Annotated in this window: 60 protein-coding genes and 1 pseudogene; 5 read left to right on the top strand and 56 right to left on the bottom strand. The window is 42.9% G+C overall.

Annotated elements, in window-relative coordinates:
* Nucleotides 1–193: 193 nt before the first annotated feature.
* The 4 genes from G3352_RS23305 to G3352_RS23290 all read right to left on the bottom strand — a co-directional run bounded on the left by G3352_RS23305 (nt 194) and on the right by G3352_RS23290 (nt 3,755).
* Complete coding sequence (locus tag G3352_RS23305) at nt 194–553, bottom strand: winged helix-turn-helix transcriptional regulator (protein WP_076289676.1); 360 nt, start codon at nt 551–553, stop codon at nt 194–196.
* A 514-nt stretch (nt 554–1,067) separates the two neighbouring features.
* Nucleotides 1,068–1,631: a 6-phospho-3-hexuloisomerase gene (gene hxlB / locus G3352_RS23300; protein ID WP_163760482.1), complete on the bottom strand. Its 564-nt coding sequence runs from the start codon at nt 1,629–1,631 to the stop codon at nt 1,068–1,070.
* Nucleotides 1,632–1,636: 5 nt separating this feature from the next.
* Nucleotides 1,637–2,269, bottom strand: coding sequence for a 3-hexulose-6-phosphate synthase (gene hxlA, locus G3352_RS23295; protein WP_063563327.1), 633 nt, complete (start codon nt 2,267–2,269; stop codon nt 1,637–1,639).
* Nucleotides 2,270–2,672: 403 nt separating this feature from the next.
* The gene (locus tag G3352_RS23290; protein WP_163760480.1) at nt 2,673–3,755 is read right to left on the bottom strand and encodes a lactonase family protein; all 1,083 of its coding nucleotides are present in this window, start codon (nt 3,753–3,755) and stop codon (nt 2,673–2,675) included.
* Between the two features lie 214 nt (nt 3,756–3,969).
* Here G3352_RS23290 and G3352_RS23285 point away from each other — a divergent pair, with 214 nt between their 5' ends.
* Entirely contained in the window at nt 3,970–4,899 is a 930-nt protein-coding gene (locus tag G3352_RS23285) for an AEC family transporter (RefSeq protein ID WP_163760478.1), read from the top strand.
* Here G3352_RS23285 and G3352_RS23280 read toward each other — a convergent pair.
* From G3352_RS23280 to G3352_RS23255, 6 genes are all read right to left on the bottom strand, one after another.
* On the bottom strand, nt 4,877–5,467 hold the full coding sequence (locus G3352_RS23280; protein WP_163760475.1) for a DUF2062 domain-containing protein: 591 nt from the start codon (nt 5,465–5,467) through the stop codon (nt 4,877–4,879). The genes G3352_RS23285 and G3352_RS23280 overlap by 23 nt on opposite strands.
* A 58-nt stretch (nt 5,468–5,525) precedes the next feature.
* The gene (locus G3352_RS23275) at nt 5,526–5,984 is read right to left on the bottom strand and encodes an OsmC family protein (protein ID WP_163760473.1); all 459 of its coding nucleotides are present in this window, start codon (nt 5,982–5,984) and stop codon (nt 5,526–5,528) included.
* A 19-nt stretch (nt 5,985–6,003) separates the two neighbouring features.
* Nucleotides 6,004–6,771 carry a DeoR/GlpR family DNA-binding transcription regulator gene (locus tag G3352_RS23270; protein ID WP_163760491.1) on the bottom strand — a complete coding sequence of 256 codons (768 nt, stop codon included), beginning with the start codon at nt 6,769–6,771 and terminating at the stop codon, nt 6,004–6,006.
* A gap of 151 nt (nt 6,772–6,922) precedes the next feature.
* Nucleotides 6,923–8,053, bottom strand: a complete 1,131-nt coding sequence (locus tag G3352_RS23265; protein ID WP_163760471.1) for an NADH-dependent flavin oxidoreductase — start codon at nt 8,051–8,053, stop codon at nt 6,923–6,925.
* Nucleotides 8,054–8,304: 251 nt separating this feature from the next.
* A complete protein-coding gene (locus tag G3352_RS23260; protein WP_063563320.1) occupies nt 8,305–8,982 on the bottom strand; it encodes an SOS response-associated peptidase in 678 nt (225 codons plus the stop codon).
* 105 nt (nt 8,983–9,087) lie between these two features.
* On the bottom strand, nt 9,088–9,927 hold the full coding sequence (locus G3352_RS23255) for a helix-turn-helix transcriptional regulator (protein ID WP_163760469.1): 840 nt from the start codon (nt 9,925–9,927) through the stop codon (nt 9,088–9,090).
* Between the two features lie 192 nt (nt 9,928–10,119).
* On the opposite strand from G3352_RS23255, the gene G3352_RS23250 reads away from it, so the two are divergent.
* Entirely contained in the window at nt 10,120–12,114 is a 1,995-nt protein-coding gene (locus tag G3352_RS23250) for a beta-galactosidase (RefSeq protein ID WP_163760466.1), read from the top strand.
* 104 nt (nt 12,115–12,218) lie between these two features.
* Here G3352_RS23250 and G3352_RS23245 read toward each other — a convergent pair whose 3' ends face one another.
* The 4 genes from G3352_RS23245 to G3352_RS23230 all read right to left on the bottom strand — a co-directional run bounded on the left by G3352_RS23245 (nt 12,219) and on the right by G3352_RS23230 (nt 19,311).
* A complete protein-coding gene (locus tag G3352_RS23245) occupies nt 12,219–14,129 on the bottom strand; it encodes an AraC family transcriptional regulator (RefSeq protein ID WP_163760464.1) in 1,911 nt (636 codons plus the stop codon).
* A gap of 201 nt (nt 14,130–14,330) precedes the next feature.
* Entirely contained in the window at nt 14,331–16,880 is a 2,550-nt protein-coding gene (locus tag G3352_RS23240; protein ID WP_163760462.1) for a beta-mannosidase, read from the bottom strand.
* Between the two features lie 251 nt (nt 16,881–17,131).
* The gene (locus G3352_RS23235) at nt 17,132–18,163 is read right to left on the bottom strand and encodes a LacI family DNA-binding transcriptional regulator (RefSeq protein ID WP_163760460.1); all 1,032 of its coding nucleotides are present in this window, start codon (nt 18,161–18,163) and stop codon (nt 17,132–17,134) included.
* Nucleotides 18,164–18,363: 200 nt separating this feature from the next.
* Nucleotides 18,364–19,311, bottom strand: a complete 948-nt coding sequence (locus G3352_RS23230; protein ID WP_163760458.1) for a DMT family transporter — start codon at nt 19,309–19,311, stop codon at nt 18,364–18,366.
* Nucleotides 19,312–19,477: 166 nt separating this feature from the next.
* On the opposite strand from G3352_RS23230, the gene G3352_RS23225 reads away from it, so the two are divergent.
* Complete coding sequence (locus tag G3352_RS23225) at nt 19,478–20,353, top strand: LysR family transcriptional regulator (RefSeq protein WP_163760456.1); 876 nt, start codon at nt 19,478–19,480, stop codon at nt 20,351–20,353.
* Nucleotides 20,354–20,373: 20 nt separating this feature from the next.
* Here G3352_RS23225 and G3352_RS23220 read toward each other — a convergent pair whose 3' ends face one another.
* The 6 genes from G3352_RS23220 to G3352_RS23195 form a co-directional block, all read right to left on the bottom strand.
* A complete protein-coding gene (locus G3352_RS23220) occupies nt 20,374–20,856 on the bottom strand; it encodes a tetratricopeptide repeat protein (RefSeq protein ID WP_163760454.1) in 483 nt (160 codons plus the stop codon).
* A gap of 183 nt (nt 20,857–21,039) precedes the next feature.
* Nucleotides 21,040–21,897, bottom strand: a complete 858-nt coding sequence (gene cyoE / locus G3352_RS23215; protein WP_163760452.1) for a heme o synthase — start codon at nt 21,895–21,897, stop codon at nt 21,040–21,042.
* A 158-nt stretch (nt 21,898–22,055) separates the two neighbouring features.
* Complete coding sequence (locus tag G3352_RS23210) at nt 22,056–22,622, bottom strand: hypothetical protein (RefSeq protein ID WP_163760450.1); 567 nt, start codon at nt 22,620–22,622, stop codon at nt 22,056–22,058.
* Nucleotides 22,623–22,857: 235 nt separating this feature from the next.
* Complete coding sequence (locus tag G3352_RS23205; RefSeq protein WP_072732493.1) at nt 22,858–23,211, bottom strand: DUF3243 domain-containing protein; 354 nt, start codon at nt 23,209–23,211, stop codon at nt 22,858–22,860.
* 135 nt (nt 23,212–23,346) lie between these two features.
* Nucleotides 23,347–23,874: an MFS transporter gene (locus G3352_RS23200; RefSeq protein WP_163760448.1), complete on the bottom strand. Its 528-nt coding sequence runs from the start codon at nt 23,872–23,874 to the stop codon at nt 23,347–23,349.
* A complete protein-coding gene (locus G3352_RS23195; RefSeq protein WP_240343192.1) occupies nt 23,871–25,271 on the bottom strand; it encodes an FAD-binding oxidoreductase in 1,401 nt (466 codons plus the stop codon). Before G3352_RS23195 ends, G3352_RS23200 begins: the two co-directional genes overlap by 4 nt.
* A 171-nt stretch (nt 25,272–25,442) precedes the next feature.
* On the opposite strand from G3352_RS23195, the gene G3352_RS23190 reads away from it, so the two are divergent.
* Nucleotides 25,443–25,631, top strand: a complete 189-nt coding sequence (locus tag G3352_RS23190; RefSeq protein WP_099852957.1) for a hypothetical protein — start codon at nt 25,443–25,445, stop codon at nt 25,629–25,631.
* Between the two features lie 146 nt (nt 25,632–25,777).
* Here the strand turns inward: G3352_RS23190 and G3352_RS23185 are convergent, their stop codons facing one another.
* The 26 genes and pseudogenes from G3352_RS23185 to G3352_RS31740 all read right to left on the bottom strand — a co-directional run bounded on the left by G3352_RS23185 (nt 25,778) and on the right by G3352_RS31740 (nt 46,349).
* The gene (locus G3352_RS23185) at nt 25,778–26,707 is read right to left on the bottom strand and encodes an NAD(P)/FAD-dependent oxidoreductase (protein ID WP_163760444.1); all 930 of its coding nucleotides are present in this window, start codon (nt 26,705–26,707) and stop codon (nt 25,778–25,780) included.
* Nucleotides 26,708–26,904: 197 nt separating this feature from the next.
* Nucleotides 26,905–28,536 carry an S-layer homology domain-containing protein gene (locus G3352_RS23180; protein ID WP_345940796.1) on the bottom strand — a complete coding sequence of 544 codons (1,632 nt, stop codon included), beginning with the start codon at nt 28,534–28,536 and terminating at the stop codon, nt 26,905–26,907.
* Nucleotides 28,537–28,687: 151 nt separating this feature from the next.
* Nucleotides 28,688–29,290, bottom strand: coding sequence for a nitroreductase family protein (locus G3352_RS23175; protein ID WP_163760442.1), 603 nt, complete (start codon nt 29,288–29,290; stop codon nt 28,688–28,690).
* 140 nt (nt 29,291–29,430) lie between these two features.
* A complete protein-coding gene (locus G3352_RS23170; protein ID WP_163760440.1) occupies nt 29,431–29,676 on the bottom strand; it encodes a hypothetical protein in 246 nt (81 codons plus the stop codon).
* A gap of 180 nt (nt 29,677–29,856) precedes the next feature.
* Complete coding sequence (locus G3352_RS23165) at nt 29,857–30,627, bottom strand: acyl-[acyl-carrier-protein] thioesterase (RefSeq protein ID WP_163760438.1); 771 nt, start codon at nt 30,625–30,627, stop codon at nt 29,857–29,859.
* 54 nt (nt 30,628–30,681) lie between these two features.
* A complete protein-coding gene (locus G3352_RS23160; RefSeq protein ID WP_163760435.1) occupies nt 30,682–31,542 on the bottom strand; it encodes a helix-turn-helix domain-containing protein in 861 nt (286 codons plus the stop codon).
* A 159-nt stretch (nt 31,543–31,701) separates the two neighbouring features.
* Nucleotides 31,702–32,250 (bottom strand): glutathione peroxidase, encoded by a 549-nt coding sequence (locus G3352_RS23155; RefSeq protein WP_163760433.1) that lies wholly within the window; start codon nt 32,248–32,250, stop codon nt 31,702–31,704.
* Between the two features lie 172 nt (nt 32,251–32,422).
* Nucleotides 32,423–33,247: an HAD family hydrolase gene (locus tag G3352_RS23150; RefSeq protein ID WP_163760431.1), complete on the bottom strand. Its 825-nt coding sequence runs from the start codon at nt 33,245–33,247 to the stop codon at nt 32,423–32,425.
* Nucleotides 33,231–33,743 (bottom strand): DUF6886 family protein, encoded by a 513-nt coding sequence (locus G3352_RS23145; RefSeq protein ID WP_163760429.1) that lies wholly within the window; start codon nt 33,741–33,743, stop codon nt 33,231–33,233. Before G3352_RS23145 ends, G3352_RS23150 begins: the two co-directional genes overlap by 17 nt.
* Before the next feature lie 28 nt (nt 33,744–33,771).
* Entirely contained in the window at nt 33,772–34,284 is a 513-nt protein-coding gene (locus G3352_RS23140) for a GNAT family N-acetyltransferase (RefSeq protein WP_163760427.1), read from the bottom strand.
* 38 nt (nt 34,285–34,322) lie between these two features.
* Complete coding sequence (locus G3352_RS23135) at nt 34,323–34,958, bottom strand: hypothetical protein (protein ID WP_163760425.1); 636 nt, start codon at nt 34,956–34,958, stop codon at nt 34,323–34,325.
* Nucleotides 34,959–35,011: 53 nt separating this feature from the next.
* On the bottom strand, nt 35,012–35,455 hold the full coding sequence (locus G3352_RS23130) for a GNAT family N-acetyltransferase (RefSeq protein ID WP_163760423.1): 444 nt from the start codon (nt 35,453–35,455) through the stop codon (nt 35,012–35,014).
* Between the two features lie 314 nt (nt 35,456–35,769).
* Nucleotides 35,770–36,411, bottom strand: a complete 642-nt coding sequence (locus G3352_RS23125; protein WP_163760421.1) for a FusB/FusC family EF-G-binding protein — start codon at nt 36,409–36,411, stop codon at nt 35,770–35,772.
* A gap of 265 nt (nt 36,412–36,676) precedes the next feature.
* On the bottom strand, nt 36,677–37,534 hold the full coding sequence (locus G3352_RS23120; RefSeq protein ID WP_163760419.1) for an MBL fold metallo-hydrolase: 858 nt from the start codon (nt 37,532–37,534) through the stop codon (nt 36,677–36,679).
* Between the two features lie 157 nt (nt 37,535–37,691).
* The gene (locus tag G3352_RS23115; protein ID WP_163760417.1) at nt 37,692–38,138 is read right to left on the bottom strand and encodes a hypothetical protein; all 447 of its coding nucleotides are present in this window, start codon (nt 38,136–38,138) and stop codon (nt 37,692–37,694) included.
* Between the two features lie 140 nt (nt 38,139–38,278).
* Nucleotides 38,279–38,800 carry a DinB family protein gene (locus G3352_RS23110; RefSeq protein ID WP_163760415.1) on the bottom strand — a complete coding sequence of 174 codons (522 nt, stop codon included), beginning with the start codon at nt 38,798–38,800 and terminating at the stop codon, nt 38,279–38,281.
* Between the two features lie 24 nt (nt 38,801–38,824).
* The gene (locus G3352_RS31495) at nt 38,825–38,950 is read right to left on the bottom strand and encodes a hypothetical protein (RefSeq protein ID WP_256337832.1); all 126 of its coding nucleotides are present in this window, start codon (nt 38,948–38,950) and stop codon (nt 38,825–38,827) included.
* Nucleotides 38,951–39,082: 132 nt separating this feature from the next.
* Nucleotides 39,083–40,024 carry a GNAT family N-acetyltransferase gene (locus G3352_RS31625; protein ID WP_163760413.1) on the bottom strand — a complete coding sequence of 314 codons (942 nt, stop codon included), beginning with the start codon at nt 40,022–40,024 and terminating at the stop codon, nt 39,083–39,085.
* A 56-nt stretch (nt 40,025–40,080) separates the two neighbouring features.
* Nucleotides 40,081–40,845, bottom strand: a complete 765-nt coding sequence (locus tag G3352_RS23100) for a Nif3-like dinuclear metal center hexameric protein (protein WP_163760412.1) — start codon at nt 40,843–40,845, stop codon at nt 40,081–40,083.
* 61 nt (nt 40,846–40,906) lie between these two features.
* Entirely contained in the window at nt 40,907–41,965 is a 1,059-nt protein-coding gene (locus tag G3352_RS23095) for an alpha/beta hydrolase family protein (RefSeq protein WP_163760410.1), read from the bottom strand.
* A 91-nt stretch (nt 41,966–42,056) separates the two neighbouring features.
* The gene (locus G3352_RS23090; protein ID WP_163760408.1) at nt 42,057–42,524 is read right to left on the bottom strand and encodes a hypothetical protein; all 468 of its coding nucleotides are present in this window, start codon (nt 42,522–42,524) and stop codon (nt 42,057–42,059) included.
* 126 nt (nt 42,525–42,650) lie between these two features.
* Nucleotides 42,651–43,586: a cysteine synthase A gene (gene cysK, locus G3352_RS23085; protein ID WP_163760406.1), complete on the bottom strand. Its 936-nt coding sequence runs from the start codon at nt 43,584–43,586 to the stop codon at nt 42,651–42,653.
* A gap of 170 nt (nt 43,587–43,756) precedes the next feature.
* Entirely contained in the window at nt 43,757–44,233 is a 477-nt protein-coding gene (locus G3352_RS23080) for a GNAT family N-acetyltransferase (RefSeq protein WP_163760404.1), read from the bottom strand.
* A 63-nt stretch (nt 44,234–44,296) separates the two neighbouring features.
* A complete protein-coding gene (locus tag G3352_RS23075) occupies nt 44,297–44,851 on the bottom strand; it encodes a GNAT family N-acetyltransferase (RefSeq protein ID WP_163760401.1) in 555 nt (184 codons plus the stop codon).
* 213 nt (nt 44,852–45,064) lie between these two features.
* The gene (locus tag G3352_RS23070; RefSeq protein ID WP_163760399.1) at nt 45,065–45,601 is read right to left on the bottom strand and encodes a GNAT family N-acetyltransferase; all 537 of its coding nucleotides are present in this window, start codon (nt 45,599–45,601) and stop codon (nt 45,065–45,067) included.
* Between the two features lie 237 nt (nt 45,602–45,838).
* Nucleotides 45,839–46,349 (bottom strand): annotated as a pseudogene (locus G3352_RS31740) (DUF6933 domain-containing protein).
* Nucleotides 46,350–46,498: 149 nt separating this feature from the next.
* Here G3352_RS31740 and G3352_RS23055 point away from each other — a divergent pair.
* On the top strand, nt 46,499–46,819 hold the full coding sequence (locus G3352_RS23055) for a hypothetical protein (protein WP_306291800.1): 321 nt from the start codon (nt 46,499–46,501) through the stop codon (nt 46,817–46,819).
* 175 nt (nt 46,820–46,994) lie between these two features.
* Here G3352_RS23055 and G3352_RS23050 read toward each other — a convergent pair whose 3' ends face one another.
* The 10 genes from G3352_RS23050 to G3352_RS23005 all read right to left on the bottom strand — a co-directional run.
* Nucleotides 46,995–47,501 (bottom strand): GNAT family N-acetyltransferase, encoded by a 507-nt coding sequence (locus G3352_RS23050; protein WP_205525019.1) that lies wholly within the window; start codon nt 47,499–47,501, stop codon nt 46,995–46,997.
* Nucleotides 47,492–48,289 (bottom strand): phosphotransferase, encoded by a 798-nt coding sequence (locus G3352_RS23045; RefSeq protein WP_163760389.1) that lies wholly within the window; start codon nt 48,287–48,289, stop codon nt 47,492–47,494. Before G3352_RS23045 ends, G3352_RS23050 begins: the two co-directional genes overlap by 10 nt.
* Nucleotides 48,290–48,301: 12 nt before the next feature.
* A complete protein-coding gene (locus G3352_RS23040) occupies nt 48,302–48,580 on the bottom strand; it encodes a hypothetical protein (RefSeq protein WP_063563283.1) in 279 nt (92 codons plus the stop codon).
* Nucleotides 48,581–48,607: 27 nt separating this feature from the next.
* Entirely contained in the window at nt 48,608–49,414 is an 807-nt protein-coding gene (locus tag G3352_RS23035; RefSeq protein ID WP_163760386.1) for a GNAT family N-acetyltransferase, read from the bottom strand.
* 48 nt (nt 49,415–49,462) lie between these two features.
* Nucleotides 49,463–50,347, bottom strand: a complete 885-nt coding sequence (locus G3352_RS23030; protein ID WP_163760384.1) for a hypothetical protein — start codon at nt 50,345–50,347, stop codon at nt 49,463–49,465.
* Between the two features lie 29 nt (nt 50,348–50,376).
* Nucleotides 50,377–50,931, bottom strand: a complete 555-nt coding sequence (locus G3352_RS23025; protein ID WP_163760484.1) for a GNAT family N-acetyltransferase — start codon at nt 50,929–50,931, stop codon at nt 50,377–50,379.
* Nucleotides 50,932–50,991: 60 nt separating this feature from the next.
* Complete coding sequence (locus tag G3352_RS23020) at nt 50,992–51,453, bottom strand: GNAT family N-acetyltransferase (RefSeq protein ID WP_163760382.1); 462 nt, start codon at nt 51,451–51,453, stop codon at nt 50,992–50,994.
* Between the two features lie 64 nt (nt 51,454–51,517).
* Entirely contained in the window at nt 51,518–51,958 is a 441-nt protein-coding gene (locus G3352_RS23015) for an NUDIX domain-containing protein (protein WP_205525018.1), read from the bottom strand.
* A gap of 3 nt (nt 51,959–51,961) precedes the next feature.
* Nucleotides 51,962–52,363: an NUDIX hydrolase gene (locus G3352_RS23010; protein WP_062324469.1), complete on the bottom strand. Its 402-nt coding sequence runs from the start codon at nt 52,361–52,363 to the stop codon at nt 51,962–51,964.
* Nucleotides 52,364–52,492: 129 nt separating this feature from the next.
* On the bottom strand, nt 52,493–53,081 hold a 589-nt coding region (locus tag G3352_RS23005), incomplete at its 5' end, for a class I SAM-dependent methyltransferase (RefSeq protein ID WP_205525017.1).

The raw sequence follows: 53,081 nt of genomic DNA, 5'->3' as shown, positions 1-53,081 counted from the left end.
AATCCGGGGATAAGCATATGCTTCCGATGTAGCTTTCTTTCAGAAAGCTTTTAGGCGAACGCTTCGCTTCTTCAGGCTATTTCTGCCTTCTACGTCAAGAAAACTTTTGTTAAACTGTTAGTGAATTAGGGGAAAAGAAAAACCGCCGGGTGATGGAAGTATCCATTACCCGGCGGTTTGTTTTAACTTAAATTTATTCTGATTTCCAAATTACATTTTCACCATAGTTTTTACCCCAGTTATACATCGCATGCAGCACGGGCATCAGACTCTGTCCGTGATCCGTCAACGTATATTCCACACGAGGAGGTACTTCTGCATACACCTTGCGCTCAATTAGCTTGTCTTCCTCCAGTTCTCGCAACTGGTTGGTCAGCATCTTTTGGGTAATATGAGGAATCAATCGCTTCAATTCACTGAAACGTTTGGTGCCTTCAAGACCCAGATGCCATAAAATAATCAGTTTCCATTTGCCGCCAATAACAGCAAGGGTCAATTCTTTCTCACAGTTGATCTCTTTCAAGTTGATGCGTTCCTTGACTTCGGCTGCCATGGCTCCGAGCCCCCTTTTCTTCCACTTAATCTTATATCGCTAAAATGCATTTCGCATATCACAAGAACACTCCGCAACAGGAGAACTTGCCGCTCCCTTGTATCATATAACGGATTCATTGGTTCGATACAGCTTGTATACATTCTACTACAGCACGACCCTGATGTTAAGTAAACTCCGAATTAGACTACAGACAACGATAGCAGAAAAGACCGGAACTCCCACTTGTTTAAGGGAATTCCGGTCTTCCATCTATAAGTTGAACTAATGAATATTTACACTAGCGACTCCGATGACAGAACAATCTTCCGAACGCTGTTATGCCCAGATTTTTTCATCCTCTTTTTATCAAAGTGAAAATCTGGTCATAAAGGCGAAGCGTATGCTTCCGATGTAGCTTTCTTTCAGAAAGCTTTTAGCTCCGCTTCTCCAGCTTATTTCTGCCCTCTACGTTGTTGTGTAAATGTTTAGTTCAACTTATATATTCTACTTCATCAAGTTTATGACATATGGTCTATTCCAGGTTGGCATGACGCCCAAACATGTCTGCTCCAGTCATACTCTTCATTTCCATCATGGTGAGCACCAGTGCATCCATGCTCAGCAGCAGACCCTGTTCAAACAGGGAGCCCATCGGCTGAATGGTCACTTCGGCTCCGGCGTTTGCCGTATCCTCTTTGGCAGAGGCTGGAAGACGAACCATGGTATCTGACAGCTGTCCAATGGTGGATTCTGGTTTAATTGTGATCAGCCCCACAGGAGCACCTGCTTTATTGGCCTTCTGAGCCATTGCTGCCAGACTGCCTGTCTCCCCTGAGCCTGAGCATAACAAGAGGAAGTCTTTCGGAGAGATTCCTGGTGTAACGGTCTCCCCAACTACATATACCCGAAGACCCATCTGCATCAATCTCATGGCAAAAGCCTTTCCCATCAGACCGGATCGGCCTGCGCCTGCCACAAAAACCTGTTCGGCAGCCAGAATGTGTTCCGCCATGGCCTGCATCTCCGAGTCGTCGATCTGGCTTAGCGTACGTTCCAGTTCCTTCAAGATGTCCACTGCGTATTGCCTTGTTCTCATCTGTCTTACCCTTGTTGAACCAGACGCTGCATCTCAGCTGCTACTTTGGCTTTATCTGCTTGGCCCGTAATACCGCCACCTACAATCACCAGATCCGGTTGTGCTTTGATCACTTCAGGCAATGTTTCCAGCTTGATGCCACCAGCTACAGCTGTTTTTGCATTTTTTACGGCTTGTTTGATCGTTTGCAGATCTTCGAACGGGCTTTGTCCTTCAGCTTGCAGGTCATAACCTGTGTGTACACAGATGTAATCTACGCCAAGCGAATCAACTTCACGAGCACGCTGTTCAAGGTTAGGCACGTTGATCATGTCCACAAGAACTTGTTTGTTTTGTTTCTTCGCTTCTGCTACTGCACCTTTGATCGTACTATCATTGGTTGCCCCAAGCACAGTGATCAGATCCGCACCAGCTTCAGCTGCTTTCATGATTTCATAACCACCAGCGTCCATAATTTTAAGGTCTGCAAGAACTTGCAGATTAGGGAATGCTTCTTTCATCGCTTTTACCGCGTGCAAACCTTCATTAATAACGATTGGCGTACCAATCTCAACGATATCAATATATTGTTCAACTTCTTTAACAAGTGCAATACCTTCAGGGATGTTTACCAAGTCGAGTGCCAATTGCAATTTCACGATTCATTTCTCCTTTGTTGTTCGAGTATGAGTATATCCTGTAAAGGATGTTAAAATATTTAGCCTGCACCGTACAGCCAGTTCAGATGCATGCAATGTTTGTCATGGCTACTCATTCATTGTAGAGCCTGACTATCCGATCAGGAAGTACGCACTTTCAAGTCAGGTAGTTACCTGCACGATACTATTGAATAAATCATGTTGTTATATGAACCGAAATCTTGAAAATAAGTTATCGTCCACAATCCACATATGAGATCATCCGCGAATTCCTGTGCTCTTCTCATCAAAAAAGACCCCGCCACAAGGACAGGGTCTTTCCAAAGATTCAGGTTAACAAGAATATACATATGGATCCTGAAAACTTATTTAAACCTCTCGGTTAATCATTCAAATCCTGGGTTTACAGGTAAACAGGTTTCACGCATACCGGCTTGGATACACCTGTGCTGTGACCTGTGTATTTCAGACGCCCGCTCTCCTGATCCACTGTAAAGGAAACGATATTGTTGGTATCGCGGTTAGCTGCAATCAGCAGTTTGCCATTCGGAGTCAAAGCAAAGTGACGTGGGTGTTCACCCTCTGCAGATACATGCTCAACCAGTTTCAAATGTCCTGTCTCAGCGTCTACTGCAAATACCACGATGCTATCATGCCCACGGTTCGAACCGTATACGAAACGACCATCGTTTGATACGGCGATTTCAGCTGTTGTGTTCTCACTGCCGTCATAGCCGTCAGGCAATGTGGACACGGTGGACACCTCTGTCAAAGTACCCGCTGCTGCATCATAACGGAAAGTCGTAATGGAAGAATCTACTTCGTTAATAACATAGGCGAATTGACCGTTCGGATGGAATGCAAGGTGACGAGGTCCTGCACCCGGATGTGTTTTGGTTTCACTGTGCAGTACGAGTTCATTCTTGTCTGCATCAATGGAGTAGATTGCGATTTTGTCCGCACCCAGATCTTGTACCATCATGTATTTGCCATCCGGGCTGAAGAATGCAGAATGGACGTGTGGCTTGTCCTGACGCTCAGGATGCGCACCTTTGCCTTCATGTTTCTTCTCATCCAGAAGCGCTCCGACTTCACCGTTATCCGTCAAGGCTTGCAGTCCTACCAGACCCCCATGGTAGCTGGAAAGGATCAAGTAACGTCCGGAAGGATCACGTTGGATATGACATGGGGGAGCCGAAATGGAATCATGACGATTCACCAATGATAATTTTCCTGTAGAAGGATCAATGCTCAGAGCTACAGCTTCAGACATTTTATTGCCTTCGGCAGACGCCGTCTCACCGATCGCATACAGTTTGTTACCTTCAGCATCCACGTTTACAAACGTTGGATTTTTCACGCCGGAGATGCCATCAAGCTTGGAGAGGTTACCTGTATCCTCATTCAATTCATATGCGTAAATGCCCTCATTTTCCGCTTCGGCATAAGAGCCGACCAATACGAGCAAGCGTTTTGATTCACTCATTACAGTTTCCTCCTCTATGTGTATGTAATCTGGTTGCACCTCTTCTATAATAAATCTGCCATATCAAAATAGCAATCCACCGCCCCTGCGCATCCCATCAAAGAAGCGGCATCCACATCTCTCATGACGTAAGGCAATACCAATATCCATTCCGACAAAGGTCAACTTCTGCTATGATAAAATAGGTTTTTCATCCAGAAAGGACTGAATTCGGTTGTTTAATTCATTTCTGCTCACGTTATATCATGTATTTCTGCCCATATCACTTCCCGTGATCGGAGGCATATTGTTAAAACGGTTCAAAAATTGGGATACTCGGCCGCTGTCGACCTTTTCCCTCTATATTTTGAGCCCTGCGCTTATCTTTGATACACTGCTGCATGCTGATATTACATGGACAGACGTAACCGGCGCATTCTGGTTCTCCATCATCAATCTGATCGCCCTGTGGGCACTGGCTGAACTGCTGAGCCGAGTATTCCATCTTGGGGCAAGCGAAAAAGCGGGACTTACCCTTGTCTCCACGTTTACTAACTGCGTGAATTATGGGCTCCCGCTTGTGTTGCTTGCCTTTGGACAGCTTGGATTGGATAAGGCTTCGGTATATGTCATCGGACAGATGATCATTGTAAACACAGTAGGTATCTTTTTTGCCGCCAGATCCGAATTCACGGTCAAAAATGCGATTCTGTCCGTCTTCCGTATGCCTTCCATCTATGCTGCTGCGATAGCCATCATCCTGCGTGCATCCAATCTGAGCTTACCAGTGGCACTGGATGGAGGCATCACCATGCTCGCAGCCGGTTACTCTCCTGTCGTACTGGCCATTCTCGGTGCACAGATGCTCAGACCACGTGGTTCGGTCGAACCTTGGAAACCTAACGTTCGCAAAGCGTTCTGGACTGGACTTGTAGTAAGACTTGCCGCAGCACCAGTACTTTCGTATCTGATCCTAACCGCACTTCAGATAGAAGGAACGTTATTCAGTGTGCTGCTGATCTTGGCGTCCATGCCAACCGCAGTGAACGCAGTCATTTTGGCCGAGCAATTCAATGCATCTCCGCAGTTTGTGTCCCGCTGTATTCTATGGACAACCGCTGCCTCCATGGTCATTCTTCCGATTATGATTGTGATGTCTTCCTGATCAACACGGAAGCCGAAGTTGGAGACATCGCTGCCTGTTTGCGTTTCTCCAACCGGCGTTCAAAGCGGCGGTTGAGTGCTCTGACATAGAAGAACTTGACGACAAAGTAAGAAATCACACCCAGTATGACTCCAAAGACGGACATGCCTGCCAGAATATCCAAACCACCCAGCAATAGTTCACTTAGCGCGGACCAGTTGCCACGAAACAGCTCCATAAAGGCACTTTCATGAACAAGCCCCTGCCCCATGCTGTGCGACGGCAATATCCAGGAACCAATTTGCTTGGCAAGCGGCATTAATATGATGGGCAGGAACGTTAGCTTACCCACCACGTTGCCGACAATAGCCGCTGGCAGCGAACCACCGGACAAACGTACAATCGGATAGAACACGAGATATACCAGTGATGCTGTGGAAATAACAATCAGTTCTAGACCAAAACCCAAAGCAAATCCGGTAGATACTTTATGTGCCCCGCCGGGAGCACGTAACAATTTGAGAAAATTAAGCTTTAAAGCACGTGTTAAACGCGCAAAACGTGAGTTTTTGCTTTTCTGTAGGTTCATACCGAACTTCCCCTTATCTTACACAAATGACGGCTTAAGCCGCCTATTCTTCAGTATATCACACCGCGTTAACGCCTGCTGTTATAATCACTGGCTGTGTCTCGATGGCGACGTTACCTGCTACCGCTCTGGAGATCATGCAGGACTCTTCTGCTTTATGTGCCAGGCGCTCTGCCTTCGTTACATCAGCATCAGATGCATCGGCTTTGAGCACAATGCGAGGTCTGTGTATGATCCGTTCATACGTAAATATATTATTTGTAACATCCACCGTCGCTTCGGACTCCAGCGTCAGCTCATCCGGTGTAATATCCGATCGCTCCAGCATTGCTGCCAGCGTAATCAAATAACAGGTAGACGCTGCACCCAGCAGCATTTCATCCGGATTGGTACCGGTGCCCGGGCCACCCATCTCCTGTGGAATCGAAATAACTGTTTTTAACCCACCTGCATCAATATGCCCTTCACTGTTGCGTCCACCATTCCAAGTAGCTTTCAGATGAAAAGGATGTTTCATTATATTCATTCCTTTCTAATTAGACACGGACACATGCTATAGATTGTTCATTCAGTGCACTAACCTGTTCTTCAGCAAAGCCTAGATCAGTGATTACTTTTGCCACACTGCTGAGTTCCGCCACTCTTGTAAAAGCCTGCACGCCAAACTTGCTCGAATCCGCCAGCAATATAACTTCATCAGCTATGCTGATCATCTTCTGCTTCACCAGCGCCTGCAATTCATTCGACTCACTGATGCCCTTGGTCAAATGTACTCCTTTGCAGGATAAGAAAACTTTATCCACATGATAAGCATCAAGCGACCGTTCAGCTAGCGGCCCTACAAACGATAGGGACTTCGAAGCAAGCTGCCCGCCTGTCGCGATTACACGGATCTGTTCCTTGTTACTCAGCTCCGCTGCGACCTTAATGGAGTTGGTCAACACGGTGAGTGGTATGTTTGGCAGTCCTGCCGCCATATACCACGCCGTTGTACTGGCATCCAGCGCTATCCGGTCACCAGGCTCTACCATTTTCACGGCTTCGTCCGCAATTCTGCGTTTCTCCTCTGCATGAGTTACAGCCCGCTCCGGATAAGGGATTTCCGACTGTCCCTCTTCTTTATATTTTACGCTGACAGCTCCGCCATGGGAACGTCTGAGCCTTCCCGCCTGCTCCAGCTTGTCCAGATCACGACGGATCGTCTCTTCCGTCACACCGCAGCGCTCACTAAGCTCGGTTACGCGCATACTTCCCTGCGCATCTACCCATTCCACAATTTTCTCATAACGTTCAGCCACGAGCATCTTCATTCACTCCAAACCGTTGATTATCCAAGATGAATCCTGTTCATCCCATCATACCACAGTGACCCCGGAAGGAGAATTTCATCAAGGGCGCAGTGGGTGCAAAAAAGAGGGAGCTTACGCTCCCTCCATTTTCGAATGAAATTGTGTCTTATTTTTCGTCAGCCATAGGGAACCAGCCCGGGGTGTGAATAATTGCATTCCACAGACCGTCAGGGATAACCAGACGTTCCTGATCCGATTTGGTGAGAATCGTCTCGATATCTTCCTCACGTCCGCTTTCGATTTTCTCAACCCAGTCAGGTTCGATAATCAGCTCACGACCGATCGCAAGCAATGCCACACCACTTTGAAGAGCTTCGGCTGCCTCATCTGCAGTATGGATGGCTCCTACGCCAATCACAGGCACTTTACCACCAACACGGTCAAGGATAAATTCAATTCTGGAGCGAGTATCTGCCTCTCCTCGTCTTGGCTTGGACCAGAACTCGTTGACGGATACATGCAGGTAATCCAGATTTTTATCTTTCAGCGCATCCACCAATGCATACGTCTCTTCCATGGTCAATCCCGGTGTTTCCGGCTCTTCTGGTGAGAAACGGTATCCAACGATAAACGGCAATTTCGTATGTGTAGCTACAGCCTTCTGGACTTCATCCACCACAGCCAGTGGGAATGTGAGACGTTTCTCGATACTTCCACCCCAACGATCTTCACGTCGGTTGGAATGCGGAGAGAAGAACTGCTGGATCAGATAACCGTTCGCACCATGAATCTCAACACCATCAAATCCAGCTTCAATGGCACGGCGGGTTGCTTCGCCAAAGTCCTTGATGATGGACGTAATTTCGTCATCAGACAACTCTCTTGGTACAGGAGATCCCGGACGCTCACTGGCAACAGCACTTGGAGCAGCAACTTGACCCGCTGGCACCGCTTGTTCTGGTGTGAGACGACCTGCATGGAAAATTTGGAGTACGGCTTTGGAACCTTGCTGCTTAATCGTATCGGCCAGACGTTTCAGGCCGGGAATAAAGCTATCGTCATAACTACCAAATTGAGCTGGAAAACCAATTCCATTCTGAGTTACATGAGTTACCGCTGTAACAGACATACCAGCACCGCCAGTACGACGTGCATAATAAGCCAGTTCAGCGTCTGAGACAGTACCATCTGGATTCGAGGACATATGAGTCATGGGAGCGAGCACGATCCGGTTTTTCAGCGTAATGCCACTTGGCAGTGAAACTTGTTCAAACAATGGGCTATACTTTGGATTCATTCGTGGTTCCCTCCTGATTAAATATCTTTTTTAATAGATATATGAATATATGCGTGTACTTACTGTAATTATTATAGTTACGTTTCACTCACATTGCAACTTTTCATTTTCCATCCATATCCATTCCATGCTTAAAGGCTCGCTGCTCCATTCACTTCCCGCCTTTTGTCCATTACACTTGTTTCTTATTTCTCAACCCAAAAAGACGGAGTGTCTCACGACTCTCCGCCTCAAACAACTGCTTGCTTAGCTTAGAAACTGCGCACGTATGCCAGCTTCTGATCCATCTCTTCTACACATTCATAACAATCATGCTCGTCATTCGCTACCATCGGAGTGACCGGATACAGATTCATCTCTGTACTGTTGTACGATTTCAACAACGGCAGTAGCTGTGTCACGCGTGTGTTCGCCGGATCCAGCCAGGTATTGATCTCTTCTTCCGAAAGAATCGCCGGCATTTTGCTGCCAAACTCCCTTGTAACCATGTTCGCCCCCGCCATCAGCATCGTGCAGGTGCGCAGTGGCTGTTTGCGTGTATCTTTCCATACCTCGTATAATCCCGCAATGCCAAACAATCCGCGATCCGGCATAACCACTCGCACCGCATAGCTTTTCTTGCCTTCCTGACGCCAGTAATACAAACCATTGCATGGGATAACACAACGCTTCGTCTCTACCAGCTTGTAGTAGGCTGGATTCTCATGCACCGTCATAAGGTTGGCGTTAACTGCATCGCGTCCCCAGAACGGAATGAATCCCCATCGGAACTCGTCCAATACCCGCTCACCATCCTGATGCAAAATAATCGGTGTATGCTGGGTTGGGCTGATATTGTAACGGTTTTTGTAATAATACATCACCCGTTGAATCTTAAAATGATCCCTGACCTCATCCAAATCGGCTGCCAATGAAAAACGGTTACACATGCTCAGGCACTTCCTTTCCCTGCTTGAATTTGATTGTATTGTTTGTTATTGCAGGGAAATTATGCATGCTTGTATAGAAAGCATTAGTAATCGTGTGAAATCTTCCTATTTCCCACTGCCTGAGCTATAGAGAAGCCTGAACTGCTGCGGGGTCATCCCGATATCCGTCCGAAACATGCGAATAAAATAACTGCTGTGTGTAAATCCACACTGAGAAGCAATTTGTTTCACAGATAGTTCCGAGTCTACGAGCATTTTCTTTGCGGTCAGAATGCGGCAGTCCAGCAGATACCTGCCGGGTGGAACACCCATGATACTCTTGAACATGCGATTAAAATAATACACGCTGTATCCCGCTGTATCCGCCATTTCAGCAAGACTTAGCGGTTGTGTGCAGTGACGACGAATATAATCGGCTGTTGAGCGGATTGTATCCTGATGGTTCAGTAAAGACGTCCCTTCGATGGACTCCGAATTCCGTGCCAGTTCAACTAGCAACTCATACAGTACCGCCGACAACTTCGGCTCATGCACACTCTCATAACCTTCACCGAGCTGGCATAATTGTTCATGCAACTCCTCGAAACGGTCCTCTCCAGAGAATGAAAAGAGCCACACTTTATCCGGATTCCGCAAGCCTAGCAGCCGCTCCAGATCGTGGGCTTGCAGATGAATCCATCTGATGTCCCAGGGATCAGATGGATCGGCATAATAATGTTGCGCCTGTCCCGGCGCATATAGAAAACCTTGTCCAGCCGTTAATCGAACGCTGCCCTGCTCGGCTCTCACTTCACCCTGTCCGTTGAAAACCAGATGCAAATTATACTCTCGTATTCCGTCCGGGCGATGTTCCCTGTGCTCTGGATCGAGATATCTTCCGTAGGCTACCGGATAACATGCATACCCTGCATGCCCGGGCTCCGGCATAAACCAATGGTTTCGCATGTTTTCTTCCTCCAAAAATAGCAAGATCATGATACCCTATCGCAACATGTTATTATATTCCCCTATCATTATCCATTATAAAATGAAATAGACTCAACACTCTTCCACAAGATGATGATAGTGGAGTCATTATGCACGGGTTTGACCGTGCATGAAAATCATTATTTTCTAGACCAAAGGAGAGTAACATACATGAACCAAAACCGACCTATACAAATAGGCGTTGATTATTATCCTGAACATTGGGACTCTAATCTGTGGGAGCAGGATGCCCGATTAATGGCCGATAGTGGTGTACGTATTGTACGTGTGGGAGAATTTTCCTGGAGCCGAATGGAACCTACCGATGGACAATTCGATTGGACATGGCTTGATCAGGCGCTCGATACCCTTCATCGCAATGGGCTTCAGGTAGTGATCGGTACACCAACGATGACACCACCGCGCTGGCTCACCGAAAAATGTCCTGATATTCTGCCGGTCTTGGCAAGTGGACAGTTGTACCACGAAGGAGTCCGCGGCCACCGCTGTTATAACAGTCCGAGCATGCGGACGTACAGTGCACGAATTGTCCAGAAGCTGAGCGAGCGATATGCAGGACATCCGGCTGTTATTGGCTGGCAGACTGATAATGAGTTCAGTTTCACGGATTGTCAGTGTACTGCTTGTTCAGAGGCTTTTCGCGAGTGGGTTCGTGCCCGTTACATTTCACTAGGGCAACTCAACCAGGCTTGGGGTACTGTTGTCTGGAGTGGAGAATACAGCGATTGGAAACAGGTGACGCCACCATATGGCGGCTCTCTGTTTCAGAATCCTTCGTTCCTGCTGGACTACTCCCGTTTTCAGTCGGATTCCATTGTGGCTTTTCAAAGCATCCAAATCGAGATCATTCGGCATAACTGTCCCGATCATTTTGTCACTCATAATTTTCATAGCTATCCGCAAAAGGCAGATCAATATAAAATCGGTCAGGATCTGGATTTCGCTTCTTTTGATTACTATCCCAACCCTTCACCGAACAAAACGGACACCGCACCTTACAGTGGCGCTTTGTCGTTAGATCTGACACGTGGCATCAAACGCCGCAATTTCTGGATTATGGAGCAGCTTAGCGGACCTCCGGGATGCTGGTTTCCGATGTGGCGCACACCCCAGCCCGGCTTCTTGCGTGCTTACTCATGGCAGACTATTGCCCGTGGAGCGGATGCGGTCGTGCATTTCCGCTGGCGCAGTGCCACTATAGGAGCAGAACAGTTCTGGCATGGACTAATTGATCACAGCAATGTTCCAGGGCGACGGTTCAAGGAGTTTCAGCAACTGTGTACCGAAGTGAACCTCCTGAGTGAACGCCTGCAAGGCTCTACATTGCAGAACGAAGTCGCCATCCTGCATTCGCATGATCAGCTAAACGCTCTACGAATTCAGCCACAGGCGGAAGGACTGGATTACTACGAAAATATAAAAGTATGGCATCGTGCCCTGACCAAATGGGGAATCAGTACAGATGTTATCCATTCCTCGGAAGCGCTCGATGGCTACAAAATCATCATCGCACCGCATTTGTATCTGCTGGACGAGAACACCGCAGAACGTCTGCAAGCTTTTGCAGCGGATGGTGGCATATTGGTCTTAACGCATCGCACCGGTGTCAAAAACGATAACAACGTCTGTGTCATGGCGCCACTTCCAGGTATGTTATCTGCTTGCTCGGGCGTACGGGTTACCGAATATGATCCCATCGGTGGTGACCAAATTCAGATTCGGGATGAGAAGGGCAATACATATGCTGCCTCACAATGGGCTGATGTGTTGGAACTGGACACGGCACGGCCCATTGCAGTTTATGCGGATCAATTTTATGCCGAAAGTGCAGCTGTCACCCAAAACAACTGGGGTACAGGTGCTGTCTATTATGTGGCGACCCAGCCGGATGAAGCTTATCTGAACCAGTTATTGCGAAACATCGCTAAACAATGTGGCCTGTCCGAGATGCAATCCCTACCAGACGGTGTCCAGGTGACAACCCGCTCAGGACCGAATGGAACGTTTCGTTTCATCCTGAATTTAAGTCCTGAAACTGTCTCCATTCCGTTGCAAGCATCTTACACCAGTGCATTGGATAGAACTATGAAAGGACCTCGATTGGAAATGGGGCCGTATGATATCGAAATCTTGGAGATTCAATAATATATAACATCTCTGCAGCTTAAAAGAAAATGAACCATGAAAAGGCCCGGGTATGCACATCAAGTGCATCCGGGCCTTAAAGAATTGGCAGAAACAGCCTGTCCTCATTGTGTTTCTTTATTCATTTTAATAATCCATTCAGCCAAATCCTGTGTCTGTTTCAGGAGAGCAATTGGGTCACGGAACCAGGACTGCTCTTCAGTCCATATGTACACTCTTTCATTTTTGACAGCAGGCAATGACCCCCATACAGGGTCTGCCTGTAAATCTTCAAGATTTGATTCACTCGTCAGAATGATGTAATCGCCCGCGTATTTGGAGAGCAGCTCAATTGAAAATTCATGATAGGCGCCTTGCATTAAATCTGCAGGTACAACTGCGGGTGCTTGCAAGCCAAGCAACTCGTAGATGTTGCGCCCTCCTCGGCCCGATTGATTGCCAAAAACAAATACTTGGCGATCATATTCCTGCATCACGGAAAATGTAGTATTAGCTGGAACGACGTCCTGCACTTCCTGCTTTATTTTAGCAATCTCTTGATCGAATTCTGCAAGCCATTGCTTCGCCTCAGCCTCTTTGCCAAGTACATCGCCAAAATAAGTAACCTCTTCCTTCAGTGTTGGGAAAGTAATGGATGCAATAGAGACAGTTGGTGCAATCTTGCTGTATTTTTCAAAAGCCGCTTTGTCTGGATTCAAGGTAATAATAAGATCTGGTTCCAGTTCCATGAGCTGTTCAATGGAGTCACCGATCGTTTCTAATCCATCCAAATGCCCTTCCAGATAAGGGCTATTCATGAGAAATTGTCCTCCAGCGATGGGTTTGACACCAAGAGCAAGAACTGTTCCCAAATAGTCAATGGCAGCGACTCGCTCTGGATGTACAGGAACCTCCACCTCTCCAAATGTTGTATTTACGGTTTTCGTTTCCATCGTTGTCGGTTGTTCGGGTTCAGCCGCAGTATCTGGTGTTCCTGCCTCTTGCCCGGTTGTCCCACAAGCACTTAATGTAAACACAAGCACAAGTGACATGATGGCTGATCTTAACTGGTTAAACATGTTGATTTCCTCATCTCCATTGTATTGATAATGATAATCATCATCAATTAAAGGATAACGTTCTGTTCCTCCTGTTACAATGGATTCATTTGTTGCATTTACTGTACTTTTTGAAACTCCATTCGTATTTTCCCGCTGCTTAAACCGATATTGTCCTGGAGTGATTCCCATCTCTTTCTTAAAAATCCGATTGAAATAAAAAGGGTCCGGATAACCCACATAGGTTGCAATTTCTTGTAGTGAAGCCTCCGTAGCGGACAGCAGAGACCTGGCCTCTCCAATTCTCAACCGGATCAAATATTCGGTCGGTGTAACGCCGGTCTGTTCCTTGAATTTTCGAGACAAATATTGCGGGCTGTAATTCAAAGACTGAGCAAGAGAATCAAGCGAGATCGATTCACGAAAATGAGTTGTTATGTAACGCAAAACCTGATCCGTTAAAGAAAGTTGTTGACCTTCATATGCCACTCGAATCTGCTGGTTCAATACAAGTTGTATTAGTTGAAAGAAGTACCCTTTCACTTGGATTTGACCAAGTTGGTCCTGTCCGGTCCAGCAAATATGTATACTCCGAACAAGTTCATGCAACTGGAGCGCAGTGTCCGGCTCTAGTCCCCAGGAACGTTCAAAGGGATTGCTCTGTAACAGCATCATCCGGTAGTCCAGAAGAACGTTGGAGGGCAGCGTTGATTTGTAGAAAATCAGATATACCTCTATAACTCCGGTTGCTTCAAGCGTCAGACGCCTTCCTTTGCCTCCATGCACCAATAGAAATCTGCCTGTAGACCACACCTCTTCATCCAACCAAATTTGACCCTTGCCATTTACATACACAAATGAACTGGTTGGTAATACATAATTTCGATAACTTTCGTTCGTTGTTAATGATATAAGACGGACATCAAGCACCCGTACCTGAACCTGATCCCACAGCTTGATATCATCCTGAATCCCCATATAGACTTCCTTTCCTAAGCGATATAACACGCCCAATGCCCAACCATTGTGACAAAGAACTCACTTATAATTGATAATGATTATCAATTATAACAATCTTGTTCATAACTTTGTAGTCCATTTCCCTTTTAGCACTGGAAAATAAAAAATCGTCGAAATCCCCTATAGGAGATCTCAACGATTTTGCTGCTTCGTCTATAATTACAATTTGATAAAGTCAGCCATAGAACGAACCTGGATGGCCCCCGCCTTGGAGACAGCACCATCAGATCTTTGCAATTCCTCTCTGGATGTAAACTTGACCTTCACCGGAATGCCAGGAATGAGGTCGAAGAAATTGTCCGAGAACACCCCTTCTGCCTCAGTAGAAATCCATACTTGTTTTGCAAGCACATCACTTTCCAAAACCAGATGCACGCCATCATTCTCGATAACTTCAGTTACTTTAATTTGCGCTGGTTGCAGTGCAATGTCCTTGGATGGTGCAAAATAATGCTCCTGTACGATGTCGGCTACCCCATCCTGCTTCAGATCAATACGCAACAATGTTGCTGCAGCATCGCGGCCTTCCAGCCATTCCGCCTGGCTCAATGACAGCACCTGTTGACCAGAGTTGGATGCCAGAGCGACTTCATGCTCTTCCTCACGATATACTGTGCCATCAAAGCCAATCAGGCGTACCTGGAGTTTGCCTTTCACAGGTTCAAGCTGATCCGAGACCAAATAAATATCCGTCACGTCATCCTTCGTACCATCTACTGATACCAAGATATCGCTGAAGCTGCGTTTCGCGTAATATTGTAATGCTTTCCAGCGTCCAAAGTAATCCATCCCCGCCCATGAAGCCACCGGCCAGCAATCGTTCATCTGCCAGTAGAGCGTTCCCATACAGAACGGTTTACGACGACGGTGAGCCTCAATGGCTGTTTTCATCGCCTCAGCCTGAAGCACTTGGCTCATATAGAGGAAGGATGGGAAATCTTTCGGTTCATGCATGTACATATCCATGTATTGTTTGATCAGACGATTACCTGCCCCGTTCTTCTGATGCGCCAGCATGACTTCAGACTCCAATGCCAGATCCTCTTCCTCCGCATACTTGCGAACCGAATCATACTCAGGGAAGGACTGGAAGCCATACTCACTCATGAAGCGTCCAACATGAACATTGTAGTTCTCAAAGGGCTCCACATTATGCCACACACCCCAATAGTGGATATCCCCTTCAGATGTGGATGGGTGAGCATGCTGTTTCTCGTCTCCCGACAGTGATACCAGTGGTGAAGAAGGCCAATAATCCACACCAGGAGCATAGGCTTCAACCACTTCAGGCAAAAGATCATGGAAAATAGCTTCGTAATCCGCCCAAATGCGTTCTCTTTGCTCCGCGTTGTAATCTTTTTTCCAACCCCAGCCGCCATCCTCAATGTAATGTGCCCACGCTGAATCAATCTCGTTATTACCACACCACAGCACGATGCTTGGATGATTACGCAGACGTTTCACATTATCAATCGCCTCATGCTTCACACTGTCCAGGAAAGCCTCGTCTCCAGGATACATGCTGCAAGCAAACATAAAGTCCTGCCATACGAGCAAACCATATTCGTCACACAACTCGTAGAATACGTCTTCTTCATAGAAGCCACCACCCCATACACGGAGCATATTCATGTTCGACTCGGCAGCAGATACAATCTCATGCAGATAGCGCTCACGTGTCACTTCTGTTATGAAGCTGTCATTGGGAATGTGGTTCGCACCTTTGGCAAAGACAGCAACTCCGTTTAACTCAAAATAAAAGGATGCTCCCGCTTCATCTTTGTCACGAACCAGACGAATGGACCGAATACCCGTTTTGACTGTAGACTCAGCCACAGCCTGTTCACCCTGGATCACTTCCGTATGGAAAGAATACATATGTGGGTCACCCAATCCACGGCTCCACCACAACTTAGGCTCAACCATAGAAATTGGAACCTCCACAGTTTGGACGCCCGGTTTCAGGGTTACAACCTGCTCCCAACTCTGTTCATCCGTTCCTACTCGAATAACCGTTTCTATAGATTGTGAAGTCTCTACTTCCACGATCGCAGTGAGGGAAGCGGAAGCAGCGGTTACTTCATTTTGTTGAATGAATACATCATTAATTCGTACGTCTGTCCATCCTTCAAGGCGTGCTTCACGCCAGATTCCGCTGGTTACAAAACGTGGACCCCAGTCCCAACCATAGTGATACGGGGCTTTTCGTGCAAAAATACTCACTCTTTTATCGCCTAGTCCCCCCACGTCAGATTGATCATTCGATGCAGGCAGGGCATATCCAAGCTTCTCCAGCTTCGGCAGATCTTCATTGATCGGGGAACGAAAACGTATTCGGAGAACGTTGCCGCTTGCCTTTACAACAGATTTCACGTCGACTGTCCACACCCGGAACATATTGTCTGCCGACAACAGATGTTGTTCATTAACATAAACATCTGCATATGTATCCAGACCATCAAAGACCAGCTCCAGATGCTGCTGCGACAGCAGTGCTTCATTCACATCAAATTCCGTGCGATATTCCCAGTCTTTCTTATCGACCCATTGAATTTCTTTTTCGTTAGTTCCATAGAAAGGGTCCGGTATTTTACCCAGTTTCAGCAAATCCGTATGCACACAGCCGGGTACGTGAGCCGGCATCCATTCCTGATCCTCACAAGCCTTGAATGTCCAATTCTGAAAAGTCTGCGATTGTATTTTGCTCATGACAGCCTCCGTTATTGAAGTAGTTTAAAAAAACAGTTTGTTAGGTTTTGTTATTAAATAATCAAATAACTTACAAAACAAAATTAACACGATATACTCGATTCAGTCAATCTGTTTTGTGGATTATTATAAAAAAACATATCCGATAACAAAAAAAGACATGAAGCAAACTCTCCATGTCTTTTCACCCCAAGTTTATAGCGTAATGGCGTATGTTATTTTTATCATTTCTAAATTCACGTTCGTTAGCTTCACGTTAAACTAGCATTGTACTCATCACGAATAATTAATTCCGAATAGATCAGTTTTCTTTCAAAAGGCCCGTCCGGATGTTCCATACGCCACAATAACTGGTCCACCGCACGTCTGCCCAGATTCTCCTTATCGATATGCACCGTAGCAAGAATAGGCTCTTCTGTACGGGTATTATCGAATCCGGTTACTGCACAGCGCTCCGGCACCTCGATGCCCCTGCTTTGGAGTGCACCAATCACAACAGCGGCCATGTGGTCGTTGGCACATACCATGACTTCGGGGATGTCTTCCGTCTTCATGGCGACAATCGATCCCCGAATATGATCCAGATCAGGTCCCAGCAAATCTGCTTGCTGCGAGACCTGCATCTGCATCTGCATCTCTTCCAGTACTGAACGATAGCCGAGCCATCGCTCTCTGAAACTGGCTGCATCAGGTAATTCGCCAGCAAACTGTAGCCGTCTGTAGCCCTTTCCAACGAGCATCTGCACCAGTTCCTGCATACATTTCATGTTATCTGTAAATATCGTGTCTCCATGAATTGCCGGATCTTCATGATCAACCATCACAAGTGGAATATGCAGTCGATAAATCTCAAGCAATACGGATGTGGAGATGGAACCAACGGTAATAATTCCGCTGATGGCTTCGGGATTAAGCACCGAAAACATGCGATCCGAGGAAGGTTCCGTCAAGGTCAGGATATCCATGCCCTTCTCATTCAGGCGTGCAGATATTCCGTCAAAGATGGGTCCCCAGTACAGGGAGGAACGATTCTGCGAACGAATGTTAGGAAACAAGATCAGAATAGTCCCCTGTCTATCTATCTTCATCTCCTGTTCAGCAGGGGTTTCCACTAGATAACGTTTCGGTTCCGCTTTGAAATATCCGAGCTGTCCTGCCGTCCTAACAATCATCTGCCGGGTATGTTCACTGACACCAGGTTTGCCGGTCAACGCACGAGAGACTGCGAATTTGGATACCCCCGCAGCATCGGCAATTTGCTGCATGGTTACTCTTTTGGCCATCTTTCTCACCCGTTTTTCCTTTATTTTTCATTTAGTGTAGCATAAAAAAGAGATTCAACAAAACAAGTTATGAAAATTTTCATTTTGTTAGGTTGAGGATTTGCTATAGATTCTGAAAATTTCTCGAATAAATAACAAAAAAAGTTCCTCCACCACCTTCACAATGAAGTTGATGGAAGAACTCTTGCTTTATTTCAAAATTATACGCCCGGTGCTCCCTGATCTCCCAGTTCGGTCTGTAATGCTGTCCGCTTTCTGCGCCAGAATACCGGAAAGGGGACTTTGATCTCTGTAATCAGAACACCCATGAGCATCAGTGCTGCACCTGCATACCCTTGCAGTGTAAGGGACTCCCCTTGAAAGGTAAATGCAAATGCTGCTGCAAACAACGGTTCGAGCGAAAAGATCAGACTCGTTCTCGTTGGTGAAGCATGCCGCTGGGCAAGAGTCTGCAAAATGTAACCAATGCCGCTGCACAGTACTCCCAGACCCAGAATGGCTGCCCAAGATTGAGGTGTGTCAGGTAAACGTGGTGTCTCCAGCACAAATGTAGCAGCCAGCCCCCACAGGGCTGCAACGCCCAGTTGCACCGTCCCCAGCGTTAGTGGATCATGCTTCGGCGTATACTTGCCAGCAATCATAATGTAGATCGCGTACATTAATGCTGCGAGAATGCAAAGGATATCCCCCATATGCAGGCTAAGCTCATGTTGAAGTGTCAACAATGCGAGCCCAATTAACGCCACGAGAATACTTATCGTTAACCGCAAGTCTGGCATTCGCCGATGCAGAATTGTCGTCAGGATGGGCACAAAGATCACTGCCAAACTGATCAAAAACCCTGCCTGGGAAGCCGTTGTGCGCTGTACTCCATAAGTGATAAATACAAAGGCCGCGAATAACACTGTTCCCATAATAGCCCCTGCTGCAAGCGTTCCTCGATCCATTCTGAACAGTCGCCGATGGAAAAGGACAGCTGCCGCAATAAAGGCAATTCCAAACCGGAAAGCGACCAGATTCAATTCCTGCATGGACTCCAGTCCTGATTTCATAAACAGATAGGATGATCCCCATATTACCGTTGCGAGCAGCATCTGCAAATCCGCTCTTCTTGATGCCTGACCTTGTGGTGCACGTACTCCGTTCATCTTGCTTCTACCTTCATTCTATGTATTGTAATCTAACCGAGGCTCTGTCCGAACTAACTCGCCTTGGCAAGTATAAACGATCTCTTTGCATTATAAAAATGAATATTTATAATGGTATATATTAAACGAACTCATGTATTAAATGAAGAGAGGAACGGAATCTTTCATGTCATTGGTCAAATACGAAATTTTGAATGCCGTAGTGGAATACGGCAGCCTCACCAAAGCAGCAGAAGCATTGAATATTACCCAATCAGCGGTCAGTCATGCGATCGCCAGTCTGGAGACCGAGTGTGGTTTTTCGCTGCTGAATCGAGGCCGCTCCGGTGTACGACTTACTGCTGAAGGGGAACGCATTCTGGGCTATACTCGTGAAATTCTGCGTTGGACGGAACTGATGAACCAGGAAATTTCGTTGATTCGCGGCGCCGAGATTGGAACCGTTCGTATTGGCACATTCGCCAGTGTATCCACGCAGTGGCTGCCTGGCATCCTGAAGCAATTTCGCCTCGGTCATCCCGGAATCGAAATTAAGCTATGGGAAGGGGACTACGCAGAAATTGAAGGCTGGCTGGCTGGAGGTGCCATCGATCTTGGCTTTCTGTCCCTTGGCGAGTCTTCGCCTTTTGAGACGATTCCATTACAAAAAGACAGGATGATGTGCATCCTGCCTCTGGAACATCCACTCGCTACGGAGAAGGCTGTCTCATTTGATGTACTGCTGGAACAGCCCTTTATTTTGCCTAAATGGGGCGGTGATAACGAGATCGAACGGTTGATCCGACAGCATGCGGCCAAGCTAAATGTGGTCTATGAGGTCGCCGAAGATCAGGCCATCATGGCGATGGTTCGAAACGGACTTGGCATCAGTCTTTTGCCTGAAATGGTTCTTCAACACCATACGAATGAACTCGCTCTTGTTCCACTCACTGGAGATCCTTATCGTACAATTGGCATCGCTTGCCCGTCTCTCACCAATCTGTCCCCCGCTTCGCGTCGTTTCATTGAAGCGGTACAGGAATGGCTAGCTCCATCGTTATAATCGGTCCTCCGTTGACTCACTTAATCCCATACTCGATCCAGTTGGTCTGCATAGAAACGGATGGCTCTGCTGTAGTCGGTTATCCCCTTATCCTTTGATGTATCGGCCAGTTGTACCAGCAGCCGCTTCATTGCCTCCGCATGCTCGCCCAGATTGTAGAGCACCATGGCAAGAAAAACTTCAAATTCCCGGTTCTCCGGGAATTCACTTAACCCCTTTTCAAACCAGGCCTTCGCCTGCTCGTATTGCCCCAGAGTCCGATATGTGCTGCCAAGTCCAAGTATGGCACCTATCCTGTCCTCAACTGGAAGCCCTAGACTTAAAGCCTTCTCATAATGCGGTACCGCTGCACGCTCCAGTCCAAGTGAATCATGAGCCCAAGCCAGCTGGTACCAAACCTGTGCATTGTCCGGTTCCTGTAATGCCAGTTCCTGCAGCAGCTCTATCGCCTCCTGCATTTTCCCCTCCGTTCTCAAGAGGATAGCCTGCTGTAAATCATTCATCTACTCCACTTCCCATTCTTCCAAAATCATTTTCCATAGTATAATTATAGCAAAAAACACCCCGAGAAGTATGGCCGGAACAACCAGAGGTTGTCCAAGCCTATTCTACAGCGTGTTTTTTCGTAAGATGCCAGCTAACTCGGCGTCTTCATATTCGAATATTTCACAAAAGTGATGAATTGCTCAGGACCAGGTTGTGTTTGCCACCATTACAATGAATACAACCATGAGATAATTGACGGAGATCAGAAAGTTAACCTTGGCCCACTTCTCATTATCCTGAGTTTTCAATCCACTTAGTGTATGGACAAACCAGATCAGGCCACCAATGACGGATACAAGCAGGAATACAAGGCCAACGTAGTTGTAATAATACAACAGAAATACAGCAGGCAGCAACAGAAATACATAAGGAATCATCTGCAGCTTTGTACGCTTCACACCTTTGACTACTGGCAACAGTGGGAAACCGGCTGCGCGATATTCTTCAACTCTGCGAATCCCGAGTGACCAGAAGTGAGGTGGCTGCCACAGAAATAACAGCGCAAACAGCAACCAGGCACCTGCATCAATCTGATTGGTTACCGCACAATAACCAATTACAGGCGGCATCGCCCCCGCAATTCCACCCAATGACGTACTCCAGGTCGAGCTGCGTTTGAGCCACATCGTGTAGATCACGATATAAGCAAACCATCCAAGCAGTGCCATCCAACCGGATAACGGATTGACCAGGAAGTACAGCAGTGCAAAACCAACCACACCAAGAACAATTCCATACCCGAGTACAAACTTTGGACTGAGATGGTTGATGTAATCAATCCTTTTTTTGGTACGCTCCATCTTCTGATCCAATTCACGATCCCAATAGTTGTTAATGACACAAGCCGAAGCGATGACCAAGGTTGATCCAATCAACACCATGAGCAGAGATATCCACGAGATATCCCATTTTGAAGCGACCCAGAACCCTACCGCTACCGCAAACACATTCAGCCGCAAAAGTCCGGGTTTCGTTAACGCAATCATGTCTTTAAGCATGAGAAGCCTCCTGAACTATGTAAAAACACCATTCCTATAATGATACATGTACATACCATGAATTACAATCTCCTTCATGAATTTGTCATAACCAAAAAGCATCCCTGCCGGTTCAACGGAACCGGAGGAATGCTTAACCGTTGCATTTTAATCTAAAGTTATGGAATGTACTGCTGTACAATTTTGGTCACTTTGCCATCCTGCACAGTGAGGTGATATGGGAATACGGATAGATCGAGAATATTGGTATTCTCATACAAGGATTCGAATTTGCTGAGCGCCACTGATTCATTCCATTGAATGTTGGTACCCGACACTGTACCATCACGATCATACAACTGCATCAACACTTCAGCATTAGCACTTACTTCTACCTTTTCCTGCTCTTTGCTGTCATTAACAATATAATAACCATCAGGAGCACCATCTATACCGGAGTCTGGATTGCGTTGTTCAAAAACTTTATCAGCCTCTGCCCCTTGGTACCAGCCAATCTTGTCTACAATTAAATACAATTTACCATCCTCATGCTGTATATCATCCACATACGCAGTAAACATCTCAGAGTTTGCAGCCTGCGCTTCTTTGGCAGAAGCCTGTACAGAGTCCCTGCTCTCCTCAGCGTTCGCTGGTGTAAGCAAATATGTAGCAAGCACAATCATGCCAAGCAATGCAACAGCCGCACCCAGCATTCGTAATTTCCATTGTTTCGCCGCGTTCTTCATAGGCAGCATCTCTCCTTATTATGAACGTTACTATTCCTTAACCGGAAGGCTTTCTCTTCAAACGCTCATATGAATATTTAATCTTTCTTCTACTCTCCCTATCATACTGGGTGTACACACTGCAAAAGTATCAGCCAGATGAAAAATAGTTACAATAGATGTCATCAAAAAGAGACCCCCGAATGCTATGGCATCCAGAGTCTCTATTGGCTTAGCTTTTCGTTTCAGCTCAATCTTAATGATTCGGGGTTGAACCTTGTGCTAGACGTACAAGCATATGAGCCAGCATATGGCGCTCTTCCTCTTTCCCGACATTCCACAGTTCTTGCAGCAACTTCTCTTCACGGTTACGCGGCTCTTCCCGGGCTGCCAAATAGTCGGCTACTTTCTCGGCGATTTTGGCCATCTGTTCCTCACCCAGTCCAATCGATTCTCCCATCGCAATTCGTTTGCCCAGATATCCTTTAAAGGCATCAAAGTTCTGTAAAATCTGTTCCCGTTCCTCCGGCGCAATCTTATCAATCGCATTGTCTACTTTGTCAGTTGAAACTTGGCCATCTTTATGGATAACATGATTTTGTTCATTCATCTGAAAAACCTCCTTGAGAATACTCACTTTGTGGAATGTAAGCAAAATGCTTAATCATACCAGGTTATCTATAATATAAACTTCTCGCTGGAGATTAATCAGACCATTTCTATCCTTTATCCATCTACTGCTTCCTCAGCGTAATCGCCATACTGCCAGAGCTCCCCACATATACAGTATGGCACTCAGATAAAATAATACATCGATCGTCAGCCAATCAATCAGCACACCGCCAACAATAACCGCAAATCCAGACGCGGCGGATGTCCAGAAATGATAGTTACCTACAGCTGAGCCCCGTTGCCCAGCCACCGTATAATCGGCGAGCAGCACCCGTTCACTCATTCGCTGCATCGCATTGCATGTCCCCATCATCATTTGCAGCAGCAGCACCCAGACGTAGGATATGACCCAAGGAAAGGCGATCATGGCTGCGGCCATCCCCACCGAACTTACGATGAGCCACTGCTTGGCGTGTCGATCCATCCGGGGAGCGAGCCATTGTGAAGCAGCAGCCGAGCTGATTGTAAATACGGCAAAGGCAAGCCCATATTTGGAGAAGCTGTTACCCAGATTTTTGAGAAACAAAAGATAATACGGATAAATCATGCCCGAAGCGAGCGTAACAATACTTTGAGATCGAACAAGCCACTTGATATTCATGGATGATTTCCTCCATACTGCTCCATAAAATAGTTCATAAAAAGATGATTGGGGTCAACCTTTTCTTTAGCTGCAAAAAACTCATTCTTTCGTGGATAGGCCTGTTCGAACTGCTCTGAAGTTGCATAACCTGCATAAGGCAGATAATATGTTCCGTTATATCGAAGGACGGCATCTATCAGCTGCTGCATACTGTCCTTGAACTTCCCTTGTTCTTCCTCAGACAATGAAGCGTGAAATAAACAGACAAGACCGAACATATCCTGCGTTGCATAGGAAAGCACAGCTTCTTCATCATGTTTCACATACCTGACTGTAATGTTAAGCAGATCCAATTGCTCCTGTGATACAATCTCACCCATCTCCTGAACAAATGCGGGGAAGGCATCAACCGGAATAAAATATTCCTGCAGCAGATCATTTTCACCCGGCTGATGATACTCCATGAAGGCAGACGCAGAAGCCATGGCATTATTGCGGCTGAGCCTCTCGCCATCCTGTGACTCGAAGTACCGCTGCTGCAGCGGCCAAAACCAGGCCCGCCCCCATTCGAATTCACGATTTAGGTTGAACAGGAGTTTGCTGGGAAGCACGCCCTTTTCACGTTCATCCAGATGATTATAATCATCCAGTGAAGCCGTTGGATCAGAGGCATAATTCAATGTGTACATCTCGCGAAAGTAGCCTTCACCGGGCTGAACTGAAATTCGGGCCAGATGCATTCGCATCATCGGGTCTCCCAGGATATTCTTTTGAAAATAAGACGGGTAGTCCTTAACCTGCACCTGCTCAGTTGTGAGACGATAGACTTCGTCATCCGTTAACGTCAACGTAACGTCCAGAATCACGCCAAACAGTCCGTAACCCCCGAGTACAAGCGGGAAAAGCTCGGCATTCTCCGTGCGACTCACTTGCCGAATCTGACCATCTGCTGTCAAGAGATGAAAGGAATCAACACTTTCAATCAAGGAACCCTGATGAAGCTCTCGACCATGTGCATTTACACTGATAGATCCGCCTACGGTGAAAATATTTTGGGACTGCATATTTTTGACCGCCAGTCCATAAGGGTTAATGGCTCGCTGTACGTCAGCCCAGGTCGCCCCAGCCTGCACACGTACCTTTTTGGCATCGGCATTGATTTCCAGCACTTTGTTATACGAGGTCATGTCTATGACAATGCCATCTTTATAATAGGTGTGTCCTCCCTGACTATGCCGCTGCCCGGCAATAGATATCGTCAAATTCCGCTCTCGGGCGTCCCGAAGCAGTTCAACGAGCTGCTGCTCTTCATGACCTTCCACTACACGCTCAACCTTAACCGGATGAAGGCGGCTGTAGTCGGTAATCAGATACGGATTCTGATCATCGCTATCCGTTCTCCAATATGTCCACATACATAAAATCAGAAGTAACAGGAGCATGGTCATTTTTTTGAACAGATGAACTCCTCCCCTAACACTTAGCGTTTCAATCTGATTCAATTGGTTAATCGTTTACATATAGATTACAAGGATTGGATATGTTAAGGAACACCTTAAACATACCTGAATAAGGAGGGATTTTCCATGAATGAATATAAAAAAGAGCGAAAAAACAAAGATCTTGAGCCTGGTGTTAATACAATTCTGCACCCAGATCCGGACAATCCCGGCCCAACTGACATGATTGAAGAAGCCGTAGGAGAAATCGTAGACAATATTACCCATCCTCACAAAGGCAAAACGGCCGAGACCCGCGATACAAACAGCAAATAAATTCAGACCATCCTTATGGAAGCGGTTTACGTGCAACGCAAAAAGTCCTCCAACCTTAGTCATGACGGTCGGGGGACTTTTAACATTGTTTTTCTAATGAATGGGGCTGTCAACATCTGCATTTTAATCGATCTTTTAATATGCGTTTAAATCTGATTCACCTTGTTTTCCTTTTTCATCTGTTGCAATGCCTTGTGAATCCAGATCGCTGCAATCGAACCTTCGCCCATGGCAACCGTAGCTTGTTCCGCGTGAAGGCCCAGATCCCCGGCAATCCATACATTAGGCGCGGCCTGCATGCTGCGCGGGTTGGCTTCCACGTGTTTATTATCCGCGATGACGGCTCCAAGCTGCTCTGCCAGTTCATAATGTACACGATTTCCTCCAAACGCGACAAATCCACGCTCTGACTCATAAATCTGTCCATCTTCCGTCAATACACCCGTAATATGGCCATCTTCCATCTGTTGCACTTCTTGGACGGCGGCCTCAAGGTAACGAACTCCTGCCTCTTTCATGCTTCGATGAAGCTCAGCGGAGATTGGCGACTGCTCATGGTTGATGTACAACAACTCATTGGTACGTTGAATCAAAACCATAGCCATGTTTGCACCGGCTTCGCCTGCACCCAGCAATATCGTGCGCTGATCCTGAATCTCATATCCATCGCAATCCGGGCACACATATACTGTTCGTCCCAACGTAGGCCTTAATCCCGGAATGGCCGGTATCCTGTCCGTTAGTCCAGTTGCCAGTAAGACTGTTTTTGCCATATATTCAGAGCCTGAAGAGCCGAACAATTGAATCTGTTCTCCCCGGCGTCCTGCCTTAATGATACGGTCTTTCTCAAAAGATACTCCAGTCTGTTCTGCCTGCATTCTGCCTTTGGAGCGAAGCTCCTCACCGGATACTCCTTCAGGAAAACCAAGAATATTATGATAGGTTCGGCATAACGTTGATCTTCCTTCTCCTGCGTCCACTACCAACACCCGATGGCAAGCGTAACGTCCCATCTGAATGGCTGCCTGAAGTCCTGCGAGACCTCCACCTACAATAATGCAATCATACTCTCGCATGCTCCATCTCCCTCCTATGCTTCTATCTCTTATATGTTATTGGACAGTTCACTATCCTTCTATCCATTTACACCGTTCAACTAAAATTAAACGTAATCCGTTACAACTTAGCTTTTACCAAAATAAAACAACCCAAACCATCCGTCAGAATAACGGTGCGTTTGGGTCGATTTTAGGAAGGGTTATAATACCGGAATTTAGAAAATATATGATTCAAATCGTGAAGCATTCGAAATGGCATTCCATACATCTGCCGTCTCTCCGCCCATATACCAGTAGGCCAATCCGGCAATGTTACGTTCTCCGCTCATCATTACTTTCGCGGATAATGAACGACTATCCTCTGCCCAAATATATCTCGGTGTCCCATTACTGTTGTAGCCGATGACATATTGAACCAGATCTGCATCCCATCGTCTCACGGAACCTGAAGCTCGTGCACGAGTGCCCTGCTCTGCCAAGGTGATGTCCCATGAACTGGCTGCCGGATTAACGGAAGACCAATCCCGTGTATATAAAGGCAGAGCCAGAATTGCTTTGGCGCGAACGACCTCAGCGAGCATCGTATCCAGAGCCCTTTCAACCCAAGGAAGAGATGCCACAGACCCTGCTTGCGGATCACCGTTCCAGTGCTCCTCATATCCCATCAGTACCATATAATCCGATACGGCGCCCAATTGCGCATAATCAAATGCATCGGTCCAGTCTGTCCCCAGATCGGGTGATACATCTACAGACACAACAGCACCGAGCGCATGCAGAGCCGTTGTCAGTGAAGTAATAAATGCGGTCATTCCTTCACGATCAGCTGGCAGTACGTTCTCGAAATCAACGTTAATGCCATCCAGTTTATATGTTTTCACATAAGATGTGACCTGTGAGATCACTGACGCCCGGTTGGCTGAGCTCGATAACATCTGGTGGGTAAGGTCCGGGTTCGAACGATTGCCAAGCAACGGCCATACCTGTCGGTCTGTAGCAGATGCCCATGATACTAACGACGTGTCCGTGAGATCTGTGACTTTCATGCTGCTATTCAGGAAGAACCAACGGGGAACCAGTGTGTTTGCTTCCGTCTGTTCGATTTGTTTCTTAAACTCAGCAGTAGAGGCGTTATATTGCCATCCTAACTGAATACCGAGCTGATCCTCGCTTTTCAGCTGATCTGACCAGGTTTTCTTTTGCAAAATAGCATCCAGCATCACTGCTGCCTCTGCTCTGGTCACTTGGTCATGCGGTCGAAACTTGCCATCACTACCGTGCATCAAGCCAAGTTGATATACGGTCTGCACATAAGGACGCGCCCAGTCGGATATCTCAGCTGCATCATCATATGTGGATGACAGAAGATTCGTTGATTTGGAGGATTGTTTCAGCATCCTCACCAGTAATGCAGCCGCTTCTTCCCGAGTAATGGAGGCGTTTGGCTGGAACACGCCCTGACTCTTGCCCTCAAGTATGGAAAGATTGGTCATGGCTGCAACGTTACCGTAGTACCAAGCGTTCATGCTAACATCGTTATAAGGATTAATATTGTTTTTAACAGGTTTCAAACCTAGCAGTCTCACAGCAAATGTTGCAAATTCAGCACGAGTGACTGCCTTTTTGGGTTCAAACGTATTCTCGGAGGTTCCAGCAGCAATTCCCGCCTTAACCAGATGTGCAATGGCATCCTTGGCATAACTGGAGGTTGTATCCTTGAACACCTGCTGTGTCGTTGCTGCCTGAGCTGTGGATTCACCGATGGAGATTGATCCTATCGCTAGTACACCGCACAAAATAACATTCCATAGATTGCGCCGGGTACGTTTAAATATTCTATTATTCACATCAAAAAGCCTCGCTTCATTGGAGTACGATCTACATCATCGTATCAAATTGAAGCGAGGCCGTATGTGGTTAAATATTGGGAAATTCGCTGAGCGAGTGCTCCTCAATTTTTTTGTGAATCGAGGTCACATTTGACTTCAGGCGAAAGTCTTACTTGTGTACTTTTACACGTTGTTCAATCGGTTGGAATTCTTTCTCGCCTGGTGTTGCTGTTGGCTTGCCGAATGGCATTTGAGCGATCAGTCTCCAGTTCTCCGGAATGTTCCATTCCTGTTTGACCTTCTCGTCAATCAACGGGTTATAGTGCTGCAGGGAAGCACCCAGACCTTCTTGTTCCAAGGCAGTCCAGATCACCAGTTGCAACATACCGTTGGATTGGTTTGCCCAGATCGGGAAATTATCCGCATAAGATGCAAAATTTTGTTGAAGCTGTGCGATCACATTATTATCTTCGAAGAAAAGCACTGTACCATATCCGCTACGGAATCCAGCCATTTTCTCAGCTGTAGATTTGAAAGCTTCTTCATTGCCAACCACTTCACGCAAAATTTCTTCGGTGTGATTCCACAGTTTGTCGTGTTGTTCACCGAGCAATACTACGGCACGAGATGTTTGTGAGTTGAATGAAGTCGGAGTGTATTTTACCGCTTCTTCCACGATTTCCTGGATTTTAGCATCCGAGATTGTGGATTCCTTGCTGATTCCATAATAAGATCTTCTGTTTTTCAACGCTTCAAAGAAAGATGTAGACATAAATATTCGCCTCCCAAAATGGTATTTCCTAAGTTCCAACACAGTAACTATAATATAGTAACATACATTAGTCAACAAACTATTTTATTTTCACTAAATGTACATTATATTTATTTCAAACAGCTATTACATGAATCTGATCACTTCGACTCGCGATAATCTGCTCGATATTTCTCTTCCGATGACGAATTGCTCTTGGTTTGATCCTTATTCTTCTCTTCCTGCTTCTCCATATTCAGATCTTCCATCGGAATGGGGTCCACCGTCTGCTCTTCTTCATACCGGTCAAGCAAACTTTCCTGCTCTGTTGGATACTGTTCGGGATTATTATGGGAACGATCCTTATGTGTATCCTTGTTATTTTGATCCGGTGTGCGCTCTTTCATTCGTGATTCCTCCTCAGTTTTTCATTTACCCTTCTTTTACCTTTTCTGTCTGGCTTCTAAACACGAGCGAATTATGAGATGAACGTAACAGATGCATCTTTGTCTGCAGCAGGAGGTAAAATAGCAAAAAGCCAACCAGAACAAACTGGTTGACTTCATCTACTTGTATTCTGTTCCATTTCATTGATCACTGGGCGAAGCAATGAAATCTCCGAGAGTCAATTTGGCTTCAAAAATAATGCTCTCATTCTCTTCAGCCAATCTTCCTCGGACCCACACAGCTCCCTCTGTAACCACTGAACGCTCAACAATCATTTGCTCCTGCATACGAATCTCACGATGATATGAAATTTGCAGACGGATCATACCTGAAGCCAGTTCATCCAGTGTTAATGCATCACAACATACGTCTGCATACCGGGCGTTGTTCATATGACCATTACTGTCTGTGCTGCTGTATTGTACAGTTAAACGATATTGTTCCTGCAAGCTGAGTTCAGAGGGAACTGTCACTTTAGCAGGGGCTTCACCTAAGGATAAATCAGGATGCGATTTCACTTCAAAAGGTAAAGCTGATGGTCTGACGACTCTGCGTCTCTTTAGATCGACCAACGCCCAAGCCGTGCGAGCCTCAGACAGATGTGTTCCCTCTCGATCTGTGAGGATATAATCCCTTAACCATGTCACACCTTTATTTTCTTTATGCCACGTCTGCAAGGATACTTCTTCTTCCAATCGGGCTGGGCGTATGATTGTGACATCTGTCGTTAATAGCATCCAGCCCAATCCCTGATCGAGCATCTCCGATACGGTAACTCCCATGCCTGCTAAATCGCGGTCTGCTGCCAACTGCATATGTTCCAGTAAAGCAGATGCACGACATTGTGATCTGTAATCGGCATCGGCTGATCCAATTCGGTAATCAAGCTTAAATGGTTGTTCAGATTGCATTCAGTAACCTCCTCAGGCTGTGCAGCATGTAAAATCTTGATCCGTGACACTACATTAATCAAACGATCGATGTAATCGACTGCGGTACAGATCAGGTGCACACCCTACACTTTGTTTGAACATTCGACTGAAATGGGATAAACGTTTGAACCCGGCCAACCGGCTAGCCTCTGTCACACTGATATCCGGCTGATATTGGAATAACAGCTTGGCCTGATTAATTCGGCGGTCATACACATATTTAAATATGGTACTGCCTGTCATTTCTTTAAATAATCCTGCCAAGTAAGGCTTGGATAGATGAAGCTCACTTGCCAGATCATCCAGACCAATGTCCTCCATATAATGGGTTTCGACATATCCAATAATATGCTGTACATGCCGCTCCTTCTCGGAAGAAGGAAGGTGGTCCTCGACCCTGCCTCGGCAGATTCCAGCTATAACATACAGCAGGTCACATAAGCGAACGTTCATGCGTTCCTCTTTGAAATCACCCGGATTCACCGTAAGCTGATGCAAACTCAGCAGCAAAGCTTCGAAATCGGAACGAATATTGCCTGTCAGATTGATTCGGCAGTTTCTCAGTTCTTCGAACGGCTTTAACACTTCGCTCACCCGGTCCGGGTGCAGACTGCTGCGGATGGCCGAGGGATCGAAGTGCAGCGTCGTTCGCACATACGGTCTGCCTGGCATGGGATGTGGCCTATGAAGGGTCATGCCATGCATCAGGACCAGATCACCCGGTTCAAGGTTGTAGACTCGATCTCCAATCAGATAGGTGCATTCGCCATCATGAAAATAGTACACTTCATATTGCGGATGCGAATGAAATCCGTCCGATGCTCCAGGGTCGTACGTGCTGGTGGAGCGATAGCTATATTCCAGTGGTCCACTAAATTGCATTACACTTGGCACGTTCAAGTACCTCCTGTTCTGGAGAGGTTTCTTACCATTTTACCCGTTTCACATCATGTCGGATAGTACTGGGCAGACTTTTGAAATATAGAAGGCCATGCACATATCCGTTTGTTTGCACGGTACGTGTCATGGCCCTTTAGGATTGTGAAAGATAGCTTACAGTAGCTGTTCAATACTCGCCTGGATCTCGTCAATCGAGTCAACAGGTTCAAAACGTTTAACCACATGCCCTTCGCCATCAATCAGAAACTTCGTGAAGTTCCACTTGATTGCATCACCATGCAACCATTCCGGGGCTTTGTCCGCCACCATTAGCTTTAGCAGTTTCGCTTGCACATCTGACTCATCAAAACCTGCAAAAGGTCCCGACTTTTTCAAAAAGTCATACAGCGGATGCGCCGCTTCCCCATTGACATCCATTTTGGAGAACATAGGGAATTTCACGCCATAGTTGATCTGACAAAAGGACTCCGCCTCTTCGCTGCTTCCCGGCTCTTGCTCTGCAAACTGATTACACGGGAAACCAATGATCTGAAGCCCTTGCTCTTTATACCGATCATAAAGCTTCTGCATATCGTCGAACTGATGCGTGTACTTACACTTGCTCGCTGTATTCACGATCAGTACAGGTTTTCCTTCGTATTGATAGAGTGGGAAACGTTCTCCACTCGTTTTGATTACGCTAAAGTCATAGATGGTTGGCATAAAATTGGTGCACCTCGCGATGTTATGTAGTTATATAGACTCATATGAATTTCTATTATATACGAAATAGAAGATTCTGTATCGTAAAAAGACCTCTATAACTCCCCTAGCGTTACAAGTGCATCCATCTCGTTATCGAATTGAAATCGTTCATCCCAAATTTTATAATCATTCATCTCAACACCCGTTCCAACACTCTCGCAACTCCGTCAGAATCATTCGTATCAGTGATCTCTTTCGAGAGAATCTTCAACTCTTCAATTGCATTACCCATGGCTACCGACCAGCCACATATTTCAAAAAGCCCGATATCATTAAAATCATCACCAAAAACCATTACGTCTTCAACTTTTATTTTCATTGCCTTACATAAAATTCTCAATGCATTCTCTTTGGAGGCTTTGATAGATGAGATTTGAACAAGGTTACCACCGTCTGTAACCAAAACATTTAATCTGGATGCAAACTTCTCTCTGAGAAAATCTATATCCTTCAATCCCGTTAAAAGTACTTTTGTTGCAGCAATACCTTTGAGCTCTTCTAATGATTTTAACGTTGGGTTTTCTTTAACTCTCATTAGCGTTGTATAATCATATTCTTTTAAACTAATCCATTGATCCTCCACTTCAAGGCTTAAACCCAGTTCATTGATTTCCATGCCATAATTTATTAATTCAGCAGTGATCGCAGGGTCTATGTGTTCATATTGTTGAATACCAGTGTAATTGCAGTGGATATAGGCTCCATTGTAATATATAAAAGAACCGCGATGGAGCAACTCCTCAGGTAAAAGCAACCTTACTGCCCTTGGTGGACGTGCTGTAGCATAGATAAATCTGATCCCTTGTTTAGAGCATTTCACCATTGCCTCATAATTCCGTTTCGAAATTTGTTTATCTGTGTTGAGTAATGTTCCATCCAAATCTAATACTACTATTGGATACTGTATAGAAATCCCCCCTATGCTACTCAAGTTCACTCTAAACTTTCGTTGCATTATTGAATCTATGTATTCCAAATTCTTTGAAATCCGATGTAAGTATCGCCTCTCTCAGTGGGTACAGATTTGGAGTAAATCTGAGTTCAATTCCTTTCTTAAATAATCTCTCTATTAAACCATCCATGAGGTCTACAAGTAGAGGCTTAGTAACCTGATAAGAAATGTAGTATCCCGCCGTTGGATCAAAGAGTTCAAAACTGGTGTTATCGAAATGGTACCTGTATATGATCTGATTCATAATCCTCGGATACCATGAACTTTCAACCGTAACGATGATATCCGCATTAGAATGTTTGAAAAACTTCTCGTTATTCTCATCACTTAAAGTGTCAGTCTTTTTACAAATGATTCTCGGGCAATCTCTTGGAAAGTAATATGAATATTCATGCTCTTCATCAATAGCCCACACCACTGCAGGAAATTCAGCTCTGTTTTGTTTCTCTCTTGGAATAAAAACTTGGATATCTGAAACCTCGCTAAAATGATAAAGCATTCAGGCACCTCTCATCATTTAGTGATTATTAAGCCTCGGTAAAGATGCTCTTACATTCCCACTTCCCGTCACATAAAACGACAGAGGTTTCGATTTGTCTTTCGGGGACGTTCCAGTATCGAGTTAATAACTGCTTCTTCTCATCCGATGAAACTAGGGTGAAACCATTTTTCAAATAGAATTTTATAGCCCATTCTGCCGAATCCCAGGTTCCTATTAATATCGGTTTATCGGTTGATGCCACCAGATGAGCCAACAACTTTGTGCCTATTCCGCTACCGCGTTGGTGAGTTCTTACATATGCGTGCCTGATTAAAGCAACATCACCTTTATCCTGAATTCCCATAACGCCCCATAATCTATTATTTTCTTCAAAGCCCCAGAATACGACGCCATCACGGATTTCCTGATTCAATTCTTGCAATGGCATATAGGGTTCATGATAGCGATCCTCAGGAATTACACCTTGGTATGCCTTTGCTGCATCATTAATGATCTCAACCATTGCATCTGCGTCCATACTGTTGCACAATCTGATCATGGAATAAACCTCCTGAAAGTTATAGTCTATTAATTGAACTATCGTAATGGATATACCAATTCAATAGGTTCATTGATCAATTCCTCTTTGAAAATATAATTATGATCTGCTCCCACAACACATAGAATTTTCTTGCCCGGATTCGAATGATAAGTGTTCTTCACACGTTGAATCATAATCTGATTTCGTACGATCCATCTAAAGTTATTTGCTTTTGGATTAATCTGATCCAACCATTCATATTTTTGTTTGGTCATAGTATCAAACGCATCCGAGTTAAAGGGAATCGATCCAACGTCATGTGTATTCATTTGTTTAGCAAACCATTCATCATCGATCTTCTCCAACGCTTTACACTGCTCTTCTGAGAAGCCGTTAAATGGATCAAAATCATTCCAGACATCTAACTCAAACCAGTCAATAGGCACAAACTCTATATTCCGTTCTTCACATAATGGAAAGATAAGCTCCCAATACTCACTGGCTGGCTCACCCCAATATCCCTTATCCTGTTTATCCTTGATATACTTCATCCAACTCTGGGGATGCACTTCACCGCAGATAATATCCGGGTTGAATTCTGTAATCAGATCCTCATACAGGATAAGTGAACTATTATATTTCTCTCTTAATTCTTGATTATGAATTGTCCCCAAGATTCCAACGACCGTCATATCATTTCTCCTTTGTAGATGTTATATAATGTTGCTGAGATTCCTATGTAAGTCTATAATCTTTTCTTCAAGAAGTACTGAATAATTCCTTCCGGGTATTCATCTATCATTCCAAATATTTCATAACCCATCTTCTTGTAAAATTCAGGAGACTGATAAGAAAATGTACTTGTATGTGAAAGTTTGCAGCCCTCACTAACAGCAATGCTCTCTGCTTGCATGATTAATGATTTCCCATACCCATTTTCTCTGTATTCTTCATCAATCCAAAAGTTATCAATATATAAAGTATAACAGTACGTAGCACAGAAGATCCCACCTACTGCTTTGCCTGTCTTATCCCTTAGAAACAAATTGATGCTTTTGCCAGGTTTCTTTAACAGACCATTTGTTTCTCTTAGATTGTATTGATACAAATTGCTACAGACAGCATGGTAATCCTCCTCATGATCTTCAAATACAATTTTCAATTCATCGTTAACAGCAGGGTTATTCATTTTTAACGTCCTCACGATTTCATAGTATTTGTCTTCACTTACTGTTACTGAATCGGAACATAAACTAAACATTATTTAAGCTTAAATAAAATGATGGTTGTGATATTTAAAGTTTTTTCCAGTAACGTTTTGGGGATTGTTATCTTTGGACGATCTTTGATTTCCAATTTCCCTCCTCTTCTCTGTATACACACCGTATGATTACATGTTAACAATTATCAACCTCTTTTTCCAATGATTTCTGAACTGCCTTAGGAATGAAATCATAAGCAAAAAAGGCCGCCTTTACAGGCAGACCTTTACTTAATATAACCTTATTTACGAGCGGAGAGAATGAACTTCTCCAGCGATTCTGTATTGGTAATGCTGTGATTACATCCTTGGTTCTCCATACAAACGTATTGACCAATCGCAGAATAATTATCCGGTAAAGCGTTCTTGGTCTTGACCGTGAAGAATGCAAGCTCTTGATGCCGATTACAGAATAGGCAGTACCCCTTCTTGTGTGTCGGCGTTATTCTTCCCTCAATACCGATAAACTGTCCTTCGAACGGATACACAACGAATAATTTGTTCGTTGCAATATCTACCCAGCTCAGATACGTTACATATCGAAAATCAATGGATTGTAGATCAGGCATTTTCATCTTTTTGTTCTTCGGAAATAACTTCTGAATTTGTTTCAACGTAATCGGTGGATACAACTCCAGGTATGGTTCTAGTGCTTTCATATACCGTTGAAAATCGTCTGTTGTCTCCAGCGACGAGATTTGCTCCAGCATTTGCTGCTGATCCTCTGTCAGATCCGTAAATGCATCAATGATGTTTGTTGCAGCACTGTATCTTACAGTCTCCAGGACCCTGCGATCCGCGGCAGATTGCACGGTTTTGCGAACAAATTCAGCTTGTCTTTTAATCAAATTATATTGGTGGTTTCTAATAAATGGTGTACTCATAGCTTTCAGCTCCTTATTTTTCGCAGAAAAAAATCAATAAGGGCAAAGCCTGTTATCAGAAACGATAATATTAAGTATGGGCGAAAGAATCTAAGCTATCGCGCCCCACGCAAAGTATCGCCCCCGATCAGGCTTTGCATGAGTTATTTCTAGCTAACGAGCAATTCAGCATTGCCATCTGAGTAACCCCCAATCAAATATCATGCGAAAAGTATATCAGAGAACTTCACATGGATCAATTGAAATGAGTTTTCATGGATGTCTTTTATTTCGTTGCTTTTGATTGTAATATCTGATCATTCACGAATCCTTGTAAGAAGAAAAGCTCATTGTCATTTGCTGTTCGATCATTGGCTGCTTCAAATCGCTCGATTGCTTCCTCTAAGGATGTGGATTTCACAGCATTATTGGCCGAGATGAGCTCTCTCCAATACGTAGCCATCTCCTCCACGTCACAGATCGACTCATGACCAAGCAAGAAATGAACCGCATCATATTGCTGAATGTCCTCAATCATAGGCAATAACTTGTCTTGTTTAATATGATATAGCGAATTTGTAGTTGTGTTGTAAGCACTGTCGCCCAGAAAAATGACCTTTTCATCCGTAATGTATACAATGGTTGAATCATCCGTATGTGTACTTCGAATGGTTTCAAGTACACAAACTTTATTGCCCAAGTCCAGATGGAGTGACTTTTCAAAAATGATATCCGGGGGACATAACTGAAATGTGTCTCTATCCGGTATTTCATTTTGTATCGTTTCCATGCAATGTGAAGTCATCTTCTTGGAATCCACATACTCCTGAAGAGAGCGGTCATCATAAGAATAGTTCCGCCAATCATTCATCTTTTGGCTAGTTAGACTATTCATAATAATCGTAGCTCCATATTCATTCATTCCTAAAAAATGATCCCAATGGGCATGAGTGATGACCACATATTTAACGGGTGGAACGTTTAACTTCTCTATTTCTTGTAAGAAATCCCTGGCATGTTGAACTGAATTTCCAGCGTCAACGACAAGGCTGTATTTATCACCGCAAACTAACCCCAATGTCGGTCTTTCTTTATCATTTTGGTTAGATAGATAATAGATGGTTTCACTTAATTGATTTAGCATGTTCATTCTCCTCTATAATAAATTCTATATCCATAAGAGAGAAAATCTACATGCTTATTTAAATCAACATTTAGATTTTCTCATTTTATTTGTTTACCAATGGAATCACCTCCTTTGTTTTTCACATGAACTGAATGTTCATCATCTCACCAGATGCTCATTCTTCTTTTGCATTAAAAAATGTATCATTATTGATCTGAATTATTCTGTCTGTTGCCTCATGGTTTATCGGATCCCTGACCAACATACTAAATATTTCTCTAAGTTCTTCTATTCGTAATAAGACTTTGTCTTTGGATCTTTCCTCTCTAAGTGCGATATATAATTGATACAAACTAATATCTAAATCATCATTCAGTTTTTCAAAAGAAGTTAGTTCCGATATCGCAGCTACATTAGACACACTTGATATCATTGACCTATACGTATAATCATTAACTTCCATACTAAAGCTGTGCTGGACATTACTTATTTCATATCTGAATGAATTATCAATAGAGTTCTGAAGCTCTTTTCTTTGATTTTGAGATTCAACAAATTTAAAACCCAGAATGATTAAGCTCAATGTTAATAAAACTATAATATAGGTACTTATTTTCTTCATTATTGAATAGCTCCTAAAAACCGAAATTTTAACGATGCTATATATTAGACACTCTTCAGATGTTATAAGTTCGGCTTTTTTCTATGAGCCTGTTAGCTGTTGAAAGGAAAATGCAATACAAATACCGCTTTCTCATCGTTTTAATAAGCTTCATGATACCATCTTCGAAGTTGATTAATGTGGGCTTGATGATAACGACTGTGGTCAGCGATATGCCAAATACCCCAGCGTATGGTCGCTTGCTTCTCATTCTCATGTCCAAAAGTAACAATCCTCGCTAGATCATCATCCGTTAATTGTGTACACGCGTCCTTCAACATGGTTATGACACCTTCATATGTCGACATAAGTGTACTCAAAGATATTCCTTGAACCATAGGAAGTCTGCCATTTTCATCAATCATGGGGCCATGTTGCTCTCTTAAGTTTTGAGGAAGTGGTAGTCCCTTTATTCGAAAAGCCCAATTCAGATCGACGTAGGTGATATGTGTTATTAATTGAGCGGTACTATTGAAGTTGTTATTAGGTCCTTTATAATCTATTTCTTCTTGCGACATACCTTCCGTGATTCGTTGGAGTCGTTGACTGTTTTCTATAACCGCAGCAAATAACAACCCAACAACAGGTGACATATTGGCTTCGCCTTTTAAATCATAAAGCACCCTAACGCCTCCTTGAAGTTATCTTCATCGTTCTTCCCTTAGAATCTCCTTGATTTCTCTTAATTCTTGCAATATTTCTTTGGTGTACTGGTTACTCTTGGAATTATCCATTCCGATTTTCACAACAAAAATACCAAAAAACAAAGACACTACCAACATTAATATAGTCCCAATAATAACCATCCTTTCCTCAAGCAACAGAAACCCGAGAGATTAGAAACAGCGATGCTGCCCCATTCAAAAAGATCCACTCGGGTTAATAGTTAATTAATTTAACCGTGACTACTCATGTACAGGAACATACATCGTTTGTATCTCTTGAACGCCAGGAACAAATCCAAGATTAAAATAAACTGATTCGGCATCATTGCCTTCCATGACATATAACCTTAGAACTGGATACTTGTCTTTAAGAGAAGTCAGGGCTCTTTGCAGCATGCGTGTAGCAAGTCCTTTTCCTCTGTAAGCAGGGTTGACTCCGATGCTATATACTGCTGCTTGATTGTCCTGCAAACAAAGGCGACAGTTGGCTACGAGCTGTCCAGTAACCTTATCATATACAAGTGTAGAAGCTTGAGTTAGGTTCTCATTGGTATAATAGATTTCTTCGTTCGGGATAAAGTCTTCAAGGGATGTTTTCTTTCTGCGTAAGGCTTCAAAACCGTCTACAAAGCTGTCAAAGTCACACTGAGCAATTTCATCTTCATTAATGTATTGCTTAGCACCCGTTTCATTCTCGATAATTTCGGGGCTCTTAACTATAAAATCATGATCCCAACGCACATTGAAATGATCTGTCGGGCGCTGCATCCAGCGACATCTGAACTCATCTGGCCAGAATCCAGCCCTCGTAAATAAATGTACTTGATCGGGGAGAACTTCATATATCTTGATACGTTGAGTTGCATCAGACCATTTTATGAGTATTCTTTTAAGAAGTTTCAGTACCTCAAATGAATCATTGAATGGGGGCATAAAGAATAGATGATATAACGTATTGGGTGCCATCCTTACCCCACCGATTTTTGACTCTCCTTTATAAATCCAAAAAGAGTTATTCCGCGAAACATTGAAGTAGCCTTCCTCTCTAAAAAATCCAGTATAGGCCATATTATAATAGACAGAACAGTACAGTCCCCATTCTTCGGGCTCAGCCTTTTGAATGGAATATTCATTTGATAAATCATAAGACTTAAGTTCCTCGGACCAATTATTTAATTCCACACGTTATTCCCCCTCGTTCAAACTAACCCATTTAATTTCTACCCTGTGACTGTTAACTACTCCATTACTTCAAAATGTTCTTCATATAGTTGCAATATTTCTATACCTTTAAATTTCTCCTGAAGTTTTTGAGCTAAAGACTTTACTCCGAAAATTTCAGTATAGGTGTGACTTCCCACAATGATATTCATTTTTATGAACTTAGCATATTGCACTGTATATAATGTTTTTTCGCCAGTAATGTAAACGTCGCAATTACTATTCATAGCATCCCTCAACTGGTCAGTCCCATTTCCTGCTCCTGTAATCATGCCTATTCTTTTAATTTCTTTATTATTATTATTTTGAAAGTAGACTCTTTCACCCAATAATCTGTTCATATCCCCGACTAGTTGTTTCAATGTTATTGGAGATGCAAACTCCCCAATACCTATTACAGTTTTACTATCTAACTGATAAGGTTGTTGAACAATATTACTAATTCCTAGTAGATTAAGCAAAGAAATACACGTACCGAAACTAACATAATCTAAAGGTAAATGAATATAGAAATGTGCAATATTATATTCTTCTAATAGCTCTATGCAACGTTCCTTCATCCCATAAACAAAATCCCATGCATCATGATGGGTCACTATTAAATCAACATTCATCTCAGCAGCCTGCATAACAATCTCAGGAGTAATGTTTGTTGCAAAACCAATTCTCTCGTAATTATTTAATGAGAAATTACAGAAGCCATACTCTTCATCTTCTTTAAACTCTAAAAGTAATGGACCAAATAATTCTTCGATTTGCGATTTGAATTGTTGAACATTCATTAAAGTGCCCCCCAATTAATCATAATTGTTGTGAACGATTTCAATATTATCTTGAATCCCCTTAAATAACATGTCCTTTACTATTTACTTGATCAATTCCATCATTAATCTTATTTTTCAGCAGCCCATGAAATTTATTTTCTTCCTTCTTTAAATGCTCCTCAAGGAAAGCAGAGATATACTTATTAATAGTGGAATGCTTGTGTTCTATCCCATCTTCCTTGTAATGTATCGGGATATCGCTAAAAGTCATATGATGAGCACCGTTTAATTTAATAAATGAACTATTGAGTTCATTCGAGTTAAACAAAGACTCATACCCACTTAGTAACAAAGGTAATAGGTCTGGAGAGATTTCATTTTCCAATTCTTCAAACGAGCATTTCTCTTGCCGAGCTACCAATAAAGGAACAGATATTCCCTCTTCCTCATTCGTCGTCATTAAATGGAAACTAGGATCTAATAGAATGCTAGCCTTAATTCTCTTTTCTCTTTTAAGCAATTCATAAGCAGCAGCCCCACCTAATGAATGACCAATGATCCCCATTTCATTCACATCGACTATGCCCCTAATATCCTTATCTGAATCCAAGACCTTATCTACATTTTTCAAAACCCAACTGATATCTTCAACTCTAAGCTTCAATAATTGTTTCCAAGAATGAATATCTAAACTTTCTATTTCGGATATCTCTTTGGATTGCTGGACAAAGCGACCGTCAGGAAAAATGGAAAATATAGATTCATGAGTGGCCCCTATAGTAATGACAACAAATCCGCACTCCACTAAATGCTCTACACAAAAGGAATACATATCTCTAACGACACCAAAAGCCGGAGCTATAAAAATAATGGGACAGTTTTTAGTAGTAATATCAACACTCTCATCATTATGTATTTTTGTATCCAGGTTACAAATATAATCCTTATCCACTCCCATACTAGAGAGCATACCAACAGCGGAAGATATATTAGGTTCAAATAACGAAATATACTTCGACTCATGCTCCACTGCATTGGCAGGATAGTATATACTAATGAGCACTTCTCTGGTTTCCTTACTTATCGGATCAATACGTGAATCATCCTTTAAAACAAAAACCTTTTTTCCAACAGTCATTGCATTCACCCTTAACTATTTTTTCGTCACTACGACTTATTTAGATTGAATTGAATGTACGCTTCCATAACTTCATTGATCAGCCTTAAATTCATTGAATAATTAACTCTTCAGGCATTATCCAAAATTGATTTGATTCTTTATTAAGTTTTAAGTGAATTGTTTGTTGTTCACCTTTCTTCAAGCGTTTGTAGCTTGTGCCCATACTGAAGATACTTCTTCCTGGGGTCCATTGCAGTCCACTCACTTGTCTATTATGATGCACTACTAAATACTCATTAGCTTCAATTTCATTTCCCTCAACAAGATTATTGGAGGTATTATTAAATAAGATGTTTACAATTTTTATCTTGGTAGAGACCCTGTCTCCTAGTATATTTTGTTTACCTGTTCCTTCAACTAAAACCTCCACATCAGCTTGGGATGAAACGATTTCATAAATGCCTAATTCTTGACTCGTTCGATCAAGCACTATATATTGATTCAATATTAAATATACACCAATGATTCCAGATACAATGGATAATAAAACAACTACTATTTTCCGCTTTTTCGTCACCGCAACTACCTCCAAGACTTATCGATTTTCCAGGTTGCATATTACGTTTGTGAATCCATGCCCTCACCGCTTCAAAGAATCGGCAACGATGCTTTGAAGCGGTGAGGGCAGCTTAATAATTTAATCTTATGCTTCTGGATAAAGATCTGTTGATAAATATCGTTCCCCTGTATCTGGGAATAGAACAACTATACTTTTATTTGTATTCTCTGGCCTTTTGGCAATTTGCACTGCTGCATATGCAGCAGCACCAGACGAAATACCAACTAATAACCCTTCGGATTTAGCTAAAAAACGTGCTGTTTCAAATGCATCTTCATTGCTTACCTGTACGATCTCATCAACTACAGATCTATTAAAATTGTCGGGAACAAAACCGGCACCAATTCCTTGAATGGTATGCACTCCTTTAGTTCCTCCAGAAAGTACCGGGGAATCCGAAGGCTCTACAGCTATAATTTTCACATCTTCTTTTCTTTGTTTAAGTGTTTCGCCAACTCCAGATATGGTTCCGCCTGTACCAACACCACCAATAAAAATATCCACTTTGCCTTCGGTATCTCTCCAAATCTCCTCTGCGGTTGTTACCTTATGTACTTGTGGATTTGCTGGATTTTTAAACTGTTGAGGTATATATGAATTAGGGATTGTAGCCGCAATTTCTTCAGCCTTTTTGATGGCTCCAGACATTCCTTCTGTGGCAGGTGTAAGAACTAGTTCTGCTCCCAGAGCGATCAACAGCTTCCTACGTTCTACACTGAAACTCTCAGGAAGCGTTATGATTAATCTGTATCCTAATGCTGCAGCTGCAAAAGCAAGCCCAACACCTGTATTTCCGCTCGTCGGTTCTATTATCACTGAATTTTGGTTAATTAACCCCTTCTCTTCAGCATCTTTAATCATTCCATATCCGATTCTATCTTTTACGCTACCTGCTGGATTAAAGTATTCCAATTTAGCAATGATCTTAGTTTCAACTTGATACTTTCTCGCAAAATTAGAAAGCTCCAAAAGTGGTGTATTACCAATCAGCTCTGTGAGATTCTTCGCGATATTAGTCATAATTATACCTCCAAAATACATTTCCAACTAAAATAGTTGGTTTTAATATCACGTTATCATGTATGGTAAAAAATACAACTATTGAACTTCTACTTTATAACGTAGGAAAGCAAGAGTTATTAAACTGAGCGTGAAACCTTTGTTATAAAATTCTCATCTAAAAATAGAGATCAAAGTTCCAATACTGTTATGAGCTCGTCATGGCACACTTCACCGTTTTCATGGAATCCAAAGCTCTCATATAGCTTTTTGGCAGCCAAGTTATCAGGACTATATGGTATCCAACAATAACGTGCAGGACCAGCTGGGAAAGTTCGAATAAACTCCAATATTTTCTTTAATGCTTCCCGTCCATAGCCCCTGCTCTGGTGCTGTTTGTCAATCATCAGTCGCAAAATACAATAGCTATTGTCAGCAATAACAGGAAGATCATAACCCGTGATTCCGTAAGTTATCATTACAAAACCTACAGGTTGCTCATCTGCGTAAATCGCAAGTGGGAATGGGGAGCCGCCATTGGTTGCAAGAACATAACATGATGCTACACTTGAAAGGTTTGATGCAACATATTGACGCTGCTCTTCTGAAACTTCCAAGTTAAATATAGATCGTCGGTTATCTAGTGTTATTTTTCTGAGCGTTATCATGCAGACTCTCTCCTCACCAAACATCATAGATTTAAGCGGTTTCAAGGTAATACCCAGTTACTCTTATTGGATCTTCTTTCTCATATACAAAGCTATTTCTTCATTTTGGCTATGATTATTTGAATATAGTGATACATCAATTCCTTCAATTTGATAACCACATTGCTTGTAAAAATGAATGGCAGGAACATTCGTATTCTGGGTTTCTAACGTGATAGCTCTGAAACCTTGTTCCTGGGCAATCTCATTCACTTTATTGATCAACAGTCTCCCATATCCTTTTCTTATGTATTTTTCATTCACCTGAAGATGCCATATCATCAGCGTATTATTCCAAGCTTGTGGTTCGGAAATTGCGAGCGCTATGATTTTCCCATCTATATATATTGCATAAGAAAATCCCAGTTGTATGATTTCATCATATCGTTCCAAATCATCTGTACTGTTCAATTCTTCTTTTTCGTAGATGTCATCCAAATTTATCAACGTTAAATTCACACTAAAGGAATCTTGTGTCTCTTTTCTGGAAAGCTCATATTTTTGAGTTGATTTATATCCAAAGCTTCCAAGTTGAAGCCAATCTTCATTGGATAGATTCTCTATTTTTTTGATCTCCATTACATCACCTCAGAATTAAAATACTTTACGATTTGCTTATAACGTTGTTTCATTCTTGCTTATATCTCTTCTTTCGACCTTAATTTCCATATTCCTGCATCCCTACTTATTGTTTCCTATCTGCAAAATTAATAATTCTCAAAAGAAAATAATAATAATCCCGACAGGACAAACCTGGCGGGATTTCGTTTGAATAGATATCGAAATTAATTTTTAGGTAGCAACCACATGATTCATCTCTTCACTTGCCATAAAGTCAGAACGATTCACATAATACAAATCATAGATTTGTTCCGTATTGTTTATCAACTTATACACTTCGTGGTATATCTCATTGGCTAATTTGACATAAGGCAACTTTCCAACCGCTTTCTTGGATCGAATATTTTGTTTTCGAATTTTAAGAAATACTGTTTCGATTTCACGTTGAAGAAACAACTCAGCAAAAAAAGCTTCCTTTGCTCGTTGATTGTAACCTTTTCCGAAATAAGGGGCTCCAATCCATGTTGCAAGAAAACCTGTCTTATGTTCCATGTGATATAAATCAATGGTTCCGATGGGATGTCCCAGCTCATTAAGGATCGTTCTGGAAATACATGTGTTTTGCTCTTCTTCATCAATCACCTGTTTAGTTGCAAATAAATATTCTTCATAAGATCGGCACTTATGACGAACGTATGGAAAAACAGCGGGGTCGACCATCAAATCATGAAGTGAGTGGCATTCGTGCAAGTCTCGTTTTTTCAACATTTAAACGACCACCTAGTCCTTTTAGTTCGCTGAATCAAACAAACTAAGTATATAAAAGGACGTGTGGATTTTAATGAATTCTACATTGCTTTTATGTAAAATTCATCATAGAAATGTTTTCCAGATCACTTGACTGAACATAACGAATATCGCCTGTTTACAGTCTGATTTTCAGAATCATTGACCCGCCGAGACATCCTCACTATCAATATTTCTACGGTCCAATAGGGAGTGCTCTTAACCCCAATTTTTGAAACTGTTTTCCAATGCTTTCACAAATACATCGATAGGATACTTGTAATCAATTGGTTTGTAGATGCTTCTATTTATCCATTGATGTCGTTTGTCCTCGTCTCTCAAATCATCGTTTTCACTTTGAACCGTATTTAAAATCAGCATCATTTCATTCATCGTGCTTATAACACTCCTGCTGTCCGTTTTTGTAATCCCCCCTTCATTGCATTCTCTTAAATATGAATTGGCTAACGCATCAGGAATTTTCAACGGAAAAATAAGCCTGCAAATGATTTAAAAAGACTTCTTTGAGATTATTGGCTTGGTTCGTTCGAATCCCGGTTACCGTTAAACTCAACCTCGAAAAATCATTCATAAACACATAGTGTTTTTTGCCATATAGCTTGAAGAAATTTACATGCCAACTAAAGAAAGCATCCACAGGCTGGTCGATGGTTACAGGTTTTACATTCAAATCCTTTAAGGTGTCTTTCGTTGCTTTAAAAATAATCATGGATTGTGTTCCTTTCGGTTTAGCCGGTCCCTTCATCTTCGCTAACAGCATTTCATGCCCATGGATAAAATTTTTGGTTCGAGGAAACATTAATCATACTACTTATCCTTGGGAGTGATGTTATGCTATACCTTATCAGCTTTGTGCTCATGTTTGCTGGCTTAGCCTGTATCAACATTATTTTTTCATATCAAAGCAAGCATATTGACACTCAGTTCTGGTCCACATTCAAATTCCATCTTTGGATGCTGCCTCTATTTCTCGCCGCTAATCTGAGCGTAGGATACGGTGTCAAGTTTGGAATGAAAGCTGTCAGCCAACTGGGCTATGTCCTGGTCATTGCCAAATGCATAGAAGTGCTCATCTCCATATGGATGGGATACTGGTTTATGAAGGAAGTTCCTTCTTGGAAAACGTGGATTGGGCTTGTGGTCATCATCATAGGTGTTGTACTGGTTAAACAGAAGTAGGATCTAAAGGGAGGCCAACCAACAAGTCCTTTTATGTACTTATTTAAACAAACTAAGTACATAAAAGGACTTGGAGGATATAATGAATCCTACATTGCTTTTATGTAGAATTTAGTATAGATTTTTCCCCATATGCTCCCACTCTAGTAGTCATCACTGCACCTCTCTCGTTAAATTAAAAAACGAACCGATATACAATTTCATCATCATATACGTCACCGGTCTCTGAAAACCCCATTTTTTCATAAAGCTTTCTGGCAACTTCATTATCTGCACATACAGTTAAATTCAAACACTTGCTATGGACATAGTTCTCTTTTATATAGCTAATTACCGAATCTATCGTTGCTCTTCCATATCCCTTACCTTGATAGCTTACATCGATCATAAAACCATTTAACCAATAGGACCAAGCTGTTGTTTCATCGACTGTGATCATAACAAAACCCACTAAGCTATCCTCCGTGTTATATATGCAAAATGGTAGATACTTGTACTCATCCCCATCTGGACGAATGTGCACCTTCGCTAGGGACACGGCTACTGATGGAACATAATGATTTTGATTGGCTTGAACTTGTAAGTTTAATGCATCTTTCCAGTTCTCTCTTGTAGTAGGTATTAATCTGATCACAATAATATCACTCGTTCCGTTTTGTTTTTTTATTTCAATTAACTCCAATCACCGAAATGCTTTTCAAGGAACCTTACTTCCTTCTCATAATGAGCCAAATGACCCTCTTCAACCATTTTGATAAAAGCTATTTCTCCAGACGCCGCCCGATCAGATAGTGTGGTACACATGAAATGAATTCGAGAAATCACCCATTCCTTCAGATCTGTCGGCACATCCATACCATAAGCATTAAAAAATAACGCTATACGCCTTTTCCGCTCAGATGCATGATCTGGTTTATTATATGGAACGACTTCTCTTTCATCTTTACCCGGTGAAAAACCTGCTAATGGGACAGAGGTATACAAGCTGTAAACGATATCCCATAGACGCGGACCAGGCCCTGCCATGTCAAAATCGATGATTCCTACAGGCAGCCGATCTTGAAATACAACGTTATACAATGCAAAATCGTTATGGCAGACTACTTCTTCCTTTGAAGATATCAATGGGCAATTATTCAAAGAAACCGTAGATGTAACAAAATCCACTGTAGCATCATGATAGCTTTTTAAAAGTTTCGCTACTTTGTCTAAGGTCTCATCAGACCACATATAACTTTCAACCTCAGGATAGTCATTTCCCGAAACCACACCATCCAGGTAAGAAAGGATTTCTCTGTCCTGCTCATCTACTCCCAAATATCTAAGGGAATGCGCATAGCCCACCGTTTCAAGGTGCTTAAGCAATTCATATACATACGGATTCGGTATAGCGTCACGCCGAACTGTGCTACCTACTTTTACAACCTTATTCACATTGCCTCCGGTTAGGGCTTCTTCGTACTCAGGCAAAATGAACCCCTCCTAAGATCGGTTTTGTGTGTACCTATTTGTTTTATCCTTTCTGGGATTCCCAGGGAATCCAGCAATCAATAACACAAATCCAACGAAAAATAAGAAATATACGAGAAAACCCGTGAAACCATTATCACTTGCTGGGATTATCTCGCGTGTTTTCCCACCTGAAGCGTATCCCGCTTCCACTATGGCTGTAGATATTCTCACGGAAATTCTATCTAAGGTTGAAATGAAAATACTGCTAATCATGAGAACCGCACCCAGGATTTTATTTGTATTGTTCATGAGCTACCTCCTAATTCAATCTAGTTTTTATCTTTCCGTCCATGCTGTTCGGATATATCCCAACTTCATGCCAACATGCTCCATATTTCGATGGCTTTGAGATAAAAATGAACATTGCCCTACCACCAGATTACATTCCTTATTCAAGGCTTCCGTTATTCTTCTATTCAAAAGCTGCTGATGTACACCCTGATTCCTAAACTCAGGTAATGTTGCTGCAAAGGTTAAGGATGCCTTTTGATTTTTAATAAACAGAACACTTACCGCTGCAGGGATGTCATTGACATATGCGATGTAAAATTTCCAACCTGGACGATGATAAAGAACCTTATTATTCTGGGCGACATAAGGGATACCATCATCCGACAAACCGGTTCCCCTGCAATGAATGGTCGCGTATAGCTCGAATTGATCCTCTTCAAGTTCTTGAATTTGGATATGATCTGAGTGATTCTTTTTTTCTTCTGGTTTGATGATCAGAGATGAATGAAATCCCGATGCATACATGCCTAAGTCGGTTAAACGTTTCAAGAAGTTCTGATCCACCACAGATGGAATAACTTCGAACTGAACCTTCCGATCGCGCTGTCTATAAAAATCAATGATAGCATCCAGGTGTTCCAGATCATTATTCGTTATGCCCTTCACCGTATTAAACGTGGGCCATGGCATGGTTTTACTGTAGAAACAGATGGCATTTCCAAATTGCTGAATCTCAATTCCTTCTGGGTTAGAGTCCCGACCTTGTATAGCAAGCATCCGATCTGTCATATAATCGATTTCCGAGAGTTCAATTTCTTTAATCAAATCTATGGATGGAATCAGTGGATTCATATCTTTACCTCCAAATAAATGTACGGGAACTCCGTTTTTTAATTTCCATTAAAATACTTTATTACATTGCCTGAACTTTACAATGGTTAGATGCTCCCACTCCCTATACAGCTGCTCTTTAGAGAGTATCTTCCACGGGTTGAATATCGTTTGCCCATCTTTATTGAAATATAGTTCTTCTCCCAGATGATATGCTGCATGTTGAATGATCCCATTCTCATCTGTCCATATGACAACGTCCCCTTGATGTAGTTCGTGAGTTAATAACTCCTCGTATTGATACTGTTTTAATTTCTCAAGAAACGTTTTTTGATGTACCCATTCATAGATAAACCACTCCTGGTTCCCTTTGGAGATTGCAAACAAAACAGCTGCGAGGCAATTTGCACCTTGGGAACTAGCAAACGAATTGGCATATGGTTTTAGAAAAGCAGGTAGCGACTCAGGTGGCTTCTCACATTCCCCTTTATCCCACCATTCGTAAACCAATGTCGTAAGTATCTGTTCTTTACATGACTTGTTCAGCTTTTCCCACATGAAGCGCTGAAGGATAACATGTCCATCCATCAAATAGCTTACAGGTATTTCCGCCAAATCATGTACAAATGTAACAGGGAAAACAAGCCCTCTTCCACTTTGCACTTGTGCATTTAATAAAAATCGTTTCTGTTCTTCAGGAATGGTTTCAATCCATTCTTTATCCGCAATGATTACATAATCAACGTCCTTAATATTCCAGTACTCATAACCATTCACATAATTCACTTGCCTATATGTGCTGTGGTTGTAGAACTCCTCTTTTGGCATTAATAGTACATCGGTAAAGTCAAATTCATAATCAAGATGTTCTTTTGATAGGAAAAACAAATCTTTTTCCGGTACATAACAATCTATCCACGAAAGTAAAACTTTTTTACCCGGTTTAATTATCAATATGTATTCCTCCGCGTTGGATTTGAAATTTATTCTTTCACCATATTTCTCACTACTCCGTAGTAAATCAGATCCTCATACCGGTCTTCTTTCTTGACATGATCCATCAGTACTCCTTCTTTTATCATGCCAATCTTCTGTATAACTTGTCCTGATGCGGGGTTAGAAGCAAAGTGTCGCGCATATACCTTATGATATTTTTTCACATCAAAAGCGAAGTCTAACATGGCTTTAGCTGCTTCCGTTGCATAACCTTTTCCCCAAAACGGCTGACCTACCCAATAAGATAACTCACCGTTATCGTAACGTTGTTGATTAGATAATGCTATTGCCCCGTACAAATCACCTGTTTCCCTATTACAAATAGCAAATTCATATAATTTATCTGCATTAAAATTTTCGTTATGTTGCTCTATCCAAGACACTGCACAATCTAATGTATATGGGTAGGGTAATGTGAGTGTGCTCTTATAAATGTTGTAGTCATTACATAATCTAGTAACGGTAGCAGCATCTGCTTGCGTAAATAATCTTAACAGCAGCCTTTCTGTGGTCATCGTTTTAGTGAGATCGTTGTACACCATACTATCCCCGCCTTTTTTATGAAAATGGATCATTGTACCTTCATAATGACCGATTTCTATTTATTTCAATTTCATTTTATATATCACTTCACCATCCTGATTTTCCAATTCCTGATTAATAAATCCTATCTTCTCATATAAGGCTCTTGCACGTGCATTACTTTTTTCTACGGTTAGTGAGATGATTTGACATTGTGGATGCTTTTCCTGAATACTTTCCAGTATCATATAAAGTGATTGACTTCCTAATCCTTTTCCTTGATAGTCCTTATCTATTTGAAATCCTCCAATCCAATAATTATCCGTACTTGCTGGTGTGTACGATAAATAGAAAAAACCGAAAGCTTTATCGCCTTCACGCAAAAGATATGGATCAAAAGCTGCATCCCACGGCTTCACGTAGGCATATGCTAAAGATTCGATGACCGTCGGTACAAGATTTACTTGCGTTTCAAGTAAAGATATCGCGATCGCCTCTTCCCAATTCGTTTTATCGATTGGTTCTATAGTAATTGGGTTCATTCAAATATCCCTTTCGTTTGCCGAATTATATTCGTTGAAGTAGATTAATGAGTTACTTAAGTCCTTATTGTTTAGCTATGATTTCAACTGTATCGATTACGTTATATTTTTTAAAATCATTTAAAATAGTTTGTGGTAAATAGTCATATAACTCTGATCGGGTTGCCCACATATACTCGCTATGTTCTTCTGAAAGTATCACTCGGTCATCTGTCGCTCTGCACAAATATGTCAGTAATACGATCTGTCTGTGCGGATCCGTAAAAAAAGTAGTAGCAAATAGTAACTTCTCAACGCTCACTTTAAGCCCAGCTTCTTCTTTCACTTCACGAGCCAAAGCTTCTTCTAGTTCTTCTCCAAAATCGATCTTTCCACCAACGGTTTCCCAGGTCCCAGCGGCAACTTCATCTGCACCTGAACGTTTTAATATCAATACCCTGCCTTTATTTTCAATGACTCCCTTAACCACAACAACAATGTTGTTTTTCAAGATACCTTCACCCATATGTTATTCAGAGAACTCAACTAAAATGGGATGAGTGCTCTCATCCAATGCTTTGTGAATTCTCTCCTTGAAATTCCCCCAGGTTATCATTTCATTGGCTTGTTCTAATGTAAAGAAACCAACCTCATCACTTTCAATACTTGTAGTTAGAGTTCCTCCAATCGGTTTTCCAGTGAATATATTGTTACATACTCCCCGCGTAGTATTCTGATATAGGCCACAAAACTTAATAAGTTCAATATCAATGCCAGTCTCTTCCTTCACCTCTCGAATAGCAGCTTGTGTGATGGTCTCGCCTTCTTCCACACAGCCTTGAGGCATTTCCCAGCCTCTCCGTCCCTTCATAAGTAAGATTTCATCGTTCTCATTAAGGACAATCACACTTGCAGACACAATAAATTTCATTTAAAGTCCTCCTTTTTTATGTTCTAGATTCAATACATCCAAGTAAAAATAATAAGCTCCCTTTAATCAAAAGGTCCTCTGCATTCAATTAGCAATAACAAAGTGCAATCCGTGAACCCACAGTTCTTATCACTCTTCCCTTCGGACCGTTCCAAATGAAATCTTCATGCTGGCTGCATAAGTCAACCAAGATTCATCATCAAATACCTTGGAGAGTGTTAATTCAGCTTCATACTGTGCCTTTGCTTCATGTTGGGTTAAGCCCCGAGTTGATAAGCATTCGGTTACCTCTACTGAATCACCAGGGTCCTGTCCTATACCTTCTTCTTTAATTGAGTGATAGAGAATGTTTTTTCTGGCAGAGTCCATGTTTTGATCTAGAAAGTTGACCTTATCACTCATTCTACATTCCACATTCGTTAATCCTAATTGACTCATTAATATGGGCAACCGCATTCCAATATTTCCATCTTTACCTGTACGTATATGATCTTGTTCAAATAATCTCTGTAAAATGCCTAGTTTAATGATTTCACTTTGTTCAACGCCCTCCACATGATAGTTCGCCATATTTCCAATCCAATGAGGTTCAAAACAAATGATTCTTCCACCCTCCAACACACTTTCAATCATCCTTTGGAGTATTTTCACAGAGTCATCCATATGTAATAAAAAAGCATGACTCAATGGGGACTGAACCCCTTTTGTGAGACAGGGA

It is taken from the genome of Paenibacillus sp. ALJ109b (assembly GCF_010747435.1).
Classification (GTDB): domain Bacteria; phylum Bacillota; class Bacilli; order Paenibacillales; family Paenibacillaceae; genus Paenibacillus; species Paenibacillus taichungensis.
This window is presented reverse-complemented; position numbering and strand designations above follow the sequence as displayed.

Bases quoted from the DNA above. Each gene is read 5' to 3' on its own strand.
- G3352_RS23305 (WP_076289676.1), bottom strand. From the start codon at position 553: ATGGCAGCCGAAGTCAAGGAACGCATCAACTTGAAAGAGATCAACTGT.
- hxlB (WP_163760482.1), bottom strand. From the start codon at position 1,631: ATGAGAACAAGGCAATACGCAGTGGACATCTTGAAGGAACTGGAACGT.
- G3352_RS23290 (WP_163760480.1), bottom strand. From the start codon at position 3,755: ATGAGTGAATCAAAACGCTTGCTCGTATTGGTCGGCTCTTATGCCGAA.
- G3352_RS23280 (WP_163760475.1), bottom strand. From the start codon at position 5,467: ATGAACCTACAGAAAAGCAAAAACTCACGTTTTGCGCGTTTAACACGT.
- G3352_RS23275 (WP_163760473.1), bottom strand. From the start codon at position 5,984: ATGAAACATCCTTTTCATCTGAAAGCTACTTGGAATGGTGGACGCAAC.
- G3352_RS23270 (WP_163760491.1), bottom strand. From the start codon at position 6,771: ATGCTCGTGGCTGAACGTTATGAGAAAATTGTGGAATGGGTAGATGCG.
- G3352_RS23265 (WP_163760471.1), bottom strand. From the start codon at position 8,053: ATGAATCCAAAGTATAGCCCATTGTTTGAACAAGTTTCACTGCCAAGT.
- G3352_RS23260 (WP_063563320.1), bottom strand. From the start codon at position 8,982: ATGTGTAACCGTTTTTCATTGGCAGCCGATTTGGATGAGGTCAGGGAT.
- G3352_RS23255 (WP_163760469.1), bottom strand. From the start codon at position 9,927: ATGCGAAACCATTGGTTTATGCCGGAGCCCGGGCATGCAGGGTATGCA.
- G3352_RS23250 (WP_163760466.1), top strand. From the start codon at position 10,120: ATGAACCAAAACCGACCTATACAAATAGGCGTTGATTATTATCCTGAA.
- G3352_RS23245 (WP_163760464.1), bottom strand. From the start codon at position 14,129: ATGGGGATTCAGGATGATATCAAGCTGTGGGATCAGGTTCAGGTACGG.
- G3352_RS23240 (WP_163760462.1), bottom strand. From the start codon at position 16,880: ATGAGCAAAATACAATCGCAGACTTTTCAGAATTGGACATTCAAGGCT.
- G3352_RS23235 (WP_163760460.1), bottom strand. From the start codon at position 18,163: ATGGCCAAAAGAGTAACCATGCAGCAAATTGCCGATGCTGCGGGGGTA.
- G3352_RS23230 (WP_163760458.1), bottom strand. From the start codon at position 19,311: ATGAACGGAGTACGTGCACCACAAGGTCAGGCATCAAGAAGAGCGGAT.
- G3352_RS23225 (WP_163760456.1), top strand. From the start codon at position 19,478: ATGTCATTGGTCAAATACGAAATTTTGAATGCCGTAGTGGAATACGGC.
- G3352_RS23220 (WP_163760454.1), bottom strand. From the start codon at position 20,856: ATGAATGATTTACAGCAGGCTATCCTCTTGAGAACGGAGGGGAAAATG.
- cyoE (WP_163760452.1), bottom strand. From the start codon at position 21,897: ATGCTTAAAGACATGATTGCGTTAACGAAACCCGGACTTTTGCGGCTG.
- G3352_RS23210 (WP_163760450.1), bottom strand. From the start codon at position 22,622: ATGAAGAACGCGGCGAAACAATGGAAATTACGAATGCTGGGTGCGGCT.
- G3352_RS23205 (WP_072732493.1), bottom strand. From the start codon at position 23,211: ATGAATGAACAAAATCATGTTATCCATAAAGATGGCCAAGTTTCAACT.
- G3352_RS23200 (WP_163760448.1), bottom strand. From the start codon at position 23,874: ATGAATATCAAGTGGCTTGTTCGATCTCAAAGTATTGTTACGCTCGCT.
- G3352_RS23195 (WP_240343192.1), bottom strand. From the start codon at position 25,271: ATGTGGACATATTGGAGAACGGATAGCGATGATCAGAATCCGTATCTG.
- G3352_RS23190 (WP_099852957.1), top strand. From the start codon at position 25,443: ATGAATGAATATAAAAAAGAGCGAAAAAACAAAGATCTTGAGCCTGGT.
- G3352_RS23185 (WP_163760444.1), bottom strand. From the start codon at position 26,707: ATGCGAGAGTATGATTGCATTATTGTAGGTGGAGGTCTCGCAGGACTT.
- G3352_RS23175 (WP_163760442.1), bottom strand. From the start codon at position 29,290: ATGTCTACATCTTTCTTTGAAGCGTTGAAAAACAGAAGATCTTATTAT.
- G3352_RS23170 (WP_163760440.1), bottom strand. From the start codon at position 29,676: ATGAAAGAGCGCACACCGGATCAAAATAACAAGGATACACATAAGGAT.
- G3352_RS23165 (WP_163760438.1), bottom strand. From the start codon at position 30,627: ATGCAATCTGAACAACCATTTAAGCTTGATTACCGAATTGGATCAGCC.
- G3352_RS23155 (WP_163760433.1), bottom strand. From the start codon at position 32,250: ATGCCAACCATCTATGACTTTAGCGTAATCAAAACGAGTGGAGAACGT.
- G3352_RS23150 (WP_163760431.1), bottom strand. From the start codon at position 33,247: ATGCAACGAAAGTTTAGAGTGAACTTGAGTAGCATAGGGGGGATTTCT.
- G3352_RS23145 (WP_163760429.1), bottom strand. From the start codon at position 33,743: ATGCTTTATCATTTTAGCGAGGTTTCAGATATCCAAGTTTTTATTCCA.
- G3352_RS23140 (WP_163760427.1), bottom strand. From the start codon at position 34,284: ATGATCAGATTGTGCAACAGTATGGACGCAGATGCAATGGTTGAGATC.
- G3352_RS23135 (WP_163760425.1), bottom strand. From the start codon at position 34,958: ATGACGGTCGTTGGAATCTTGGGGACAATTCATAATCAAGAATTAAGA.
- G3352_RS23130 (WP_163760423.1), bottom strand. From the start codon at position 35,455: ATGAATAACCCTGCTGTTAACGATGAATTGAAAATTGTATTTGAAGAT.
- G3352_RS23125 (WP_163760421.1), bottom strand. From the start codon at position 36,411: ATGAGTACACCATTTATTAGAAACCACCAATATAATTTGATTAAAAGA.
- G3352_RS23120 (WP_163760419.1), bottom strand. From the start codon at position 37,534: ATGCTAAATCAATTAAGTGAAACCATCTATTATCTATCTAACCAAAAT.
- G3352_RS23115 (WP_163760417.1), bottom strand. From the start codon at position 38,138: ATGAAGAAAATAAGTACCTATATTATAGTTTTATTAACATTGAGCTTA.
- G3352_RS23100 (WP_163760412.1), bottom strand. From the start codon at position 40,845: ATGAATGTTCAACAATTCAAATCGCAAATCGAAGAATTATTTGGTCCA.
- G3352_RS23095 (WP_163760410.1), bottom strand. From the start codon at position 41,965: ATGACTGTTGGAAAAAAGGTTTTTGTTTTAAAGGATGATTCACGTATT.
- cysK (WP_163760406.1), bottom strand. From the start codon at position 43,586: ATGACTAATATCGCGAAGAATCTCACAGAGCTGATTGGTAATACACCA.
- G3352_RS23080 (WP_163760404.1), bottom strand. From the start codon at position 44,233: ATGATAACGCTCAGAAAAATAACACTAGATAACCGACGATCTATATTT.
- G3352_RS23075 (WP_163760401.1), bottom strand. From the start codon at position 44,851: ATGGAGATCAAAAAAATAGAGAATCTATCCAATGAAGATTGGCTTCAA.
- G3352_RS23070 (WP_163760399.1), bottom strand. From the start codon at position 45,601: ATGTTGAAAAAACGAGACTTGCACGAATGCCACTCACTTCATGATTTG.
- G3352_RS23055 (WP_306291800.1), top strand. From the start codon at position 46,499: ATGTTTGCTGGCTTAGCCTGTATCAACATTATTTTTTCATATCAAAGC.
- G3352_RS23040 (WP_063563283.1), bottom strand. From the start codon at position 48,580: ATGAACAATACAAATAAAATCCTGGGTGCGGTTCTCATGATTAGCAGT.
- G3352_RS23035 (WP_163760386.1), bottom strand. From the start codon at position 49,414: ATGAATCCACTGATTCCATCCATAGATTTGATTAAAGAAATTGAACTC.
- G3352_RS23025 (WP_163760484.1), bottom strand. From the start codon at position 50,931: ATGGTGTACAACGATCTCACTAAAACGATGACCACAGAAAGGCTGCTG.
- G3352_RS23020 (WP_163760382.1), bottom strand. From the start codon at position 51,453: ATGAACCCAATTACTATAGAACCAATCGATAAAACGAATTGGGAAGAG.
- G3352_RS23015 (WP_205525018.1), bottom strand. From the start codon at position 51,958: ATGGGTGAAGGTATCTTGAAAAACAACATTGTTGTTGTGGTTAAGGGA.
- G3352_RS23010 (WP_062324469.1), bottom strand. From the start codon at position 52,363: ATGAAATTTATTGTGTCTGCAAGTGTGATTGTCCTTAATGAGAACGAT.